The following is a 54,141-nucleotide window of genomic DNA, read 5'->3' on the forward strand; positions in this document are numbered from 1 at the left end:
CGTGATGACGCCGACCGAGGCCTTCGGCGCGCTCGCCGCGGGCGCCACCGGGCTCAAGCTGTTCCCGGCCGAGCTGGCCTCGCCCGCGGTGGTGAAGGCGCTGCTGGCCGTGCTGCCGCGCGGTACGCCGCTGATGCCGGTGGGCGGCATCACGCCCTCGAACATGACCGAGTGGCGCGAGGCCGGTGCCTCAGGCTTCGGTATCGGCTCGGCGCTGTTCAAGCCCGGCAAGAGCGCGCAGGCCGTGCGCGACGATGCGCAGCGTTTCGTCGCTGCCTGCACGGGCACGACACGCGCCTGATTCGATTCCCCCCACAGAACACCAGAGGATCACGATGTCCGCCCAAGCCGACTACGCCAGCCCCGAAGTGCGCCAACTGCGCGAAGACCTCGCGCTCGCGCTGCGCGCCGCCGCCCACCACGGGCTGTCGGAAGGCGTGTGCAACCACTTCAGCGTGATGCTGCCGGGCCGGCAGGACCGCTACCTGATCAACCCGCGCGGCCTGCACTGGAGCGAGATCGGCGCCGACGACATCGTGCTGATCGACGTGCACGGCGAGGTGCTCGCGGGCCGCCACCGCGTGGAGCCCACCGCCCTGTTCATCCACGGCGCGGTGCACCGCATCGCGGGCCATGCGGTGGTGCTGCACTGCCACATGCCCTATGCCACCGCGCTCACCATCACGGTGGACCGCGCGCTCGATCCGACCGCAAGCCAGAACGCGATGCGCTACATGGACCGCATCGCCGTCGACCGCGAGTACAACGGCCTGGCGCTCGACGATGCCGAGGGCGAGCGCATCGCGCGCGCGATGGCCGGCAAGGACGTGGCCTTCCTCGCGAACCATGGCGTGATCGTGGCGGGCGCCACCATCGCCCATGCCTACGACGACCTCTACTACCTGGAGCGCGCCTGCCTGCACCAGGTGATCGCGCAGTCGACGGGCCGCCCGCTGGCACCCGTGAACCGCGAACTGGCCGCGCGCGTGGCGGCGCAGATCCAGGGCGAGCGCGAGCAGTCCGACCTGTTCTTCGAGGCGCTGCGGCGCATGCTGCCCGCGCCGCGCGGCTGAGCTTTTTCGCGCCCTTTCCTGTCGCCATGCGGCGACAACGGCGGCCTCTTTGTGTCGAGGCGTTTCCCGTGCTTTCAATTGCCTTGCGGCAGCGGCCGCGGCGCGTTACGTCTTGCGCTGGACGCGGCATTCGCGCGGGCAGAATGCGCCCGGTCGCCGTGAGCGAAGTCCTACGCCCCGGCGTTACAGCGCTTCATCGGATTTCGCCCGCGCCTTACAAAGCGTTGACACGAACGCGGGAGGATGACACCCATCAACAACCACTCCTTTGGAGTCGCCATGAAAAAGCTCACCTACGCATTCGGCGCCGCGGCCCTTCTCTCGCTGGCGGCGATCAGCGCTCCGGCGCAGGCCCAGAGCGGTCCCTTCATCCAGGCCCAGGTCTACGTGACGCCGGCACCGCCGCATCGCCACTACGACCGCCGCTACTACGCGCCCCCGCCGCCGCCCCACTACCACCCGGGCTACCACCGCGGCGACCGCTACTACCGCCATGACCGCTACGACGGCCGCCGCTACGGGCGCCGCGACAACGATGGCGACGGCGTGCCGAACCGCTACGACCGCCGTCCCAACAATCCGTACCGCTACTGACGCGGTCGTTCCCAGAAACGAAGAAGCCGGGCCTCGCGCCCGGCTTTTTCATGGCCGCCGCGTTCAGGCCGCGGGCACCTGCGCGTAGGGCGGCGTGTCGCTGGCGAAGCCCTGCTTGAGCCCGCGCGAGATCGCGTCGGCCAGCACCTCGGGCAGGCCCTGCTCCACGCCCTCGTAGGCCAGCCGCGCCACCTCGTCGGGCGAAGTCTTCGGGGCATCGACGTGCGCGGCCATGTCGGTGTCCATGTAGCCGACGTGCACGCTGACCACCTGCGTGCCCTGGCCCGCGAGCTCGTTGCGCAGGCCGTTGCTCAGCGACCAGGCCGCCGACTTGGTGGTGCTGTAGGTCGCCACGCTCGGGAAGGTGGTCCAGGCCAGCGCCGACAGCACGTTGACGATGGCGCCGCCGCCGTTGGCCGCCAGCACCGGCGCGAAGGCGCGCGCGAGCGCCCAGGGACCGAAGAAGTTGGTTTCGAGCTCGGCGCGCGCGGCCGCCACCGAGTCGGGACCGAGCAGGTTCGAGCCGCGCGAGATGCCCGCGTTGTTGACCAGCACCGAGACGTCGCCGCACGCGAGTACCGCGGCCTCGATCTGCGCCGGCTGGGTCACGTCGAGCGGCACCGGCACCACGCCCGGCAAGGTGATGGTCCTGGGGTCGCGCGCGGCGCCGTAGACCTTGCGCGCGCCGGCCGCGAGCGCGGCCTTCGCGAAGGCGAGCCCCAGGCCGCGGTTGGCACCGGTGATGAAGACGACGGAATCCTTGAGGTTCATGGCAGAGCTTTCGAGGGTGTGAACGAAGAAAAATGCTTCAGGCCTGCGCCATGCGCCGCAGCAGCCCGCTGGTGGTGCGCGGCCAGCCGACGCGGCCGAACCAGGCGCCGCCCGCGATCGCCGAGCCGATGACCAGGCCGTAGACCACGAGCGCGATGCCCTGCGCGGCGAACACGCCCGTGAGCCCCGCGCCCCAGCGCAGCGCCAGCCAGCCGCCGATGCCCGCCACGGCCAGCCGCGCGAGGTTGCCGATCACCGGCCACAGCAAGCGGCCCGCGCCCTGCGAGGCGAAGTACAGCACCAGGCCGACGCCGAAGAAGCCGTAGAGCGGACCGACCACGCGCAGGTAGTGGATGCCGGTGTCGAGCATCGCGGTGTCGTGGCCGAACAGCATCAGCCACGGCCGCGGGAACAGCGCGGCCAGCAGGCCGATGGTCTCGGCCAGCGCGAAGGCCAGCGCGGCGCCGATCCAGGTGGCGCGCAGCGCGCGCTCGCGCTGGCCCGCGCCCATGCAGGTGCCGACCATCGCGACCAGCGGCGCGCCCAGTCCAAACACCAGCGGCACCAGCAGGTACTCGAGCCGCGAGGCCGTGCCGTAGCCGGCCAGGGCCTCGGGACCGAAGTGACCGGTGAGCGCGGTCGCGATGCCGATCGAGAGGTTGGTGGCCACGGTCGACACCGTGCCCACCAGGCCCACGCGCAGGATGTCGCGGAAGAAGGGCCAGCGCAGCTTGAGCGCGGCCAGCGAGGGCTTGAGCAGGCTGCGCGGCGAGCGCAGGTAGACGATCAGCGCGATCGAGCCCAGCAGGTAGTACAGCAGCAGCGCCATCGCGCCGCCCGCGATGCCCATGCCCGGCAGCGGGCCCCAGCCGAAGATCAGCAGCGGCGAGGCGGGGATCAGGAACACCACGCCCACCACCGTGACGTTGGCCGGCACCGCCATGTTGCCGGTGCCGCGCAGGATCGCCGACAGCGAATTGAACAGCCACACCAGCACCGCGCCCGAGAACACCCAGTTGGAATAGGTCAGGGCCGCCTCGAGCGCCGGGCCGCTGCCGCCCATGATCCCGTAGAGCCAGCGGCCGCCGAACAGCAGCGCGAGCGAGAACAGCACGCCGAAGCCCAGCGCGATGACGATCGCATGCCACACCAGCGAGTCGGCATCGGCGCGGCGGCGCGCGCCGAGCGCGCGCGCGATGGCCGACGAGATGCCGCCGCCCATGGCGCCGCTCGAGGTCATCTGCATCAGCATCACGATCGGGAACACCAGCGCCATGCCGGCCAGCGCGTCGGTGCCGAGCTTGCCGACGAAGTAGGTCTCGATCAGGCCGACCGAGGCCTGCGCCACCATCACGAGGACGTTGGGCGCCGCGAGCCGCAGCAATGTGGGAACGATGGGCGCCTCGAGCAGGCGGCGGGTGCGCGGATCGAGATCGGCGGCGGAAGCGGTCATGGCCTTCGTACTCCGTGGCGTGGGGCGATCAGGCGCGGGCCGCGGCGGCGCCGCCCGTGGCGGGCGCGGCATGGCCCTTGGGCGCGGTGGGGCGGCGGATCGCCATCACGATCGCGGCCGCCAGCAGGCAGGCGCCGCCGGCCACGTAGAGCGCGGGCGTGTAGGTCAGCAGCAGCGTGCGCGCGAAGCCCGCGCCATAGGCCGCGGTGGCGGCGCCGAGCTGGTGGGCGGCGAACACCCAGCCGAACACCATGCCGACCTTGGCCGGTCCGAAGGCGGCGCCCGCGAGCTTGACCGTGGGCGGCACGGTCGCGATCCAGTCGAGGCCGTAGAACATCGCGAACAGGCCGAGGCCGTAGATGGTGAATTCCGAATGCGGCAGCCAGAACAGCGAGAGCCCGCGCAGGCCGTAGTACCAGAAGAGCAGCTTGCGGTTGTCGTAGCGGTCCGACAGCCAGCCCGAGAGGATCGTGCCCACGAAGTCGAAGGCGCCCATCATCGCGAGCACCGAGGCCGCGGGCACCGGGCCCATGCCGTTGTCGCCGCACAGCGAGATGAAGTGGGTCTGCACCAGGCCGTTGGTGCTCAGGCCGCAGATGAAGAAGGTGGCGGCGAGGATCAGGAAGGTGCGGTTGGTCGCGACCTCCTTGAGCACGCGGAACGGCGTGGCGAAGTTGATCGCCGCGGCGGGCGCGGCCGGCGCCTGCGGCGCATCGGGGGCTTCGCCGAAGGGGCGCAGGCCGAGGTCGGACGGCCGGTTGCGCATCAGGCACAGCGCCAGCACGCCGATCAGCAGGCTGCCGATCACGATCGGCACGATGGCCGAGCGCCAGCCCCAGTGCTCGATCATCCAGGCCGCGACCGGCAGGAAGGCGAGCTGGCCGGTGGCCGAGCTCGCCGTGAGCATGCCCACCACCAGCCCGCGGCGCGCCACGAACCAGCGGTTGGCCACCACCGCGCCGAGCACCAGCGCCGTCATGCCGGTGCCCAGGCCCAGCATCAGGCTCCACAGCACGAACAGCTGCCACAGCTGCGAGGCCATCGTCACCAGCGCCATGCCCAGGCCGACCAGCGCGAGCCCGGTGCAGATCACCGCGCGCAGGCCCCAGCGCTCCATCAGCACCGCGGCGAACGGACCCATCAGGCCGAACAGCGCGAAGCGCAGCGCGAGCGAGGACGAGATCTGCTCGGTGCTCCAGCCGAACTCCTTGCCGAGCGGCTGCAGCATCGCGCCGGGCAGGCCCAGCGCGGCCGACATCGTCAGCATGGTCAGGAAGGTGATGGCGGCGACGATCCATCCGTAATGGATGCCGCGGCGCTGCAGCCATGCGGAGACTTGGGTGGCGAACATGGGACCTCTGGAGGAATGGGAATGGAGGAATCGGAGAAAAGAGGGGCCTGGGCCGCGAGGTCTGCGGGCGTGGAAGGTGCGAGGAAAGGGGAGCCGGTGCGGATGGACGTCAGTCCAGATCGCAGGCCTGGTCGTCCGCGCCGAGCAGCTCGAGCGATTCGTCGATCAGCACATGCAGCGCGAGCACGCGCTCCACGCCCAGCAGCGCATTGAGCTTCTGCTGCGCCGTCTTCCAGTGGGCCTGCGCCTCGCGGCGCTTGGCCTCGCCGCTGTCGGTGAGCTGCACCAGGCGGCTGCGCGCATCGGCGCCGGCGCCCTGCGCGATCCAGCCCGCGGCGATCAGCGGCTGCAGGTTGCGGCTCAGGGTCGAGGGCGTCATCTTGAGTTCGCCCGCCAGGTCGACCGGGCGCGAGGGACCGAGCCGCGCCAGATGCGACAGCAGCGAGTACTGCGTGGTCTTGAGTCCGCTGCGCGACACCTCCGCGTCGTAGTGCTGCGAGAGGCGGCGCGAGAGCTGGCGCACCTTGAAACTGGTGCAGCCGCGGGGCTTGGTAGGGGCGTCCATGGGATATTATTGTAGCTGCAACTATTGCATATGCAACCAATTGGAGGAATGACCGCATGACCGAATCCCAGAACCTGCTCGAGACCTGGCTTGCCGAGGAGCGGGACATCATCGCGAGGCTCGAAGCCGGCCCGGGCCCCGGCGTGGCCCGCCCCGAGCAGGTGAGCGGCAAGACCGGCCTGGAAATCATGCAGGCCATGCTGCGCGGCGACATCCCCTATGCCGCCATCGCCAAGACGCTGGACTTCACCGTCATCTCGGTCAGTCCCGGCGTCGCGATCTTCCAGGGCACCCCGCTGCCGCAGCACCTGAATCCGCTGGGCACCATCCACGGCGGCTGGGTCGCCACCCTGCTCGACTCCGCGCTGGGCTGCTCGGTCCACACGATGATGCCGCCCGGGCGCAGCTACACCACGGCCGAGCTCGGCGTGAACTACGTGAAGGGCCTCACGCCCAAGGTGCAGCGCGTGCGCGCCGAAGGCAAGGTGATCCACTGCGGGCGGCAGCTCGCGACGGCGGAAGCGCGGCTGGTGGGCGCCGATGGCACGCTGTACGCGCATGCCACGACGACCTGCTTCGTGTTCGAAATTCCCGCGGGACGCTGAGCTTCGGGGCCCGGGCGGTCGCCAGCCCTACAGCGCGGGCGCCAGCGCCCCCGCCATCAGCCGCAGGTTCTGCACCGCCGCCCCCGCGGCCCCCTTGCCCAGGTTGTCGAGCACCGCGCTCAACACGACCTGGCCCGTGCGTTCGTTGAAAGCCACCGCCAGGCTCATGTCGTTCGTGCCGTTGTGGATCCGCGGATCCAGCTCGGTCAAGGGTGCATCGGCAGGCATCGGCAGCACCCGCACATGCGCCGCATCGCGATAGCGCTCGGCCAGGCACTCATGGATGCGCGCACCCGACACGCCGGCGGGAAGCAGCCGCGCATGCAGCCCGATCGTCAGCACGATCCCCTGCCGATAGCTGCCATAGGCCGGCACGAAGAGGGGCCGCTGCGACAGGCCGGCGTAGGCCTCGATCTCCGGCACGTGCTTGTGTTCGAGCCCCAGCCCATAGACCGTCAATGAATGCGCGCCCGCGCCGGCCTCGTGCGCTTCGGCGCCCGCCCTGCCCTGGCCCGAATAGCCCGAGACGGCATGGATGACCAGCGGATAGTCGGCGGGCAGCAGACCCGCGTCCGTCAGCGGCCGCAGCAGCGCGATCGCGGCCGTGGGATAGCAGCCGGGATTCGTGACCCGCGATGCCGAGGCGATGCGTTCGGCCTGCTCCGCGGCCAGCTCCGGCAAGCCGTAGACCCAGCCGGGGCTGGTGCGATGCGCCGAGCTCGCATCGATGACGCGCACCGACGGGTTCTCGATCATCGCCACCGCGTCGCGCGCCGCGGCATCGGGCAGGCACAGGATCGCGATGTCGGCCTCGTTGAGCGCGGCGCGGCGCGCGGCCGGGTCCTTGCGAAGGTGGGTGGGCAGGGTGCGGATGCGGAATTCCCCGCCGCGCAGCCGGTTCTGCAGATCGAGGCCGGTGGTGCCCTGATCGCCGTCGATGAAGAGGTGGAGGTCCATGGAGCACGATCGTAGGGAGGGAGCCGCGATGGCTCCAGCTAAATATATGGAACTCCAGATTCAAAAAAGATAAATTGGCGCGATGCGGGAACTGAGCCTCGACCATCTGCGCACCCTGGTCGCCATCGCCGACCTCGGGTCGCTGGCCAATGCGGCGCGCGCGCTGCACCTGGCGGCCCCCACCGTCACGGTGCAGATCGCGGAACTCGAATCGCGCCTCGGCGGCCAGCTGCTGGTTCGCGGGCGCGGGCCCGCGCAGCCGACGGCCCTGGGCGAGCGCTTCATCGCGCGCGCCCGCCGGCTGCTGGCCGATGCCGACGATGCCGTGGAGGACGTGCGGCGCCAGCTTGCCGGGCAGACCGGCCGCGTGCGCGTGGGCGCCTCGACGGGCGCGATCGCGCACCTGCTGCCGCCCGCGCTCGAACGGCTGGCGCGCGACCATCCGGGCATCGAGGTCAACGTGCAGGTGCTGACCTCCAACGACAGCATGGCGCGGCTCGCCGCGGGCAGCCTCGACCTCGCGGTGGTGGCACTGCCGCAGCCGCCGGTGCGCGGCGTGCATGTCACGCCGCTGCGGCGCGAGGCCGTGCTCGCTTTCCTGCCGGCGGCCTGGAAGGCGCCGAAGCGCCTCACGCCGCAGTGGCTGGCCGAGCGGCCGCTGATCATGAACGACGCCTCCACGCGGCTCTACCGGCAGACGGCCGAATGGTTCTCGGCGGCCGGCGTGCATTGCCGGCCGCGCATCGAGCTCAACTACAACGATGCGATCCGCACGCTGGTGGCCGCGGGCTATGGCGCGGCCCTGCTGCCGGAGGAAGCGGACGGGCGCGCGCCCGATCCGCGCGTCGCGGTCCGGCCGCTGAGCCCGGCGCTGTGGCGGCAGTTGGGCCTCGCGGTCGGCGACCGCGACGTCGGCGGCCCGACGCGCTTCGTGCTGGAGGCCCTGCAGGCGTCGAAGGGTCGCGGCGGCCCGGGCGAGTAGGCCTGCGGCTTGTAAGTCCAAACGACGCGCGTCCACCCTCTCTGTTGATAATCGTTCGCATCGGCGCCGCGGGCCGGCCGCCGCATCGCCCCGAGAACACATCACCGACCTGGAGGATCCCCTCATGACCCAACGCATCGGCGCGCGCGCAGCACACGCCCTGATCGGCGCCACCGGCGCCTGGCTCGCCCTCGCCGCCTTGCCCGCGCATGCGGCGGAAGAGCTCACGCTCTACACCACGCGCGAGCCGGCGCTGATCCAGCCGCTGATCGCGGCCTTCAGCGCGCAGAGCAATATCAAGGTCAACACGGTGTTCGTGAAGGACGGCCTGCTCGAGCGCGTGAAGGCCGAGGGCGCGCGCTCGCCGGCCGACGTGCTGATGACGGTGGACATCGGCAACCTGGTCGACCTGGTCGACGGCGGCGTCACGCAGCCCGTGAAGTCGGCCGCGCTCGAGTCGGCGATTCCCGCCAACCTGCGCGGCGCCGATGGCCAGTGGTTCGCGCTCTCGATGCGCGCGCGCGTGCTCTACGCCGACAAGGCGCAGCCGCTCACCAATTTCCGCTACGAGGACCTCGCCAATCCCAAGTGGAAGGGCAAGGTCTGCATCCGCGCCGGCCAGCATCCCTACAACACCGCGCTGGTGGCCTCGCTGATCGCGCACGACGGCGAAGCCAAGGCCGAGCAGTGGCTGCGCGGCGTGAAGGCCAACCTGGCGCGCAAGGCCACCGGCGGCGACCGCGACGTGGCGCGCGACATCCTCGGCGGCATCTGCGACGTGGGCCTGGCCAACTCCTACTACGTGGGCCAGATGAAGAGCGCCAAGGAAGGCACCGACGCGCGCAAGTGGGGCGATGCCATCAAGGTGGTGCGCCCCACCTTCGCCAAGAGCGGCGGCACGCACGTCAACATCAGCGGCGCGGCGGTGGCGAAGAACGCGCCGCAGCGCGCCAACGCGGTCAAGCTGCTCGAGTTCCTGGTGTCCGAGCCGGCGCAGGCCCTCTATGCCGACGCCAACTATGAATACCCGGTGCGCAAGGGCGTCGCGCTCGACCCGATCATCGGCCAGACCATCGGCGAGCTGAAGGTCGATCCGCTGCCGCTGACCGAGATCGCGAAGTACCGCAAGCAGGCCAGCGCGCTGGTCGACAAGGTCGGCTTCGACCAGTGATATCGGGAAGCGCTCGGCAAGAAGAAACCGTTCACGCTGAGCTTGTCGAAGCGCCGCGCAAGGCTTCGACAGGCTCAGCCCGAACGGATCTTTCCGATCGCAGATCATGCTGAGGGCCTCGCGCGGCCCCCGGACGCTGCAGGCGGTGGGCCCGCTGTGGCGCGGGGCCGCGTTCCTCGTGGCGGCCGGCGTGCTCGCGCCGGTGCTCGCCCTGCTGTGGCTCGCGCTCGGGCCCGGCGCCCAGGGCTTCGCGCACTGGCAATCGCTGTTCGCGCACGTGCTGCCGCAGGCCACGCTCAACACGGCCATGCTGCTGGCGGGCGTCGGCCTGCTGGTGCTGACCGTGGGCACCGGCTGCGCCTGGCTGGTCACGGCCTGCGACTTCCCGGGCCGGCGCGTGCTGCACTGGGCGCTGCTGCTGCCGCTGGCGATGCCGACCTACATCGTCGCCTTCGCCTACCTCGACCTGCTGCATCCCATCGGCCCGGTGCAGGGCGCGATCCGCTGGCTGCTGGGCTACGACAGCCCGCGCCAGTTCCGCCTGCCCGACCTGCGCTCGATGGGCGGCGCGGTCTTCGTGCTGGGCTTCGTGCTCTATCCCTACGTCTACATGACGGCGCGCGCGATGTTCATGAGCCAGCCCGCGCACCTGATGGAGGCCGCGCGCATGCTCGGCGAGAACCGGCGCGGCGCCTTCTTCCGCGTCGCGCTGCCGCTGGCGCGCCCGGCGCTGGCCGTGGGCCTGAGCCTGGCGCTGCTCGAGACGCTCAACGACATCGGCGCTTCCGAATTCCTCGGCGTGCAGACGCTCACCGTGGCCGTCTACACGACCTGGATCACGCGCTCCGACCTCGCGGGCGCGGCGCAGATCGCCTGCGCCATGCTCGCCATGGTGATCGCGCTGGTCTGGCTCGAACGCAACGGCCGACGCCACCAGCGCTACGGCTCGGCGCAGCGCATGCGCGCGCTGCAGCCGCGGCCGCTGCGCGGCGCCATGGCCTGGGCCGCCACGGCGGCGGCCTCGCTGCCGGTGCTGATCGGCTTCGTCGCGCCGGCGCTCTACCTGGTCTGGGAAAGCGCCAAGCGGCTGCGCCAGGGTGGCGGCATCTCGCACGGGCTGCTCGCCAGCCTGGCCAACACCATCGCGCTGGCGGCCGGCGTCACGGCGGCCGCGGTGGCGGCCGGGCTGCTGGTGGCCTGGGCCGCGCGCAACCCGGGCGGCCAGGGCGGCGGCGCGCGGCGCGGCCGCTGGCCCGCGCGCGTGGCCACGCTGGGCTATGCGGTGCCGGGCACCGTGCTGGCCATCGGCCTGCTCACGCCGGCGCTGGCCTTCGATGCCGCGCTCGCCACCGCGTTCGGCTGGCAGGGCCTGCCGCTGATGGGCGCGGGCGTGGTGCTGGTGGTGGCCTGCACCATCCGCTTCCTCGCGATGCCGGTCGGCAGCATCGAGGCCGGCCTGGCGCGCATTCCGCCGGCCATCGAGCAGGCCGCGCGCCTGCTCGGCGAGACCGCCCTCGGCGCGCTGCGGCGCGTGCACCTGCCGCTGCTGCAGCCCTCGATCGCCGCCGGCGCGTTGCTGGTCTTCGTCGACGCGATGAAGGAACTGCCCGCCACCCTGCTGCTGCGGCCCGCCAACTTCGACACCCTCGCGACCTGGCTCTATGCCGAGGCCGCGCGCGGCACCTACGAGGAAGGCGCGATCGCGGCGCTGCTGATCGTGGCGGCCGGCCTGCTGCCCGTGATGCTGCTGGCGCGCAGCCAGCTCGCGGCCGCGCACGCGGCCGATCCCCTGCCCGTATCCTCCGCCACGCCATGAGCGCCAACCTGCACATCGACGCCCTCCGCCTCGCCTACGACACGCCGCGCGGCCCGCACGTCGTGGTCGACGGTTTCTCGCTCGCGCTCGCGGCCGGCGAGATCGCCTGCCTGTTCGGGCCCTCGGGCTGCGGCAAGACCACGGTGCTGCGCGCCATCGCGGGCTTCGAGCCGCTGCGCGCGGGCGAGATCCGGCTCGGCGAGCGCACGCTGTCCTCGACGCGGCAGCACCTGCCGCCCGAGGCGCGGCGCGTGGGCATGATGTTCCAGGAGTACGCGCTGTTCCCGCACCTCGACGCGGCGCGCAACATTGCCTTCGGGCTGCGCCGGCTGCCGCGCGCGCAACAGCGGTCGCGCGTGGCCGAGATGCTGGCGCTGGTCGGGCTGGCCGAGGCCGGCGAGCGCTATCCGCACGAGCTCTCGGGCGGCCAGCAGCAGCGCATCGCGCTGGCCCGCGCGCTGGCGCCCGCGCCGGCGCTGCTGCTGCTCGACGAGCCCTTCTCCAACCTCGACGGCGCCACGCGCGAACGGCTCACGGTGGAGGTGCGCGCGATCCTGCGCCAGGCCGGCCAGACCGCGATCCTCGTGACCCACAACGAGGCCGAGGCACAGGCCATGGCCGACCGCATCGGCGTGATGCATGGCGGCCGCATCACGCGCTGGATCGAGACCTCGGCCCGCTGAGGCTTAGCACAAGACGCGCTTTTGCCGAATGGGCTTTTCGGGAAAAGGTTGTTCGCCCCCGGAAGAATCCGGCCCCACCGATTCATCCGGAGCGCCCATGTCCCAGCCCCTCACCCTCGTCAGCCACCTGCTGTGCCCCTACGTGCAACGCGCCGCGATCGCGCTGCACGAAAAGGGCGTCGCCTTCGAGCGCGTCGTGATCGACCTCTCGGCCAAGCCCGACTGGTTCCTCGCGATCTCGCCGCTGGGCAAGGTGCCGCTGCTGCGCGTGCAACGGCCCGACGGCGGCGAGACCGTGCTGTTCGAGAGCAACGTGATCTGCGAATACCTCGAGGAGACCCAGCCCGGCGCACGGCTGCATCCCGAGGATCCGCTCGCGCGCGCCGAGCACCGCGCCTGGATGGAGTTCGGCTCGGCGATCCTGGCCGACCTCTGGGGCTACGAGACCACGAAGGACGCCGAGGTGTTCGCGCAGAAGCGCCAGGCCCTGGGCTACAAGTTCGCGCGCGTCGAGGCGGCGCTCGGCGCCGGCCCCTTCTTCGCGGGCGAGCGCTTCAGCCTGGTCGACGCGGTGTTCGCGCCGGTGTTCCGCTACTTCGAGGTGTTCGACCGCCTCGTCGATTCGAAGCTCTTCGATGCCCTGCCGCGCGTCGATGCCTGGCGCCGGGCGCTGGCCGCGCGGCCCAGCGTGCGCGCGGCGGTGGTGCCCGAGTACCCCGAGCACCTGATGGACTTCCTGCGCAAGCACGAATCGCTGCTGCTCGCGCGCGCCGAGGAAGTCCGAGCGGCTTGATCGGGGCGCCGGGAGACCGACAATAGCGGGCTCCCCACGACAACACCCATGGACTCCACGCGATGAGACTCCTCCACACCATGCTGCGCGTCGGCAACCTGCAGCGCTCGATCGACTTCTACACGAAGGTGCTGGGCATGAACCTGCTGCGCACCTCGGAGAACCCCGAGTACAAGTACAGCCTGGCCTTCGTCGGCTACGACGAGGGCAACCCCGGCCAGGCCGAGATCGAGCTCACCTACAACTGGGGCACCGAGAGCTACGAGCTCGGCACCGCCTACGGCCACATCGCGCTCGGCGTGCCCGATGCCTACGCGGCCTGCGAGAAGATCAAGGCCGCGGGCGGCAACGTCACGCGCGAGGCCGGCCCCGTGAAGGGCGGCACCACGGTGATCGCGTTCGTGACCGATCCCGACGGCTACAAGATCGAATTGATCCAGCGCGCCGAGCAGGCGGCCGGCGGCGGATTGCGCTGATCGGCGATGGTCACGGGCGCCGCGAAGAAGAAGCCGGCCGCGAAAAAGGCCGGTGCCAAGGCCGGCAACAAGGCCGTGCGCCACGTCGCGCTGCTGCGCGGCGTCAACGTCAACGGCATCACGATCCGCAGCGCCGAGCTGCAAGCGCTGTTCGTCGAGCTCGGCTTCGGCGCGGTGCACACCGTGCTCGCGAGCGGCAACGTGCTGTTCGACACCGGCGAGACCGACATCGCCGCGCTGCGCCAGCGCATCGAGCAGGCGCTGCGCGAGCGCTTCGGCTACGAGGCCTGGATCGTGCTGCTCGCGCAGGCCACGGTGGCGCGCATGGCCGCGGGCTATCCCTTCGAGCGCGTCGACGAGGAACGCCATCCGTACATCGTGTTCGGCTCCGATCCCGCGATGCTCGACGAGGTGATGGCCAAGGCCGAGGAACTCGAGACGCACACCGACCGGCTGCAGCGCGGCGACGGCGTGCTCTATTGGGAGCTGCCGCGCGGCGAGAGCACCGACACGCCGGTGGCGAAGCTGCTCGCGAAGACGCGCTACAAGTCGAGCACCACCACGCGCAACCTGCGCACGGTCGAGAAGCTGATCGCGGGCTGAACCGGCGCGGCCTCAGCAGCCGAGCAATTCGGCCAGCTGCAGGATGTCGCGCGCATGCAGGTTGTTGCCAGCCACCGGCGTCACGTCCTTGGGCTGCGCGCGGCCGAACTCGAAGGGCCGCTCGATGTAGCCGGTCTTGAGGCCGCAGGCGCGCGCGGCCGCGAGGTCGTCATGATGCGCGGCCGCCAGCATCACCTGGCCCGGCGTGGCGTCGAACACGCCGGCCACGCCGAGATAGGTGCGCGGGTCGGGCTTGTAGGCCTTGAAGACCTCGGCCGACAGGATGCAGTCCCAGGGCAGGCCCGCGCGCTTGGCCATCTCGGTCAAGAGGCCGATGTTGCCGTTCGACAGCGAGCAGATGGTGAACTTGCGCTTCAGGCGTGTGAGCCCTTCCACCGCATCGGGCCAGGCCGGCAGCCGGTGCCAGGCGCGGCTGAGCTCGCGCCGCGCGGCGGCATCGAGGCGGTCGCTGAGGCCGAAGTCGCGCAGCACCTGCTCGAGCATGCTCAGGTGCAGCTCGTCGAGCAGGGTGAAGCCGCCCTCGCCCGCGGCGATGCGTTCCATCACCTGCTTCATCGCGGGCTGGTAACCGGCGCGCCAGGCCAGCGCGAAGGTCGCGCCGTCGACACCCGGCAGGGCCTGCTCGGCCTCGGCGGCGATGCCGCTGTGCCAGTCGACCACGGTGCCGAAGACGTCGAAGGCCACGACCTTGAGGTCGCTGGCGTCGAAATCCGCGTTGCCCATGGCGGCCTCAGCGCGAAAGCTGGCTCGCGGCGCGCGCGAGCTGTTCGATGCGCGCCCAGTCGCCGTCGCGGATGGCGTCGGTCGGCACGATCCACGAGCCGCCCACGCAGGCGACGTTCGACAGCGCGAGGAACTCGGCCGCGTTGCCCGCATGGATGCCGCCCGTGGGGCAGAAGACGACGTCGCCGAACGGGCCCTGCCAGGCCTTGAGCATCGGCAGGCCGCCGGCCTGCAGCGCGGGGAAGAATTTGAGCTGGGTGTAGCCGTCCTCCTGCGCCGACATGATCTCGCTGCCGGTGGCCACGCCGGGCAACAGCGGCAGGCCGAGGTCGTGGCAGGCCTTGCCGACCGCGCGCGTGTAGCCCGGGCTCACGCCGAACTTGGCGCCGGCCAGCGCCGAGGCCTGGGCATCGGCCGCGCTGCGGATGGTGCCCGCGCCGGCGACGGCCTCGGGCACTTCCCTGGCGATGATCTCGATGCACTCGAGCGCCTGCGGCGTGCGCAGCGTCACCTCGAGCATGCGGATGCCGCCGGCGACCAGCGCGCGCGCGAGCGGCACGGCGTGCTTCACGTCGTTGAGCACGATCACCGGGATCACCGGCGCGTCGCGCATCACGTCGAGGGCAGTCAGTGCGTTCTTGTCGTTTACAGCCATGAGCAGGCTCCTTCTTCAGCAGTCAATGCATTGCGCCGCATGCCGGCGAACAGTTCGCGCCCCAGGCCATGGCCGTCGGCGAAGCGCTGGGCCTCCGACAGCGTGGCGGCCTCGCGCTCGGCCCACTCGTCGGCGGGCAGCAGGACCTCGAGCGTACCCGTGACCGCGTCCAGGCGTATGACGTCGCCGTCGCGCACCTTGGCCAGCGGCCCGCCCGCGGCCGCCTCGGGCGACACGTGGATGGCGGCCGGTATCTTGCCCGAGGCGCCGCTCATGCGGCCGTCGGTGACCAGCGCCACGCGGAATCCCTTGCCCTGCAGCACCGACAGCGGCGGCGTGAGCTTGTGCAGCTCGGGCATGCCGTTGGCCTGCGGGCCCTGCCAGCGCACCACGCAGACCACGTCGCGCTCGAGCTCGCCGGCCGTGAAGGCCTTCTGCAGCGCGGCCTGCGAATCGAAGACCCGCGCGGGCGCCTCGACCACATGGCGGTCGTCGGGCACCGACGAGACCTTGATGACGCTGCGGCCCAGGTTGCCGCTCAGCAGCTTCAGGCCGCCGGTGGCGCTGAAGGGCGCGGCGGCGGGCCGCGTGACGGCATCGTTCTGCAGCGCGGCGGCCGGCGTCCAGCGCAGGCGCCTGGCATCGGCCTCGCCATCGAGCGACGGCACGCCGGCGAATTCGCGGATGCCGCCCGAGCGCACCGTCAGCACGTCGGCATGCATCAGGCCGGCCTCGACCAGCTCGCCGATCACGAAGCCGGGACCGCCCGAGGCCTGGAACTCGTTCACGTCGGCGCTACCGTTGGGGTACACGCGCGTGAGCAGCGGCACCACGTCCGACAGCTTCGAGAAATCGTCCCAGTCGATCACGATGCCCGCGGCGCGCGCCACGGCCACCCAGTGGATCAGGTGGTTGGTGGAGCCGCCGGTCGCGAGCAGCGCGGCCATGGCATTGACGATGCAGCGCTCGTCGACCATCTCGCCGATCGGCGGGCACTGGAAGGCGGCTTCGCCGGCCTTGCCCAGCACCGTGCGCACCGCCTCGCGCGTGAGCGTCTCGCGCATCGCGTCGCCGGGCTGCACGAAGGCCGTGCCGGGCACGTGCAGGCCCATGGCCTCGAGCAGCATCTGGTTGCTGTTGGCGGTGCCGTAGAAAGTGCAGGTGCCGAGCGTGTGATAGGCGGCCATCTCGGCCTCGAGCAGGCCCTGGCGGCCCACGAGCCCCTGCGCGGCCTGCTCGCGCACCTTCGACTTCGCGTTGTTCGACAGGCCCGAGGGCATCGGCCCCGCGGGCACGAACACGGTGGGCAGGTGGCCGAAGTGCAGCGCGCCGATCAGCAGGCCCGGCACGATCTTGTCGCACACGCCGAGCATCAGCGCGGCATCGAACATGTCGTGCGTGAGCGCGACCGCGGTGCTCATCGCGATCAGGTCGCGGCTGAACAGGCTCAGCTCCATGCCGGGCGTGCCCTGCGTCACGCCGTCGCACATGGCGGGCACGCCGCCGGCCACCTGCGCGGTGGCGCCGAGGCGGCGCGCCTCGTGCTTGATGATGTCGGGATAGCCCTGGTACGGCGCATGGGCCGAGAGCATGTCGTTGTAGGCGGTGACGATGCCGATGTTGGGCGCGCGCTCGGCGACCACGCGGAACTTGTCGTTGGCCGGGATGCCGGCCACGGCATGCGCCACGTTGGCGCAGCCCATGCGGTCGGAGCCGCGGTCGCGCTGGCGCAGTTCGGCGAGGCGCGCGAGGTAGGCGCCGCGCTGCGCCTTGCTGCGATCGCGGATGCGATCGGTGACGTCGAGGACGGTGGGGTGTGTGCTGCTCATGGGGATGTTGTCGGTGGCTCTGCCGATGGGGTCGCCACTGTCGCGTGGGCGACCTCGAGATGGGTTCATCGTAGCAAGGACGACGCCAGGCCTCGATGGAAATCGGGCACCGTGCCAATACGAATCCACGCCCGGATACGGATGCTTGCAAAACACCCGGACGCGGGCTCGCGCGAGCCCGCGTGGCGGCGCATTCCGCGCGCCGCGGCGGCCTGCCCGGCCTCAGTCGAGCAGCTTGACCTCGACCCGGCGCGCCTGCGCGTCGTTGCCGCTGCCGGCCGTGACGGGCGGGCGCAGCAGGTCGATCCTGTCGGCCGGCACGCCGAGGCCGACGAGCACGTCGCGCACCGTCTCGGCACGCTTCTTCGCGAGCTGTTCGTTGACCGCTGCATCGCCGGTGGTGTCGTGGAAGCCCGAGACCACCGCCTTGCGGCCGGCCTCCACGCCCTTGATGACCGCGGCCAGCGCTTCCGCGGCACCGGGCGCGAGGTCGGCGCTGCCGGTGGCGAAGTAGAAGTTCACCACGCCGTTGGCGACGCGGATGCTGGCGCCGTCGGGGATCGTGACGGTGACCGTCTCGGTGACCTCGGCCACCGTGGTCTGGGTGGCTGGCGCCGCGGCCGGCACCGTGATGGCGGTCTGCGCAGTCGCGGACGCCCGGGCGGGCGTCTTGTGCCACGCCGCGAAGCCGATCACGCCACCGACGATCAGCACCAGCAGGATCGCGAGCAGTCCGAGGGCGAAATTCTGCTGGCTGTCGTCGGTGGTGTTCGTCACGCGTGCTCCGTAGGATGAAAGCGGCCGGTAAATAATGGGGTGGTCAACCATGATCAGGAAATTGTAGGCATGGGTCCTTCTCCCGACACTGTAGGCGCTGGCCCCACCTCGGGCTCGGACCCGGCGCCCAATCCCGGGCCGCCGGGTCTGGATCCGCTGCCCAAGCCGCTGCGCGATCCGCAGCCGATGCTCGAGCGCACCATCGCCGAATGGGGCGGCCACGAGGACCTCTGGCTGTTCGGCTACGGCTCGCTGATCTGGCGGCCCGAGTTCGATTTCATCGAGCGCCGCCCGGCCTGGGTGCGCGGCTGGCACCGAGCGCTGAAGATGTGGAGCCGCGTCAACCGCGGCAGCGTGCAGACCCCGGGCCTGGTGTTCGGCCTGCTCTCGGGCGGCAGCGTGCGCGGCATGGTGTTCCGCGTGCCGGCCGCGCAGGGCCTGGACACGCTGCGCCGGCTCTGGCTGCGCGAGATGCCCACCGGCGTGTACGACCCCAAGTGGCTGCGCTGCGCCACGGCCTCGGGGCCGGTGAGCGCGCTGGCCTTCACGCTGTCGCGGCGCAGCCCCAACTTCACGGGCGAGCTCAGCGACGAGCGCTACCGCCACATCTTCGCGAATGCCGTGGGCCGCTACGGCAGCTCGCTCGACTATGCGCAGCAGACGCTCGAGGAGTTGCGCCGCCACGCGATCCACGACGCGGCGCTCGCGCGGCTGGTGGCGCTGGCCGTTCCGCCGGCGGCGCCGGGCGACACATCGGCGGGGCACACTGCATCGCCGGCACCGGCCGATTGCGATGTGGTGCCGCCTCCGGTATACGTCGCAGGGTCGTCCGACAAGAAATCCTCCCAACCTTCCGGACCCTCCGGATCTCCCGACAAGGACCAACAATGAAGAACTCTTCCCGCCGCCTCGCCGGCGCCGCCACCGCCGTGCTCGCGGCCTCGCTGCTGGCCGCCTGCGGCACGCTGGGCGGCAAGCCCAGCACCACGGTCGACCTGGTGCCCACCGGCGCGATCACGCCGAACCCGACCACGGGCACCGTCACCTTCACGGCGCTCGAGCATGGCGTGCGCGTGGCCGGCATCGTGCGCGGCCTGCCGCCGAACACCGAGCACGGCTTCCACATCCACGAGAAGGGCGACTGCGGCGACAACGGCAATGCCTCGGGCGGCCACTTCAACCCCAGCGGCGGCACGCACGGCAAGTTCGCCGCGCCGGGCAGCCATGCGGGCGAGTTGCCGAGCCTGGTGGCCAACGGCGCCGGCGAGGCACGCTTCAGCGTCGAGAACCATGCGATCTCGCTGACGCCGGGCGCCGCCAACAGCGTGATCGGCCGTGCCCTCGTGGTGCACCGCGACAAGGACGACTTCACGACCCAGCCGGCCGGCAACTCGGGCCCGCGCATCGCCTGCGCGGTGATCGGCAAGTAAGAAGGGTTCAGCCGGGGCGCGGTGCGCCGGCTGCCTCGCGCGCGCGCCACAGCGCCTCGGCGCGCGCCAGGGCCTCGGGGGTGTCGATGTCGGTCACGACGCCGGCATCGTCGAGCGGCAGGTCGGCCACCGAACCCGCCGCGCGCAGCGCGCGCAGGACGGGCGCCGCGCCGAAGTTGCCCTCGAGCACCGAGAGCGCCGCCTGGCAACCGGCGGCAAAGCCCACCGGATGCCCGCGCTCCCCCTGGTAGCTGGGCTGCGCCGCCTGGGCCCCGCCCGCGAGCGCGGCCGCCACCGCCTGCATCGTCCGCGGCAGCACCAGCGGCAGGTCGCCCGGCAGGATCAGCCAGCCGGACGCACCCGAAGTGGCGCGCACCGCGGCCGCGATCGAATCGCCCATGCCCGGATGGCCCGCGTCCTCCACGTGCCAGGGCAGGCCGCTCGCGCGCACGGCGTCGAGCGTGCGTTCGAGCACCGGCTTGCCGGCCAGCGGCGCGCGCAGCTTGGAACCGCTGCCGCCGGCGGCCACGAAGCGCTCGCCGCGGCCCGAGGCCAGCACGATCACGGTCGGGGGATTCGCGAGGGAGGTCACGGCGCGAGTATCGCTTGGGCAACAATGCCGGCATGACTTCCCCGACTTCCCAAGAATCGCTGGCCGCGCTGCGCAAGAGCTACGAGCGCGCCGAGCTCGGCGAGGCGCACAGCGCCGACGATCCGCTGCGCCAGTTCGAGCGCTGGCTCGACGAGGCCATCGATGCCCAGGTGCCCGAGCCCAACGCGATGACCTTGTGCACGGTCGGCAGCGACCTGCGGCCCTCGAGCCGCATCGTGCTGATCAAGGGCTACGACGCGCGCGGCCTGGTCTGGTACACCAACTACGAGAGCCGCAAGGGCCGCGAGCTCGCGGGCAACCCCTACGCCTCGCTGCAGTTCCACTGGGTCGAGCTCGAGCGCGTGGTGCGCATCGAGGGCCGGGTCGAGAAGGCCGGCGCCGACGAGAGCGACGCCTACTACGCGAGCCGCCCGCTCGATTCGCGGCTGGGCGCCTGGGCCAGCCCGCAGAGCGAGGTGATCGGCGGGCGCGAGGTGCTGGTGAAGAATGCCGCCGTGGCCGCCGCGAAGTACCTGCTCTCGCCGCCACGCCCGCCGCACTGGGGCGGTTACCGGCTGGTGCCCGACCGCTGGGAATTCTGGCAGGGCCGCAAGAGCCGGCTGCACGACCGGCTGCGCTACCGGCTCGAGGCCGGCCAGTGGGTGCGCGAGCGGCTCGCTCCCTAAGCGGTCAAGCCTCGCAGGCCGCCACCTTGAATTCGACGCGGCGATCGAGCGCGTCGCTCGCATCGTCGGCACCCGTGCCCACGATGTTCTCGCGGAAGCCGGCGCCGGCTTCGCGCAGCTTCTTCGCCAGCGGCGGGGCCTCGCCCACCAGCCGGGTCTTGACGATCACCGCGCGCTGCAGCGACAGCCGCTCGTTGACCGCCTCCGAGCCCGTGCGGCTGGTGTGGCCGGTCACGACCACGCAGGAATCGATCTGCGCCGCCTGGCGCGCGATCTGGCGCAGCCACATCGGGTAGGCGGCGCTGATCTTCGGGTCGGCCAGGAAGTCGGTCGAGCCCGGCTTGAACAGGAACTTCACGCTGAGGTTGTTGCTTTCGAGCCCCAGGCGCGCGAGCGTGCCGAAAGTGCGCTCGGCGTCGGCGGTGCGGCCCAGCTGCGACTGCGTGAGGTACAGGCCGCTGTAGACGCGCAACTGCTGGCCGTCGGGGCGGCGCGAGGCGGCCTCGTAGCGTGCCAGCGCCTCCTGCAGCCGGCCGGCCTCGTAGGCGGCGGTGGCCTCCTGCATCACGGTCGCGGTCGGCAGGCGCTCGAGATAGAGCGCGTCGGCGGCCTGGCCCGGCTGGGTCTCGGCGGTGCGGATGTAGCCCTCGACGCCGCGGTCCTTGCCGTTGACCGGGCTGTCGCGGAAGAAGGCGGTGGGCCGGGTGTCGAGCGTCGCGTCGCTGATGCGCGCCGTCGACTGCGCGATCACGGTGCCCCCCTTGATCTCGGTCAGCGCGAGGTTCAGCCGGTAGGGCGAGCCGCCCGCTTCCTTGTCGCGCACCAGCGTGCCGTTGAGCACGTACTGCGCGGTGGCGATCTCGGTGCTGTTGAACGGCGTCACGGTGAACTGCTTGAACTGCGCCTGCATGCGCTGGACGATGCGCTGCTCGGCCACGCGCGTGACCTCGGTCTGCTGGCCGCTGGCGCTCTCGAGCAGCGGATCGATGACGATGCGGCTCTGCTTCATCGAGGACTCGACCTTGGCGAGGAAGCCCGGCAGCTTCTTGGTCTGCACCATCAGGTCGTCCACCGCCTGGTCGACGGCCTGGTCGAAAGGCATCGCGTTGCCCGGCTGCGGGCGTTGCGCCGCGCAGGCCGCGAGCAGCACGGCGGCGGCGCCGAGCGCCATCGCGCGCAGCGCGCCGCGCAGGCTGGGGGGGATCTTCATCATCAGCATTGGCTCCTCAAGTACGTCATGTCCTGGTCCGACAGCGGCTCGCCCACGGCGGCGCGCATGTTGATCTCGGTGCAGCGCTTCGTCGGCGCCGGCCGGCGCGCGGGGGCGGGCCGGTCGGCCTCCTGTTCCGCCACGCGGGCCGGCGGCGCCTCGGCCGGCGCGCGCGGCTTCGGCGGCGGCCGCGCGGCCGCCCTCTCGCTCGGCCGGTCGACCGCTGCCGGCGGCTTCGCCGGTTCGGGCGCCGGTTTTTCCTCCGGCCTGGGCACGGCGAGACAGGGCGTGCGGCATGGCTTGGCCTGCGCCGCCGCCGGCGTGGCCGCGCCCAGCAGCAGCCACGGCGCGATCGCCGTCGCGACCAGCACCATCGCAACAACGGGCATGGATCGCGTCTGGCAAATCATCAGCGGGGAAATGTAGAGCGGCGCGCGGCGCTCCACATCTCGCCAAACGGCCACCCTGCCGAACGGCATAGGGGGCACGAGGCGGCGAGAAAGATCGAAGGGCTACGGTTTCGCGTGGCCCGCGCCGGATGTCAGGGCAGCCACTGCACCCAGAGCATCACCAGCGTGAGCGTGACCAGCGCGAGCAGCGTGGAGACCGCGACGCTGGCGGTCACCAGGTCCTCGGCGCTGCGGTAGCGCTGCGAGAACAGGAACACGTTGGCGCCGATCGGCAGCGCGGCCGCGACCACCATCACCGTGAGCGGAATGCCGCGCACGCCGAGCGCCCAGCCGATGATCGCCACCAGCAGCGGATGCAGCAGGTTCTTGACGCCGGCCTGCACCAGGGCACTGCGCCAGTGGCGCCCCACCGGCGTGAGCGCCAGCGTGATGCCCACCATCACCAGCGCCACCGGGCCGAAGGCCTGGCCCAGCAGCTCGATGGTGCGGTCGACCGGCTGCGGCATGACCCAGCCGCTCTGCGCGAACAACAGGCCCGCGATGATCGGCAGCGGCACCGGATGGATGATGGCGTTGCGCAGCGCGCGCAGCACGGTGCGCAGCATCGAGCGCTTCTCGGTGCCGCCCAGCACCGCATGCTCGCGCGCCACCGCGAGCTCGAGCACCACGGTGGCGCTGGTCATCAGCACCAGCGAATGCAGCGAGATCAGCGTCAGCAGCACCACCATGCCGGCCTCGCCATAGGCCAGGCCGACCAGCACGATGCCGATCATCACGGTGTTGCTGTAGGTGTTGGCGAGCGCGAGCACCGCGCCCGTGCGGTTGAAGCCGCGCAGCGCCAAGGTGGCCGCGAACAGCAGCCCCGAGGCGATGAAGTAGGCCGCCACCGGCTTGAAGCGCAGTTCCTCGACATGCACGCCGCTCATCGCGCGGAACAGCAGCGCCGGCGCGAGCAGCAGGAAGATGAGATTGGAGAGGTCCTTGACCGCATTGCCGCCGATCCAGCGGCGCCTCCCGGCCAGGTAGCCCGCCGCGATCAGCAGCACGACGGGCAGGAGGGATGAGATGACGAACGAATTCACCGGTCGAGGATAGCCGAGCGATTGCCGCCCTCCCCCGCGGGAAAGGGCGGCACATGCACGGTCAGAAGGTCACGCGCACGCCCACCTTCAGCGACCGCCCCGGCAGCGGCGCGGCCGGGTACACCGTCGTCGTCAGGATCGAGGTCGCGCTGTAGGCCAGCTTGTTGCCGATGTTGTCGACGCGCGCATACCAGGTGAGGTTGGCGCGCTGCACCTTCATGCGGTAGGCGATCGACGCATTCCACAACGTGTAGGCATCGGTCTCGCGCGCGCCGACGCCCGGCACGCGGTGCTGCGCGGCGTTGTAGTCGAAGCCGACGCGGCCGCTCCACGGGCCGTTGCCGTAGACCAGCGTGGCGCCCACGCGCACCGGCGCGATGCGCGGCAGCGGTTCGCCGGTGTCGGTGTTCTTCGCGCGCACCAGGTCGCCGCGCCACTCGAGGTCGAGCGTGCCGGCGTCCGCCATGCGCGCGAAGCCGTCGCTGCCCAGCAGGCGCAGGTTGCCGCTGGCCTCGATGCCGGTGAAGCGTGCTCGCACGCCGTTGTAGAGGTACTCGGCCAGCGTGTCGGTGACCTCGGGATCGGTCACGACCTGGCCCTCTCCGTCGAGCGTGCGGCCCGAGGCGGTCAGGCCGATGTAGTTGCGAAAGCGCGTGACGTAGGCGTTGACGCGTGCCGTGTTCGGCCCCGACTTCCATTGCGCGCCGAGGTCGAAGCCGGTCGATTGCTCCTTGCTGAGGTTCGGGTTGCCGACCTCCCACGCGGCCGTGGCCACGTGCGGGCCGTTGGCCAGCAGCTCGTAGTCCTTGGGCGCGCGCTCGGTGTAGGCGATGTTCGAGGTCAGCTGCCACTGCGGCGCGAGGTTGACCAGGGCGCCGAAGGCGGCGCTGTTCGGGTTGAAGGTGCGCTCGCCGATCGCGAAGCGGTTGATGCTCGGATCGTCGGGATAGCCGAGCGATCGCACGGTGACGCGCTCGGTGCGCGCGCCGAAGCTCAGCTTGCCCCACGAGGTGCCCATCTCCTCGTAGAGGAACAGCGCGCGCGAGCGCGTGCGGCTGTGCGGCGCGAAGGCTTCCTCGCCGTCGGCGGCGAAGCGGTTGGTCTCGGCGCTGAAGCCCATCAGGCCTTCCAGCGGCCCGATCTTCTCGTGCCGCACCTCGACGCGCAGGTCGTTGCTCATGTTCGAGAAGGTGGTGCCGGCTTCGGCGCCCTCGAACTCGGTGTGGCGGTAGTTGGTGTGGCTGAGCTTGGCGTGGACGCTGCGGATGATGCCGCCCGGGCGCCACTCGCCCTCGATCGCGTAGCGGTCGGACTTCATCGCGATGGTCACGTCGTCCTCGGCCACGGTGCCGTAGTTGCTGCGGTAGGTGCTGGCCGAGGCGCCGATCCAGCCCTGGTCGAAGAACAGCGTGCCGCCGATCGCGCCGCCATGGGCCTCGTTGGCCGAATTGCAGATCTTGCGCGCGCGCCAGGGCGAGCCGGGCTTCTCGCAGTTCAGGTCGATCGGCACCGAGACGTCGCTCGAGTCGCGCTTGAAGGCATCGGCATGCAGCGCGAAGCGGCCGTTGCCGCCCTCGAGCATCACGGCGCCGTTCTTCTCGCGGTTGCCGGTGGCGTAGCCGAGGTCGGCACGGCCGCCGAAGCCCTCGATCGGCTCGCTCGGGATGCGGTTGTCGATCAGGTTGACCACGCCGCCGACCGCGCTGCCGCCGTACTGCAGCGCCGACGGGCCGCGCAGCACCTCGACGCGCTCGGTGACCAGCGCGTCGACCGGCACCGCGTGGTCGTAGCTCAGCGCCGAGGCGTCGGGCGCGCCGCCGCCGTTCTGCAGGATGCGGATGCGGTCGCCGTCCTGGCCGCGGATGATCGGCCGGCTGGCATTGGGGCCGAAGTAGGTGCTGCTGACGCCGGGGATGTTGTCCAGCGTCTGGCCCAGCGTGGACTGCGAGCGCAGCAGCAGTTCGTCGCCCGAGAGCGTGGTGGTGGGCGCGATCAGGTCGCTGGCGCCCAGCGGATTGCCGGTGACGGTGATCTCGCGCAGGCTGGTGGTGGGTTGCGGGTTCGGCGAGGGATCGGCGGGTGCGGTCTGGGCCAGGGCCGCGGCCGAGGCGAGCGAGAGGACGGCAGCGCCGATGGCGTTGCGACGGAATTGGGGGGTCATGAATGAAAACTCGTTGAATCGATGAACGACCGCCGGCCACCCGTGCGCGACGGGTGGCGGCGAATCGGAAACGGGGGATTCAGCGAGCCGGGGGCGGGCCGCGCGCGTCGAACAGCGCGACCCAGCGCGCCAGCGCCTCGCCCTGCAACCAGGCAAAGGTGGCCGCGGGCAGCAGCACCGGCAGCACCACCAGCGGCACGCCGGGCGCGCTGGCGCCGTGCGCGAGCTGGTCGTAGAGCCGGCACTCGGCATCGGTGTGCAGCCCGAACAGGCTGGCGATGCCATGCGGATGCACATGGGCCTGCGCGGCCGGTGCCTGGACCGCGGCCGCCGGCGCGGGCAGGCCGGGCACGTGCAGCGTGCGGTGCATCAGCCCGAGCGTGCCGGACAGCCACAGCGCCACCGCCAGCACGACGAGCATCGCGCGGGCGGAAACGGGGACGGGACGGCGAAGCGTGTGCACGAGGGAAAAGCTGGCAGGAATCGGGCCAGGGCGGCCCGGAGCGGCAGGGTCAGTCCTTCTTCACTTCTTCACGCGCGCGGCGAAGGTCTTCTGGAACTTCTCGACCTTCGGTCCCACGACGAAGGCGCAGTAGCCCTGGTTCGGGTGGTTCAGGAAGTAGTCCTGGTGGTAGGCCTCGGCGGTCGAGTAGTTGTCGAGCGGCTTGACCTCGGTCACCACCGGCGAGGCGTAGGTCTTGCCGGCCTCGATCTCGCGGATGACCTCCTCGGCCACCTGCTTCTGCGCCTCGGTCGTGTAGTAGATGCCGCTGCGGTACTGGGTGCCGACGTCGTTGCCCTGGCGGTTGAGCGTCGTGGGATCGTGCACCACGAAGAAGATCTCGAGGATCTCGCGCAGGCCGATCTGCGCCGGGTCGAAGCTCAGTTTCACGACCTCGTTGTGGCCGGTGCGGCCGGTGCAGACCTGCTCGTAGCTGGGGTTGACCGTCTGGCCGTTCGCATAGCCCGATTCCACGTCGACCACCCCCTGCACGCGGTCGAACACCGCCTCGGTGCACCAGAAGCAGCCGCCGCCGAGCACGATGGTTTCGGTGGTGGAAGGCGAAGAGGACATGGGAAGGCTCCTGAGGAACTGACAAGCGAACCCGATATTGTCGCGGCTTGACGCATCCGATGCGGCTCACTACATTACTAACCCGCGAGTCATTAAACAATGCCCACCCCCCGATTCCTTGCCGACAAGATCTGCCCGGTCCGCGCCAAGCGCGAACGGCGCAAGGAGGCGCGCCCCGGCGAACTGCTGGCGGCCGCCCTCGATCTGTTCGTCGAGAAGGGCTATGCCGCCACCCGCTCGGAAGAGGTGGCGGTGCGCGCCGGCGTCTCCAAGGGCACGCTGTTCCTCTATTTCCCGAGCAAGGAAGAGCTGTTCAAGGCCGTGGTCATCGAGAACCTCGGCGGCCGTTTCACGGAGTGGAACCAGGAATTCGAGACCTTCGAGGGCACCACGGCCCAGATGCTGCGCTACTGCATGCGCGTGTGGTGGGAGCGCGTGGGCCTGACCCAGGCCTCGGGCCTCACCAAGCTGATGATGAGCGAGGGCGCCAATTTCCCCGAACTGGCCGCTTTCTACCGCCAGGAGGTGGTGCAGCCGGGCCATGCGTTGCTCCGGCGCATCATCCAGCGCGGCATCGACCGCGGCGAATTCCGGCCGGTCGACGTCGACCACACCATCTACTCGGTGGTCGCGCCGATGATCTTCCTGATGCTCTGGAAGCACTCGGCCAACCTCTGCGTCGACGAGGGCGGCAACTTCGACCCCCTGCGCTACATCGAGGCGCAGGCCGACGCGGTGCTCTACGGCCTCAGCACCCGGCCGCGGGCGCAGGCCGAACCCGACGAAGCCGCTGGCCCGTCGGGTGCCGCCTAAAATTGAAGGTTTGTCCTGACCCGCCCCCCAGAAGGAAAACCCATGAGCACCGCCCCCACCCTCGAGCGCTTGCGCTTCAACATGATCGAACAGCAGATCCGCCCCTGGGATGTGCTGGATATGGAAATCCTCGACCTGCTCGCGGCCATCCGCCGCGAGGACTACGTGCCCGAGGCGCACCGCGCGCTGTCCTTCTTCGACATGGAGCTGCCGCTGCTCGACGGCTCGGTGCCCGGCGAATTCATGCTGTCGCCCAAGGTCGAGGCCCGCACGCTGCAGGACCTGCACGTGCAGAAGCACGAATCGGTGCTCGAGATCGGCACCGGCTCCGGCTTCATGGCCGCCCTGCTCGGCGCCCGCGCCGCCAAGGTGCTATCGCTCGAAATCAACCCCGAGCTGGCCGCCCGCGCCGCCGAGACGCTGCGCCAGAACGGCGTGACCAACGTCGAGGTGCGCCATGCCGACGGCGCCGTGCCGCTGCCCAGCGGCCCGAGCTTCGACGTGATCGTGCTCAGCGGCTCGGTCGCGCGCATTCCGCAGAACCTGCTCGGCTCGCTCAAGGTCGGCGGCCGCCTGGCGGCGATCGTCGGCGACGAGCCCATGATGCGCGCCCACTTCGTGACCCGCACCAGCGAGAGCAAGTGGGACACGATCCAGCCCTGGGACACGGTGGCGCCGCGCCTCCTGAACTTCCCCGAGCCGTCGCGCTTCGCGTTCTGATCCGGGTCCACCGCATGATCGATCAAGTCCGCCCCGCCGACCTCGCCGCCTGGTTTGCACAGGACGCCGACGCACCCGCCGTGCTGCTCGACGTCCGCGAGCCCTGGGAGCTGCAGACCGCGAGCGTCGCCCCGGCGGGCTTCACGCTGCTGGCGATCCCGATGAACGAGATCCCCGCGCGCCTGTCCGAGCTCGACGAGAACCAGCGCATCGCCTGCCTGTGCCATCACGGCGCCCGCAGCCAGCGCGTGGCCGCCTTCCTGCACCAGAACGGCTTTGCGCAACTGGCCAACGTGGCCGGCGGCATCGACGCCTGGTCCGCGCAGCACGACCCCGCCGTGCCGCGCTACTGATTCTTCTCCCCCAAGGACTTTCAATGCCTCCCAGGCCCCGGCTCCTGCCTCTTTCCGCAGCCATCGCAAGCCTTCTTGCCACGCTGCTCGCATCGCCGGCCCAGGGCCAGACACTGAACGAACTCTATGAATCGGCGCGTGGCTTCGATGCCACCTACCAGGGCGCGCGCGCCCAGTACGACGCCACCGTGGCGCGGGCCGCGCAGGCCAGGGCCGGCATCCTGCCGGCCGTCGGGCTCAGCGCGGGCGTGAACCGCAACAACCTCGACATCGACGTCATCACGGGCAACCAGCAGGGCAGTTCCTCGCGCGACTTCACGCAGCAGAACATCGGCATCAACGCCACCCAGCCGCTGTACCGGCCCGCCAACTGGGCCACCTGGGAACAGGGCAAGCGCCAGGCCGAGATCGCGCAGTCGGTGTTCACCATCGCCGAACAGGACCTGATCGTGCGCGTGAGCCAGGCCTACTTCGACGTGCTCGCGAGCCAGGACAGCCTGGCGCTGGTGCGCGCGCAGAAGGCGGCCGTGTCCGAGCAGCTCGCCTCGGCCAAGCGCAACTTCGAGGTCGGCACCTCCACCATCACCGACTCGCGCGAGGCCCAGGCCCGCTACGACCTCGTGGTGGCGCAGGAGATCGCGGCCGAGAACGACCTGCGCGTGAAGAAGATCGTGCTCGACCAGCTGGTCGGCCGCCCCGGCAGCGTGCCGGTGCCGCTGGCGGTGCCGGTGGTGCTGCCGACCGCGCAGCCGGCCGACATCGAGGCCTGGGTGGCGCAGGCCGACGCCGGGCATCCGGCGATCCGCCAGGCGCAGCTCGGCGTCGACGTGGCGGGCCTGGAGATCGAGAAGGCGCGCGCCGGCCACAAGCCCACGCTGGACGCCAACCTCGGCTACAACGTCACGCGCAACCCCAACGGCACCAGCACCAGCAGCGTGGGCACGCGCATCAACGCCGCCACCGTGGGCGTGACCTTCAACCTGCCGCTGTTCGCGGGCTTCGCGACCGAGAACCGCATCAAGGAAACGCTGGCCCTCGAGGACCAGTCGCGCAGCGTGCTCGACGGCACGCGCCGCAACGTGGCGCAGGCCACGCGCGCGGCCTACCTCGGGCTGGTCTCGGGCGCGGGCCAGGTCAAGGCGCTCGAGGCCGCCGAGGCCTCGAGCCAGAGCGCGCTCGACGCCAACCGCCTGGGTTACCAGGTGGGCGTGCGCATCAACATCGACGTGCTCAATTCGCAGAGCCAGCTCTACCAGACCAAGCGCGACCTCGCGCAGGCGCGCTACAACGTGCTGCTGGGCAACCTGAAGCTGCGCCAGGCCAACGGCACGCTGAGCGTGGCCGACATGGACGCCATCAACGCCACGCTGGCGAAGAACGGCAGCGTGCCCGCGGTGCCGGCCCCATCGACCGCGCCGGCCGATCCGAACGCCGTGGCCGTGCCGCCCGCGCGGCCCAGCGTGCCGGTGGTGCCGCCGGTGCCGGTGGCGCCGTTCAATCCGCCGCCGCCCGCGATCCCCGTGGCACCGCCTCCGCCGCCGGTGCTGAACCCGGGGCGCTGAAACCCTAATCGAGCGTCGGTTCCGCGCGCTCGCGCGGACCTTCCGGCGCGGGCTGCGCGGCCTGGACCGGCGGCTTCGCGGGCTCGTCGGCCAGCGCGGGCTCCACCGCTTCCTCGGGCTCGGCCGCCATCGCGATCGCGAGCACCGCAGCCGCCGTGCGCTCGGCCGCGCCGCGATTGGAGGACGAGAAAGCCTGCGCGGCCTGCGACATCGCCTCGCGGCGCTCGCGGTTCTCGACCAGCTTGAGCGCGCTGGTCACGGCCTGCTCCATGGTCTCCACGCGCAGCGAGGCACCGGCCGCGAGCGAGAGCTGCGCGGCTTCCGCGAAATTGAAGGTCGACGGCCCCATCACGACCGGGCAGCCGCAGGCCGCGGGCTCGATCAGGTTCTGGCCGCCCAGGGGCTCGAAACTGCCGCCGAGCAGCGCGACGTCGGCCAGGCCGTAGTACAGCGCCATCTCGCCGAGCGAGTCGCCGAGCCAGATCTCGGACTCGGACGGCTGGCCCGCGGCGCTGCGGCGCGCCACGGCGAAGCCCTCGGCCTCGATCAGCGCGGCCACCTCGTCGAAACGCTGCGGATGGCGCGGCACGATCATCCACTGCACGTCGTGCACCCGCTTCGAGATCGAGCGGACCGCGCCCTGCTCGGGCGGCACCGGCGCGGTGGCGCCGAAGCGGCGCAGCACCTCGAGCAGCAGGCGTTCCTCGCCGTCGCGCGAACTGGCCAGCACCACGATCGGCTTGGGCAGCGTGCCGCGCAGCCGGGCGGCTGCATGGAGCTGGCGCACGTCGGGCGTGGCGTCGAACTTGAGGTTGCCGTAGATGCCCGAGACCTTGGCGCCCAGCGACACCAGCCGGTGCGCGTCGGCCTCGGTCTGGGCCCAGACCGCGCTGAGCGCCGAATAGGCCGGCCGTGCCAGCCAGCCCAGCCGCTCGGCCGAAGCCAGCGATTTCTCATTGAGCCGGGCATTGGCCAGCACCAGCGGGATGCGACGCTCGGCGCAGGCCGCGGCCATCTCGGGCCAGACCTCGGTTTCCATCAGCACGCCGATGCGCGGCTGGAAGCGGTCGAGGAAGCGCGCCACGGCGCCCGGCGTGTCCCAGGGCTGCCAGACCTGCGTGTCGCCCTCGCGCAGCAGCTTGGCGCCCTCCTCGCGGCCGGTGGCGGTGCCGTGCGTGAGCAGGATCGGGATCTCGGGGAACTGGCGCCGCAGCTCCTCGATGAGGATGGCGGCGGCGCGCGTCTCGCCGAGCGAGACCGCGTGCACCCAGCACTGGGCGTGGCCGGTGGTGGCGGTGTCGTAGTGGCCGAAGCGCTCCTCGACCGCCACCGCGTAGCCGGGCTCGGCCGCCGCGCGGCGCCGCAGCTTGCGGCGCACCAGGGGCTGGGCCAGGGTGGTGAAGGCGCCGTACAGGCGCAGCAGCAGCGAACGCACGGCCAAGGTCTAGTGCGCCGCTTCGGCGAGCGTGGCGTCGGGCTTCACGGTCTTGAGCAGCGCCAGCATGCGGGCCTCGATGCGCTCGAGCGCCGCCTGGGTCTGGCCCTCGAAGCGCAGCACCAGCACCGGCGTGGTGTTGGAGGCCCGGATCAGGCCGAAGCCGTCGGGCCAGTCCACGCGCAGGCCGTCGATGGTCGAGACCTTGGCCGGGGCCTCGAAGCTCGCCTCCTTCAGCAGCCGCTCGACCACCGCGTGCGGCTCGCCCTCGGCGCACTTCACGTTGAGCTCGGGCGTCGAGAAGCTCGTGGGCAGCGCGTTGAGCACGTCGCTGGCGTTCGGGCTCCTGCTCAGGATCTCGAGCATGCGGCAGCCCGCATAGGTGCCGTCGTCGAAGCCGAACCAGCGCTCCTTGAAGAAGATGTGGCCGCTCATCTCGCCGCCCAGCGGCGAATCGAGTTCCTTCATCTTCGCCTTGATCAGCGAGTGGCCGGTCTTGAAGATCAGCGGCTGGCCGCCCGCGGCCTCGATGGCCGGGCCCAGGCGCTGCGAGCACTTCACGTCGTAGACGATGGTGCCGCCCGGCACGCGCGACAGCACGTCCTGCGCGAACAGCTGCATCTGGCGGTCGGGGAAGATGTTCTGGCCATCCTTGGTGACGATGCCCAGGCGGTCGCCGTCGCCGTCGAAGGCCAGGCCCAGTTCGGCGTCGCCCCGCTCCAGCGCGGCGATCAGGTCCTCGAGGTTCTCGGGCTTGCTGGGATCGGGGTGGTGGTTCGGGAAGTCGCCGTCGACCTCGCTGAACAGCTCCGTCACCTCGCAGCCCAGGGCGCGGAAGATCGCCGGGGCCGAGGCGCCGGCGATGCCGTTGCCCGAATCGACCACGATCTTCATCGGCCGGGCGAGCCGCACGTCGCCCACGATGCGCTGCGTGTAGGCCTCGGTCACGTCGACCTGGCGCACCGAACCGCCCGCGGCGAGCGTCGCGCTGCCGTCCTCCATGGTGCGGCGCAGCGCCTGGATCTCGTCGCCGTAGATCGCGCGGCCGGCCAGCACCATCTTGAAGCCGTTGTAGTCCTTGGGGTTGTGGCTGCCCGTGACCTGGATTCCGCTGGTGGCGAGCGTGTGGGCCGCGAAATAGAGCATGGGCGTGGTGACCGCGCCCACGTCGATCACTTCGACGCCGGTGGCCACCAGGCCGCGGATCAGCGCTTCGGACAGCGAAGGCCCCGACAGGCGCCCGTCGCGCCCCACGGCCACCGACTTCTCGCCGGCGGCCCGCGCCGCGCTGCCGAAGGCCCGGCCCAGGGCTTCCGCCACCTCGGGGTTCAACGTGGAGGGCACCACGCCGCGAATGTCGTAGGCCTTGAAGATCGACGCGCTGAGCTGCATGAAAAAGGATTCCCTGTGATTCGTGGACCGGGGGATTGTAGGCACCCGCCATGGGGCGCACATGTCCGAAAACGGCCAGTCGAAACGCCTCGAAACCTTAATATTTGGCCCATGACGAACGCCAATGCCTCCCCCGAAGAGCTCGAGAGCGATGCCTGCTACCTGGCGCTGAAGACGCACGACGCGCGCTTCGACGGCTCGTTCTTCACCGCCGTGACCTCCACCGGCATCTACTGCCGGCCGGTCTGCCGCGTGAAGCTGCCGCGGCGCGAGAACTGCCGCTTCTTCCGCCACGCGGCGCAGGCCGAGGCCGAGGGCTTCCGCCCCTGCCTGCGCTGCCGGCCCGAACTGGCGCCGCGCCCCATGGGCACGGCCAACTGGTCGACCGAGGACGCCTCGCGCATCCTCGCGCAGCAGGCGGCGCGGCTGATCGACGAGCCCGACGCCTGGACCGACGAGGGCCCGGGCGCCGCGCAGATCGCGGCCCGGCTCGGCGTCAGCGACCGCCACCTGCGCCGCATCTTCGAGGCCCAGTTCGGCGTCTCGCCGCTGCAGTACCTGCAGACGCGCCGCCTGCTCGCGGCCAAGCAGCTGATCGCCGACACCCGCCTGCCGATGACGCAGGTGGCGCTGGCCAGCGGCTTCGCGAGCGTGCGCCGCTTCAACGCGGCCTTCGTCGAGCACTACGGGCTCAATCCGAGCGCCTTGCGGCGCGCCGGCGGCACCGAGGGCGGCGACGGCCGCGCGATCGAGGTGCGGCTGGGCTTTCGCCCGCCCTACGACCCGAACGCGATGCTGGGCTTCTTCGCGCGGCGCGCGCTGCGCGGGGTCGAGCGCGTGACGGCCGAGGACGGCAAGGTGCCGGCGGTGGGCAAGAACACCCGGGCCCCGGCCTTCACGCGGCTGGCGCGCACGCTGCGCGTGCAGCACGGCGCGCAGGTGCATGCGGGCTGGCTGCAGCTGCGCTTCGACATGGCGCGCGAACAGATGCTGCTGTCGGTCAGCGATTCGCTGGCGCCGGTGCTGCCGGTGGTGATCAGCCGCGCCCGCGCCATGCTCGACATCGACGCCGACCCGATGGCCATCAACGCCGCGCTGCACGACGCCTTTCCGCACGGCGACGGGCTGCGCGTGCCCGGCACGGTCGACGGCTTCGAGCTCGCGGTGCGCGCGGTGCTGGGCCAGCAGATCACGGTGGCCGCGGCACGCACCCTGGGTTCGCGGCTGGTCGAGGCCTTCGGCGAACCGATCGCCACGCCCGTCGACGGGCTCGACCGCCTGTTCCCCACGCCCGCCGCCATCGCGGCCGCCAGCGGCGATGCGCTGGGCCAGCTCGGCATCGTGCGCCAGCGCCAGGCCGCGCTGCATGCGCTGGCGCGCGCCGTGGCAGAAGGCCGGCTGCCGCTGCATGCGGGCGCCGACGTGCCCTCGACCATCGCCGCGCTGCAGGAGCTGCCGGGCATCGGCGCCTGGACCGCGCAGTACATCGCGATGCGCGCGCTGCGCTGGCCCGATGCCTTTCCGGCCGGCGACGTCGCGCTGCAGAAGGCGCTGGGCGTGAGCACCGCGCGCGCCGCGAGCGAGGCCTCGCAGGCCTGGCGCCCGTGGCGCAGCTATGCCGTGCTGCGCGCCTGGCACGCACCCGTCCCTTCCACGCCGTCCGCCGAGCCAGCCGCCGCGGACATCCCCTCCACTCCCACGGCAGGCCTCACCGCCTGAGAAGCCATGAAGTTCAAGAAGACCGTCATCTACACCTCGCACTACGACAGCCCGCTCGGCGGCATCACCATGGCCGCCACCGACGCCGGCCTGGCCGGTGTCTGGTTCGACCAGCAGCGCCACTGGCCCGACACCACGGGCTGGCAGACACGCGACGACCACCCGGTGTTCGTCGAAACCGCCGCGCAGCTGCGCGACTACTTCGCCGGCAAGCGCGACCGCTTCGAATTGCCGCTCGACCTGTCACACGGCACGGCGTTCCAGCAGAGCGTGTGGCAGGCACTGCTCGCGATCCCCGCGGGCGCCACCACCAGCTACGGCGCGCTGAGCGCGAACGTCGGCAACCCGGCCGCGGTGCGCGCGGTGGGCGCGGCCGTGGGCCGCAACCCGATCAGCGTGATCGTGCCCTGCCACCGCGTGCTCGGCGCCGACGGCTCGCTGACCGGCTATGCCGGCGGGCTTGAGCGCAAGAGCGCGCTGCTCGAGCTCGAAGGCGTGCGTTAGGCTCGCGGGTCGGGAACGCCTGGCCCACGGCCAGGCGCAAGAGAACACACAACGACAACACCGCATGACCACCTCCACCACCACCGCCGCCGGCGCACCCAAGCCCAAGGGCTGGCTCGTCGACCTCGTGCTGCTCGGCGCGCTCTGGGGCGCCTCCTTCCTGTTCATGCGCATCGGCGCCGCCGAGTTCGGCGCGCTGCCGACCGCGGCGGTGCGCGTGAGCATCGCCGCGCTGTTCCTGCTGCCGATCGCGCTGCTGCGCGGCCAGGGCCCCGCGCTCGCGCGCCACTGGAAGCCCAGCTTCTCGGTCGGCGTCTTCAACTCGGGCCTGCCCTTCGCGCTGTTCAGCTTCGCGGTGCTCAGCATCAACAGCAGCCTCGCGGCCGTGCTCAACGCGGCCACGCCGATGTTCGGCGCGCTGGTGGCCTGGGCCTGGTTCCGCGAGCGGCCCGACGGCTCGCGGCTGGTCGGCCTGGTGATCGGCTTCATCGGCGTCGCCATGCTCGCCAGCGGCGGTGCCGGCCTGCACACCGGTGCCAGCAACCTCGCGGCGCTGTGGGCCATGCTGGCCTGCCTCGCGGCCTGCCTGTGCTACGGCATCTCGGCCAGCGCCACGCGGCGCTTCCTCACCGGCGTGCCGCCGCTGGCCACCGCCACCGGCAGCCAGATCGGCGCCTCGCTGTTCCTCGCGCTGCCGGCCGTCTGGCTCTGGCCCGCGCAGATGCCGGGCCTGCGCGCCTGGCTCGCGCTGCTCGCGCTCGGCATCGCCTGCACCGGCGTGGCCTACATCCTGTTCTTCCGGCTGATCGAGCGTGCCGGCCCGGCGCGCGCGCTGACCGTGACCTTCCTGGTGCCGGTGTTCGCGGCCTTCTACGGCGCCGTGTTCCTCGGCGAGACCATCACGCAGTGGATGCTGATCTGCGCCGCGGTGATCGTCTGCGGCGTGGCGCTGTCGACCGGCCTCGTCAAGCTCGGGCCGCGCGCCGCGAAGGCCTGAAGACCTGGGACGGGATCAGATCGCGCCGGCCACCACGTTGACCGACAGCGCGAGCACCAGCATGTTGAACGCGAAGGCCAGCACGCTGTGGATCAGCGTGATGCGCCGCATCTCGCGCGAGGTGGCCTGCACGTCCGACACCTGCGAGGTCATGCCGATCACGTAGGCGTAGTAGAGGAAGTCGAAGTAGTCGGGGTCTTCCTTGCCCGGGAAGTCCAGCCCGCCCGCATCGGGCCCGCGGTGCTTCTCGTCGTTGTAGTAGCGGTGCGCGTAGTGGAAGGCGTAGATGGAATGCATCATCAGCCACGAGCCCGCGAGCGCCACCAGCCCGAGTCCGATGTGGACCGCGCGCTCGATGCCGCTCAGCTGCTTCACCTGCTGCAGCAGCATCGCGATCGCCACCACGCTCGCGCCCACCACCACCAGCATCGACACCAGGATCATCAGGTTCGGCTGGTCGAGCGACTGCGCGCGCTCGCGCGTGCGCTGGGCATCGAAGGTGTCGGCCAGCCACCAGGTCAGCACCTGGTAGACCAGCACGGCCGCGCACCAGCCGGCCAGCCCGCGCGCCATCAGGCCCAGCGGCCAGGGGATCGCCGCGACGGCGACGCCGACAATGCCGCCATACAGCAGGCGCTGCGGACCGGTGGTGGTGGACAGGGGATGGAGCGTGGACATGGGGCGCAGCTTAGCGCCGTGGCCACGGCGCTGCGCGGTGCGGCGCGAGCGATGGGACTTTTTGTCCCAGCGCACGCCGCCGCGCGCGGGCGCTGGTATGGTCACGACGTCCCCGGGGCACCGCGCCGGGCCCGACGACGTTTTCCCACGAAGCAACGACGTGCGGCCGATGCAGCCGCGCCCTTCCGCCATGAGACACGTGCGACTTCCTTCGCGACCCCTGCACCACGGGCTGCGCGCCACGCTGGCGGCACTGGCCGTCGCGACCTTCGGCCTGCTCGGCCTCCAGTCCGCGCGCGCGGCCGAACCGGCCGGCGTTCCCGACACCATCGAGCAGCGCGTGGCCGCCTGCATCGCCTGCCATGGCCGCCAGGGCTCGACCGGCAACGCGGCCTTCTTCCCGCGGCTGGCCGGCAAGCCCGCGGGCTACCTGTTCAACCAGCTGCGCAGCTTCCGCGATGGCCGGCGCTCCAACACCGACATGAACTACATGGTGCGCCACATGTCCGACGCCTACCTGCAGGAGATCGCGGACTACTTCGCCGGCCTCGACCTGCCCTATGCCGCGGTCTCGCCGACCAGCGACGCGGCTCCCGCGCAGCTCGCGCGCGGCCGCCAGCTCGCGCTCGAGGGCGACGCCGCGCGCAGGATCCCGGCCTGCGTGCACTGCCACGGCGCCGCGCTCACGGGCGTGCAGCCCGCCATCCCGGGCCTGCTGGGACTGCCGCGTCTCTACGTCTCCTCGCAGCTCGGCGCCTGGCTCACCAACGAGCGCCATGCGCTCGCGCCCGACTGCATGGCCGAGATCGGAGGCCGCATGACCACCGCCGACATCAACGCCGTCGCGAGCTGGCTCGCGGTGCAGCCGATGCCCGCCAACCCCAAGCCGGTGTCCGCGCCGGCCGCGCCGCTGCCGATGGCCTGCGGCGGCATGCAGTGAGGCCGCGACGATGACCGCGCTCAAACGCCTCTGCTGGACCCTGCTCGTGCTCGTGCTGCTGCTGGCCGCCGTGGCCGGCGGCGTGGTCGCGCTCAACCTGCGCGGCGAGGCCGCCATCCCCGAGCAGGCCGAGGCCTTCGAGGCCACGCCGCAGCGCATCGAGCGCGGCCGCTACCTCGCGCTGGCCGGCAACTGCGCGGGCTGCCACACCACGCGCGGCGGCCAGGCCTACGCGGGCGGCCTGCCGATCGAGACGCCCTTCGGCACCATCCACTCGACCAACCTCACGCCCGATGCGCAGCACGGCATCGGCGGCTGGAGCAGTGCGCACTTCTGGCGCGCGATGCACAACGGCCGCTCGAAGGACGGCCGGCTGCTCTATCCCGCCTTCCCCTATCCGAGCTTCACGCGCGTCACGCGCGAGGACTCCGACGCCATCTACGCCTACCTGCGCAGCCTGCCCGCGGCCGACACGCCGAACCGGCCGCACCGGCTGCGCTTCCCCTACGACACGCAGGCCGCGCTCGGCGTCTGGCGCGCGCTGTTCTTCACGCCGCAGACCTTCGTCGCCGACGCGGGCAAGCCGGCCGAATGGAACCGCGGCGCCTACCTGGTCGACGGCCTGGGCCACTGCATCGCCTGCCACGGCAGCCGCAATGCCTTCGGCGCCACCGAGACGCAGCGTGGCCTCTCGGGCGGCCTGATCGCGGTGCAGAACTGGTACGCGCCCTCGCTGGCCGATCCGCGCGAGGCCGGCGTGTCCGGCTGGCCCGCCACCGAGGTGGTGGCGCTGCTGAAGAACGGCAGCGCGCCGCGCGGCTCGGTGATGGGCCCGATGGCCGACGTGGTGTTCGAGAGCACGCAGCACCTGTCCGAGGCCGACCTCTCGGCGATGGCCGCCTACCTCAAGGACCTGCCGGCCGTCGCGCAGGAGGCCGGCGACGCCAAGCCCGCGCGCCCCGCCACCTACCGGCGCGATGCCGGCGAGATGGCGCGCGGCAACCGCATCTACGACCAGCGCTGCGCCTACTGCCATGGCGACCAGGGCCAGGGCGCGCCGGGCGCCTACCCGCCGCTCGCGGGCAGCCGCGCCGTCAACATGGCGCGGCCCGTCAACCTGATCCAGGTCGTGAGTCATGGCGGCTTCCTGCCGACCACCGCGGGCAATCCGCGCCCCTACGGCATGCCGCCCTTCGGCGAGACGCTCGACGGCACCGACCTCGCGGCCGTGCTGACCTACATCCGCGGCTCGTGGGGCAACGACAGCGCGCCGGTCACGCAGCTCGACATCGCGCGGCGCTGAGGCGCGAACCGCGCCGCGCCCTAGGCCGGCGCGCGGCACATTACCGTCGGCTGAAGGCGAACGCGGGCATGGCGAATCTCCTACAGGCGCTGGCGGCTTCGACGCATACGCGCTATGGGCCGCACCTAATAACTTGGGGGTCAACAACAGGGAGCAGCGCCCCGGACACCGAGCGACACCGCAGGCCGGCACCGGCCTTCGCGGTACGGCGATCGAAGGTCCGAGGGTTCCATTTTTTGCCTCTTCTTCGAAGGACCTTCTTCATGCCCTTGCCCCGCTCGCGCGCCCGCGGCCACGCCACCCTCGTCGCCGCCCTGGCCGGTGGCGGCCTGCTCGCAGCCGCCACGCCCGCCCTCGCCGACCCGTCGCCGGCGCTCGACCGCTTCAGCCTTTCCGTCGGTGCCTATGGCGCCGACCCCAAGTTCGACGCCTCGGTGGGCACGCCCTATGGCGCGCTGCGCACCGGCGACATCAAGCCCGGCCGCGTGACCATGCCGCGCATCACGGCCGACGTGCTGCTCGGCGACACGCAAGGCCTCTCGTTCGACTACTTCCGCTACAAGCGCGACTACTTCGGCGGCCTCTCGGGCGGCACATCGCTCGGCGGCCTCGGCACCATCGCGGCCTTCGGCAATGCCAACGTCGACACGCAGGTCGATTTCGCCAAGCTCTCGTACAAGTGGTGGATCGGCTCGGGCAACACGGTGCTGGGCCTCGGTGCCGGCGCGGCCTACTACCGCATCAAGCTCGGCGTGAGCGCACTCGCGGGCGTCAACGGCCAGTTCGGCACGCTCAGCGAAAGCTCGAGCCGCGATGCGATCGCGCCGCTGCTCGAGATCGGCGTGCGCCACGCGATCACGCCCGACCTGCGGCTGTTCGCCGACGCCTCGGGCGTGTGGAAGAACGGCGGCAGCTCGCACGGCAACATCTACAACGCCGCGGCCGGCGTGGAGTGGTTCCCGGTCAAGAACGTGGGCCTGGTGCTGGCCTACAACGTGACCAACATCGACATCACGCGCGACAGCGGCTTCGCCGACGCGCGGCTGAAGATCCGCCTGCAGGGCCCGACGGCCTCGCTCAAGGCGCGCTTCTGATCGGAGGCCCACCGGCGGCGGCGCACCGCCGCCGGTCGGCCGCCCCTATTCGCCCGGCTCGCGCGTCAGCGCCGCGAGCAGGATGGTGCGCACGTCCTTCTTGAGCACCTTCCCCACCTTCGATCGCGGCAGGTCGGCCCACACCTCCACCTGCTTGGGTGCCTTCACGCTGCCGATGCGCGCCTTGACGAAGGCCTTGATCGCCTCGGCATCGATGCTGCGGCCCGCCTGCGGCTGCAGCACCGCCACCACGCGCTCGCCCCACTTCTCGTCGGGCAGGCCGATCACCGCGCTGTCCTGCACGTCGGGGTGCTGCATCAGCGCCTGCTCGACCTCGGCCGAATAGACGTTGAAGCCGCCCGAGATGATCATGTCCTTGGCGCGGTCGACGATGTAGAGGAAGCCGTCGTCGTCGAGCCGGCCGATGTCGCCCGTGTGGTGCCAGCCGAAGCGCGAGGCCTCCTGCGTGGCCTTCGGGTCCTTGTAGTAGCCCTGCATCACGAGCGAGCCGCGCACCACGATCTCGCCGCTCTCGCCCACGGGCAGCAGCTCGCCTTCGGCGTTCATCACGCCCACCTGCACCAGCGGCCCGGGCCGTCCCGCCGAGGCGAGGCGGTGCTTCGCCACCGAGCCGTCGGCATTGAAGTGCTCGCGCGGCGACATCATCGAGATCATCATCGGCGCCTCGGTCTGGCCGAAGAGCTGGGCCATCACCGGGCCGATCTTCGTGAGCGCCTCCTCGAGCCGCGCGGCCGACATCGGCGCGGCGCCATACCAGAAGCACTGCAGCGAATCGCGCTTCGTCGCCGCGAGTTCCGGATGCTGCAGCAGCATGTAGATCAGCGTCGGCGGCAGGAAGGCGTGGGTGATGCGGTGGCGCTCGATCAGCGCGAGGAACTCGCCGAGGTCGGGCTTGGGCATGATGACCACGCGCCCGCCGAGCGCCATCACCGGCAGGCACAGCACGCCGGCCGCGTGCGTGAGCGGCGCGAGCGCGAGGTAGGCGGGCCGGCCCTCGAAGGGATAGCCCATCAGCGTGAGCGCCGACATCGCCTCGAGGTTGCGCCCCGTGAGCATCACGCCCTTGGGCTGGCCCGTGGTGCCGCCGGTGCCCGCGATCATCGCCACGTCGTCGGGCGGCGCGATGTCGAGCGGCGCGTCGTCCAGGCCCTCGAGCCAGTCGTCCATCGACGGCGCGAAGGGTTGCCGCGCATCGAGGCAGACCAGCGCGCGCAGCTTGGGCAGCTGCGAACGCATCTGCTCGACCATGGGCGCGTAGTTGCCGTGGAACACCAGGCAGGCGCAGTCGAAGGCATCGAGCACGAAGGCGTTCTCGCTCGCTTCGTTGCGCGGGTTGATCGGGCACCACACACCGCCCGCGCGCGAGATGCCGAACACCGTGGCGAAGGCCATCGCATCGTTGCTCGAGAGCACGGCCACCTTGTCGCCCGGCTGCAGGCCCGCGCGCTGCAGGCCGCGCGCCACGCGCCAGCTGATGCGCTGCACCTGGGCATAGCTGAAGTCGGCCTCGCCCAGGGTCAGGCAGGGCGCATCGGCGCCCAGCTGGGCGCCCTTGTCGAGGTAGTCGACGAGACGCATCGGGGTCAGCCCATGCGCGTGATCACGGGCTCCTGCACCAGGCCGAAGCCGCGCAGCGCACCCAGCAGCTCGCGATGGCCGAAGGCCTGGCAGCCCGAGGCGAAGCCCGCGCGGCGCGGCGGCTGCTGCAGCAGCGAGGCCGCCGCATAGGCCTGCAGCAGGCCGGTCTGCTTGTAGTTGCAGTTGCCGAAGATCACGCAGTGCACGCGGCCCAGCGGACCCGAGGCATGCACCGAGTCGACCGACTTGTTGATGCGCGGGTTCTCGCGCGGCGGCATGGTGTTCATCACGCTCGACGCGGTCTTGGCCAGCGCCTCGTAGCGATCCTGCTCGTTCATGCCCTCGGTGGCCTTGAGCGCGGCCGCCACGATCTGCGGCACGCCCATCATCAGCGGCTTGTTGAAGACGCCGCCGAGCACCTTCACGTTGGCCACGCGCGGATCGCGCTTGAACCACACGGGATGCGAGGTGCCGCCCCAGGGCAGCGCGAGCGCGGCCTCGTGCTGGCCCGGGATCGACAGGTGGTAGAGGCCCGCGTCGGGTTGCCACTCGACGTACTCGTTCTGCTCGAGGTAGTAGGCCTTCGAGGTGGCGGCGTTGACCAGGATGGTCTGCGTCGACGCGATGGTCGGGCTGCCGCCCCAGAACACGGCGATGTCGAGCGTGTCGAGCCCGGGGGTCTCGAGGCACAGCTGCGCCGCGATCTCGCCCGTGGTGTACATGTGGGCCAGGCCCGGCGACAGCAGCAGCCCCGCGGCGGCGAACCTGGCGCCCCATTGCTGGTCGAGCGTGATCAGCCAGTCCTGCTCGCCCGTGGTGTCGGTGTAGTGGCAGCCGGCGTTGAGGCAGGCCTCGACCACCTCGGGGCCGAACTTGGCGAACGGCCCCACGGTGTTGAGCACCACCGAGGCGCCGGTGAAGAGCTCGGTGAGCGCCTCCACCGAATGCGCCACCTCCACCACCTCGTAGCGCGCGGTCTCGATGCCGGGCACGTTGGACTTCATCGCGGCGTCGAGCTTCTCCTGGCTGCGGCCCGCGGCGATGAACGGGATGTTGTACTCGCGCAGGTACTCGCAGACCAGGCGCCCGGTGTAGCCCGAGGCGCCGTACACGATGACCGGCTTCTTGTTCTTGCTGCTCATGTCGTCTCTCCTTTTTCTTGCCTGATGTGTGACTCGTTCTGTTCGCGCATGGCCTTCACATGCCCATGCCGCCGTCCACCGCGATGCCGGCGCCGGTGATGAACCGGGCCGCGTCGGAGCAGAGGAAGACCACCACGTCGGCCATGTCGCCGACCTCGCCGAGCCGGCCCAGCGGCGTCTGGCCGATCACGTCGCCGACGGCCGCCTCCACGCTGGGCGCGAGGCCCGCGGCGACGATGTCGTTCGCGAGCTTCATGCCCATGTCGGTCGGCACCAGCCCCGGGTAGATGCAGTTGACGCGCACGCCGTAGCCCAGCTTGCCGGACTCCATCGCGGCCACGCGGGTCGCGCGGTCGACCGCCGACTTGGTGGCCGAATAGCCCGCGATGGCGGGGAAGGCGATGGTCGCGGCGACCGAGGCGATGTTGACCACCGCGCCGCCCGCGCCCGCGGCGCCGCCCGGGCGCATCGCGCGGAACGCGTGTTTCATGCCCAGCAGGGTGCCGGCCACGTTCACGTCGAGCATGCGGCGCAGGTCCTCGGCCTGCACGTCGACCACCAGCGAGGTGATCTCGATGCCCGCGTTGTTGACCACGATGTCGAGCCCGCCGAGCTCCTTCACCGTGGTCTCGACGGCCGCGGCCCAGGCCGCGTCGTCGGTGACGTCGAGCGGCACGAAGCCGGCCTTCGCCCCGCCGGACGAGAGGCGCTGGGCGGTGGCCCGCCCCACGTCGGCGAGCACGTCGCCGATCATCACCGCCGCGCCGGCCTCGGTCAGCGCCTGCGCAATGCTGGCGCCGATGCCGCGCGCGCCACCCGTCACGAGCGCCTTGCGCCCCTTCAGATCGAACTGTCCCATCGCTTGTCTCCTGTGGTCTGGTTGTGAGATGGAGCGGTCATCCTAGAAATCGTCTTGACGAGTGTCAAGAATTTCTTTGACGAGTGTCCAGATTTTTTAGAATGGGGGCCGGCGCGGGCTGGAACGCCGTTTCGCACGGGCGTGCCATGCGTGCTATGGTTTGCAGATCAACGGACAACGAGAGCGGCTCGCGCATCGCGCGGCGCGGTGGAAATGACGACACGACAGCAGGAACAAGCGTCGACGGCCCGGGTGCCGAAGGCCAGGGTCGACAAGTTCGAGGAGCGGCGCGCCGAGCTCGGCGAGGCCGCGCTGACCACGCTCGCCACGCTCGGCTACGCGCGCACCAGCCTGCGCGAGATCGCGCAGAACACCGAGTTCTCGCACGGCGTGCTGCACTACTACTTCACCGACAAGGTCGACCTGATCGTCTGCAGCGTGAAGCAGTACAAGGCGCGCTGCGTCAAGCGCTACGACCATGCGGTCGACAGCGCCACCACCTTCGACGAGCTGGTGGAGGGCTTCCTGCAGAGCCTGGCCGACACGCTGCGCGACGAGGGCCACATGCACCGCCTGTGGTACGACCTGCGCTCGCAGGCGCTGTTCGAGGCCGCCTTCCGCGACGACGTGACCGAAATCGACAAAAGCCTCGAGGCGATGATCTGGCGCATCATGGCCCGCTTCGAGGAGCTCGCGGGCGTGCCCACGGGCCTGCCGCCCGCCGCGGCCTATTCGCTGTTCGACGGCCTGTTCCAGCAGGGGCTGCTGCGCCACCTGTCGGGCGAGGCCGATGCGGCCGAGCGCATGAAGGACGACGTGCGCGCGGCGATCCTGCGCCTGTTCCCGCGGCCCGCCGAGCTCCGCAAGCCGGCGGTCGCGCGCAAGCGCCGCGCCTGACTCAGGCCTTCGTTTTCCTCGCGGCCTGCACGGCCCGCGCGCCGGCCCATTCGCCCGACGCGCACAGGCCCTGCATCACCTCGGCGATCAGCGCGCAGATGGCGCGCTTGGCGTTGCCGGTCGGCAGGTGCACCGAGACGCACAGCCCCAGCGTGCGGAACATCGCGCCGGAGGCAATGCGGTGCGCCGCGAGCCGCCCTTCGCTCACCTCGCGCTGCGCGAGCCCCAGCGGCATGATGGTCGGCCCGAGCCCCGCCTCGACCGCGGCCTTGAGCGTGTAGACCGAATTGATCTCGGCCGCCACGCGCGCGGCCGGCTGTCCCGCGGCCTCGAGCACCGCGTCGACCAGCCAGCGCGTGCAGTGCCCGTGCGCATTGGCGGGCCACACCAGCGGCCGCGCGGTCGCCTGCTCGATGCTCACCTCGCCCTCGGGCAGCGCATGCGGGCTCTGCGGCGATTCGAGGAACACGAAGTCCTCCTCCACCAGCGGCGTGAAGGCCACGTCCTCGGCCGGCATGGTCGGCGAGAACACGGCCACGTCGACGCGGCCGCGCGTGAGCTGGTCGGCCATGTTGCCCGTGAGCTCCTCGTTGAGGTGCAGCACCACGTCGGGATAGCGGCGCGCGGCCGCGCGCATCAGCGGCAGCGCGATCATCGGCGACACGCTCTGCGGCAGCGCCGCCACCACCGAGCCCACCACCGAGTCGGCCGCCACGTGCACCGCCGCGCGCGCATCGCTGACCTGCTTGGTGATGCCTTGCGCGTATTCGTAGAACACCTTGCCGGCCTCGGTCATCGCCACGCCGTTGCGGCTGCGCAGCAGCAGCTGGGTGTCGAGCTCGGCCTCGAGTTCGGCCATCTGCTTGCTCAGCGCCGACTGCGCCACGTAGAGCTGCTGCGCGGCGCGCGAGAGGCTGCCGCAATCGACGATGGCAACGAAATACTTGAACTGGCGCAGTTCCATCGGCGGGGTCTCCGGCCATTCGCCACAGGGTTGCGGGAACGGCCGGCCATTCTAGGCCGCGCGTTCGCGGCCCATGGGTCGGACAAGGCCTCAGTTCACGCAGTCGAAGCTCTTCGCATCCTTCGTGTCGCCCGCGCCCTTGTAGCGCGGGTACGCCGGGTACTTGCACATCGGCCGCGCGAGCGCGGTGGCGCCCGTGGCCGCGTCGAGCTTGCGTTGCACCAGGCCCTGGGCCGACGCGGGCACGCCCTGCTCGACCCAGGTCGCCATCGCCTTCAGCAGGTCGACCTTGTCGGCGCCCGGCCCGCCCGCGCAATGGCCCACGCCAGGCGCGAGGAACAGCTCGACGGTCTGGTCGGCCTTGGGCTGTCCCAGCTTGCCGACCACCTGGTCGTAGTAGCGCGAGGTGTCGCGCGCGCTCACCGAGGTGTCGTTGGTGCCGTTCCACAGGATCAGCTTCGCGCCGCGCGCATGCAGCCGCTCCAGGTTGGGGTCGGCCGCGCTGAACAGGCCGCCGACCACGCCCATGCGCGCGAGCCACTGGTCGGGGTTCCAGGCCAGCGTGTCGAAGGCCGGGTCCTGCGTGATGAACGAGCGCACGAAGCCGTCCGAGAACATGCCCTGGATCGAGTTGCCGCCGAGCGCCGCCTGCGGCCAGATGTACGAGCCCCAGCCATCGGCCGTGTTCTCGAGGCCGAAGTTGTAGCCCGGGTGCGACCAGGCGCCGTCCGAGGTGGCGACCGGCGAGGTGATGGTCTTCACCGTGGCGATCTGCGCGTCCGACAGGCAGGCATCGCCGGTGTCGGCGCCGCCCGCGCAGCGCAAGGGCGCAGGGTCGTAGTTGCAGGCCGCGGGCTTCGAGACGATGCCGTCGGCCACGCCGTCGAGCGCATCGCACTGCGCGAGCACCGCGTTGGCCAGCAGCGTCTGCTTGGCCGGGTTCAGCGTGTTGGCCGGCACGCGCACCTGCTTCGAAATGCGGTTGAACTGCACGAACAGGCCCATGATGTTGCCGGCCGGGGCGCGCGCCACGATGCCGTCGAAGTCGTCCGGGAAGCGCTGCGCGAGCATCAGCGCGTCGTGGCCGCCCATCGAGCAGCCCTCGAAGTAGCTGCGCGCGGGGCCGCTGCCGAAGAAGGCCGCGATCAGTTCCTTGCCCGGCGGCAGCGCGCGGTGCTCCGACTGCTGCGTGAAGTCGAGCAGCTTCGCGGGATCGGCCGCGAAGCGCGCCGCGAAGTAGCCGGCGTCGCGCACGCCGGGATAGTCGTAGCCGCCGTTGGTGCCGATCGTGGCGTAGCGCTCGCTGAAGATCGAGGCGCTGAACTGCGGATCGGCCGCGCTGGGCAGCGTGCCGTCGAAGCCACCACCGCCGATGAAGGCCAGCTTGCCGTTCCAGCCCGAGGTCGGCAGGCGCGCCTCGAAGCGCAGGCTCGAACCCTGGAAGCTCGCCGTGAGCACGCAGTATTCGGGCTGAACGCCGGTGGCGGCGACCAGCTTCGCATCGTCGACGCGCACCGCGCCTTCGGCGACGGATCGGCCCTTGAACGCGGGGCATTTCTCGGCCAACGACTGCGCGGGCGGCGGTGCCGCCGGCGGCGCGCTCGCCGGTGGCACCAGCGGCACGAAGCCGCTGCCACTGCCCCCGCCACCGCATCCCGCCATCAACGCTGCCGCGGCCATCGCGACCCATGTGTGCTTGTGCGAACGCTTCATCGTCTTGTCTCCTGTGTTGTCGTATTCGGGGGTACTCAGACCGCGGCGTGGCCCACGACCTTGCCGGGATTGAAGATGTCGTGCGGATCGAGCGCGCGCTTGATCGCGCGCATCAGCCCCACCGCCTGCGCGCCGTGCTCCTCGACCAGGTACTGCATCTTGTGCAGCCCCACGCCGTGCTCGCCGGTGGAGGTACCGCCATGGCGCAGCGCGCGCTGCACCAGCCGATGGCTGAAGGCTTCGGCGGCAGCGTTCGCGGCGGCATCGTCGGGATCGACCAGCACCAGGCAATGGAAATTGCCGTCGCCCACATGCCCGAACACCGGCGCCAGCAGCTCGTGTTCGGCGATGTCGGCCTGGGTCTCGTCGATGCATTGCGCCAGCGCCGACAGCGGCACGCAGGCATCGGTCGTGAGGCTGCGGCTGCCGGCCTGGAGCTGCAGGCAGGCGAAGTAGGCGTGATGGCGCGGCGTCCACAGCCGCGAACGCTCTTCCTGCCGCAGCGCCCACTGGAACGCACCGCCACCATGGCCGGCCACGATCTCGCGCACCAGCGCGGCCTGCTCGTCGATCTGCGCCTTGCTCGCGCCGAATTCGAGGAACAGCGTCGGATGCTCGGCCAGCGTGGTGCGGCTGTGGGCGTTCACGGCGCGGATCGTCAGCGCGTCCAGCATCTCGGCGCGCGCGAGCGGCACGCCGAGCTGGATCGCCTCGATCACCACGTCGACCGCCGCGCGAACCGAGGGGAAATGCACCACCGCCGCCGCATGCGCCTCGGGATGCGGATGCAGCCGCACCGTGGCCTCGGTGATCAGCCCCAGCGTGCCTTCGGAACCGCAATAGAGCTGCGTGAGGTTGTAGCCGGCCGAGCTCTTGCGCGCCTGCGTCGCGGTGCGCACCACCTCGCCTTCGGCCGTCACCACCGTGAGGTTCACGAGGTTGTCGCGCATGGTGCCGTAGCGCACGGTGTTCGTGCCCGAGGCGGCGGTGGCGACCATGCCGCCGATCGAGGCGTCGGCGCCGGGGTCGACCGAGAAGAAGAAGCCGGTGTCGGCAAGCGCCGCGTTGAGCTGGCCGCGCGTCACGCCGGCCTCGACCGTGGCCGTGAGGTCGCCGCCGCGGACCGCGAGCACGCGGTTCATGCGCGAGAAGTCGATGCACACGCCGCCCTGCACCGCGAGCAGGTGGCCCTCGACCGACGAGCCCACGCCGAAGCCGATCACCGGCACGCGTTCTCGTGCGCAGGCGCGCACCACGAAGGCGACCTCGTCGGTGCTCTGCACGAACACCACCGCGTCGGGCGGCTGCGGCGCATAGGCCGATTCGTCGGTGCCGTGCTGCAGCAGCACGGCCTGGCTGGTCGACAGGCGTTCCTCGAAACGCCGTTGCAGCAGCGCGAGCAGTTCGGCCGAGGGCGAACGACGCGCAGGGGAGATCACGACCGCATCCATGGGGTGGGACTTTCTGTGGGGAACCGGGAACGAAGCGCCGCGGGCGAACGCCGCGGCGCGAAAAAGACGAAGACTCAGCGCCGCGCGGCGGCCGGCTTGGCCAGCAGCACCAGCACCGCGCCCGCCACCAGCAGGCCCGCGAGCATGTGCAGGCCCGCGTCGGTGCTCTGCGTCGCGTCCTTGATCAGGCCGATGAGGAAGGGCGCGCTGAAGCCCGAGAGGTTGCCGAAGGAGTTGATCAACGCGATGCCCGCGGCCGCGGCGGCACCACCGAGGAAGGCCGTCGGCATGCCCCAGAAGATCGGCAGGGTCGACATGATGCCCATGGTGGCCAGCGTGAGCCCGGCCATCGCGAGCACCGCGTTGCCGTGGAAGGCCACGCTGAGCACCAGCCCGATCGCGCCCACGATCGCGGCCAGCGCGCTGTGCCAGCGGTACTCGAGCCGGCGGTCGGCGCTGCGCGCCATCAGGTACATCGCGACCACGCCGAAGGTCCACGGGATGGCGCTCAAGAGGCCGATGTCGAGCGCGCCCTTCACGCCGATCGCCTTGATGATGCTCGGCAGCCAGAACGAGATGCCGTACAGGCCCGAGGTGTAGGCGAAGTACACCAGCGCCAGCAGCCAGACGCGGCCGTTGCCCAGCACCTCGAGGATGCGCGGCTCGGCCTTGCCCTGGTTCTCGGCCGCGATGTCGCGCGCGATCAGCTCGCGCTCGGCGGTGCTGAGCCATTGCGCGTCCTTCACGCGGTCGTCGAGGTAGCGCCACACGACCAGGCCCAGCGCCACGGTCGGCAGTCCCTGCAGCAGAAAGAGCCACTGCCAGCCGGCCCAGCCGTTCACGCCGCCCATGCCCTGCAGGATCCAGCCCGAGATCGGGCCGCCGAGGATGCCCGCGAACGGGATCGCCGCGAGGAACAGCGAGGTCGCCTTGCTGCGCCGCGCGGCCGGGTACCAGTAGGTCAGGTACAGGATGATCCCGGGGAAGAAGCCCGCCTCGGCCGCGCCCAGCAGGAAGCGGATCACGTAGAAGGACATCGGCGAGCTCACGAACATGGTGCCGGCCGACAGCAGGCCCCAGGTGATCATGATCCGCGCGATCCAGCGGCGCGCGCCCACGCGGTGCAGCACCACGTTGCTCGGCACCTCGAACAGGAAGTAGCCGATGAAGAAGATGCCCGCGCCCAGGCCGTACACCGCCTCGCTGAACTGCAGGTCGCCCTGCATCTGCAGCTTGGCGAAGCCGACGTTGACGCGGTCGAGGTAGGCCACGATGTAGCAGACGAAGAGCAGCGGGATGAGCCGCCAGCCGACCTTGCGGTAGACGGCATCGGCGCCGCCGTCCTCTTGCGCCGCCGCTGCCCGGGGCCGTGTGATCGCGCTCGTGTTCATGGAGTGGGTGTCTCGCTGTGCTGGTAATTCGGTGCGCCGATGGTCGCGGCGGCACGCGAAGGCACCGCAGCGGGTTTACGCGCAAGATTCATATGGATTGAAGATCGGCGCATCTCCGATCGAGATGCTCGCCATGCCCCCATGGCGCGCCGGGCGGCATGCGCATGCGATCATTTCCTTCGTCTCATCCTGCCGCCATGCCCTCCTTCAACCGCGCCTACCAGCAGACCCTCCAGGCCGGCCGACTCACGCTCGGCCTCATGACACCGATCGCGCGCCCCGACGAGGCGATGGCCGACCTCGCCGTCGAGCGCGATCTCGCGCAGCGTGCCGACGCACTGGGCTTCGCAGCGCTGTGGACGCGCGACGTGCCGGTGCTCGCGCCGCAGGGCGAGCGGATGATGCCGACGGCCCCGCTCGACGAGCCCTTCCTCTGGCTCGCCACGCTGGCCGCGGCCACGCAGCGCATCGCGCTCGGCACGGCCGCCGCGGTGCTGCCGCTGCGCCAGCCGCTGCACCTGGCCAAGGCCGCGCTGTCGCTGAACCGGCTGTCGGGCGAACGCTTCATCCTCGGGCTCGGCTCGGGCGACCGCGAGGCCGAGTTCGCGATCTTCGGCGAGGACATCGCGCGGCGCGCCGAGACCTTCCGCGAGCGCTGGACGCTGGTGCGCTCGGCCCTCTCGCCGCTGGCTGCCGAACGCGCCGCGCTGCGCGAGGCCACGGCCGGCCATGAGCTGATGGCGGCGCCGGCCGAACGCATCGGCATGGTGGTGGTGGGGTCGGCGCGGCAGTCGCTGCAATGGACCGCGTCCCATGCCGACGGCTGGGCCACCTACCACCGCGACGAGGCGCGGCAGCAGGGCCGCATCGGCCTGTGGCAGACCGCGCTGCGCGAGCGCGCGGGCGGCGAGGCCAAGCCCTTCATCCAGTCGCTGCAGCTCGAATTGCTCGAGCGTGCCGACGCGCCGGCCGAGCCGATCGAGCTGGGGCTGCGCACCGGGCGCGACGCGCTGGTGGCCTACCTCGACCGGCTGGAGGACGCGGGCGTGGCCCACGTGCTGATGAATATCGCGCGTGGACCGCGCGACGCGCGCGAGATCGTGGAGGAACTCGGGCGCGAGGTGCTGCCGCGTCTGAAGAGCGCAGCGGCCTGAACCTCAGTTCGCGCTCAACGCCATCAGCATCCGCGACAGCAGGTACAGCCGCGGCACGATGCTCTCGACCTCGGCGTACTCCTCGGGCGTGTGGATGCCGCCGCCCACGATGCCGAAGCCGTCGAGCACCGGCACGCCGACGCCGGCCACCAGGCTCGCATCGGCCGCGCCGCCGCTGCTCTCGATGGTGAGCTTCTTGCCGATCTCGGCATAGATGCCCTCGGCAGTCGCCACCAGCTTGTCGGAAGCGGGCGAACGCGGCATCGGCGGCAGGCCGCGGATCAGGCGCACCTTGACCTCGGTGTCGGGGATCAGCTTGTTCTGCGAGATGCGCTGCAGGTCCTTCTCGACGCGATCGAGCTCCTCGGGCGTGGCGGCGCGCACATCGCCGCGCGCGCTCGCGGTGGCGGGGATCACGTTGGTCGGTCCGTTGGCGGTCAGCACCGTGAAGTTGACGGTGGTCTTCTTCGCGGCATCGGCGGTCTTCGACAGCTGCAGCACCTGGTGCGCCACCTCCATCGCGGCATTGCGGCCGGCCTCGGGCGCCACGCCCGCATGCGCGGCCAGGCCCTTGACCTCGATCAGCGCGGTGGCCGAGCCCTTGCGCTCCACCACCAGGCCGTCGGCCGGACGGCCCGGCTCGAGGTTCAGCGCCACGTCGTGCTGCTTCGCCACGCGCTCGATCAGCGCGCTGGTGCCGACCGAGCCGGTCTCCTCGTTGGTGTCGATCAGGAAGGTGAGCTGGCCGTAGTCCTTGAAGCCCAGCTGCTGCAGGATCTTGAGCGCCTGCAGTCCCGCGACCACGCCGCCCTTGTTGTCCATCACGCCCGGGCCGTAGGCGCGGCCGTCCTTCACGTAGAAGGGCTTGGCGGCGGCGGTGCCGTCCTTGAACACGGTATCGATGTGGGCCAGGATCAGGATCTTCTTCTTGCCCGTGCCGGTGAAGGTCGCGACCACGTTGCTGCCCGGATGCGGCTCGGCCGGGAAGGTCTCGATGCGCGCGCCGAGCTGGCGCAGTTCGTCCACCACCAGCGTGCGGACCTTCTCGAGGCCCTCGGCATTGGTCGAGCCCGAGTCGATGTTGACCAGGCGCTCGAGCAGCTTGAGCGTCTCTTCCTTCTTCTGCGTGGCGGCGTCGAGCACGGCCTGGTTCGGCTGCTGCGCCGAGGCGGCACCCGCGAACGCGAGCGCGCAGGCCAGCGCGATGGCCGGGGTGCGAAGGAAGGGGAAGGCGAAAGTCTTCATAAGTCTTGTTGTCCGTTCTTTGACGATGGCTGGTGGCTCCGCGAGGAGGCGCGGCACTCCCTTGCGCCGCGCGGGCGCAGCCTATCGCCGGGATCGCGCGCGGGTCAAGCGCGGTTCAGCATTCCTTCGCCGCGACATGGCCCAGCACCTCGCTGGTGGCCGCCGCCTCGCGCAGCACCGCGGTCGCGATCTCGCCATCGGCCGAGGGATCGAAGCCGCCGCTCGCGCCCAGCGCGGTGATGACCGCGCACACGCGCCCCGTGAAGTCGTAGACCGGCGCCGCCACCGCGCTGATGCCGCGCAGGTAGGTGTCGCGCACCACCGCGCAGCGCAGCGCGCGCACCTCGGCGCGCAGGGCCTCGATCGGCTGCTTCGCGTCGAGCTGCGCGCGCATCTCGCGCGGCGCCGCGGCGAGCTCCTGCTCGGCCAGCTCGCGCACGCGGCGCTCGTTGAGCAGGCCGAGGAAGGCGCGGCCCGTGGCCGACCACAGCATCGACATCACCGAGCCCGCGCGCACGTTGACCGTGACCGGCAGGCCCGGCTCCTCGAAGCGCATCACGGTCGGGCCCTTGTTGCCCATCACGGCGACGAAGCAGGTGACCTCGAGCCCTTCGCGCAGCCGCACCAGCGCGGGCTCGGCCGCGCGCACCGGGTCGGACTGGCGCATCGCGGCCAGGCCGATGTTGATGGCCTCGGGGCCGAGCCGGTAGCGCTGCGAATCGACGTCCTGCGCCACCAGCCCTTCCTGCACCAGGCTCGCGAGGTAGCGGTGCACCTTGGCCGGGCTCTCGCCCACGTGCGCCGCGAGGCCCGACAGGCCCGCGTTGCCGCCCATGCGCGCCAGGCCCTTGAGCACCGCCATGCCGGTCTCGGCCGACTGCACGCGCTGGCGCCGCTCGCGCGGCGCGGGCGTGGCGGGCAGCTTGGCGGCGGCGGCGGGCGCTTTCTTCTTCGGGGTGGAAGCCATGTGCTGATCGTCTCGTTCTCGAAAAAAGTGGGGGCACCCGATGGTAAGTACGGTGGCACCAGGGCTTGCCTCGCAATTTACGCTATGCGTACAATCATTACGCAAAACTCGCCGTCGCGGATTTTGACCCCGGATTGCGCTTCCCAGAACCCTAGAAACCAGGAGACACGATGAAGAAGTTCCTGGCCGGCTGCCTGCTGGCCCTCCCCGCGCTCGCCGTCACGAGCACCGCCTTCGCCCAGGCCGCCGCCTACCCCGCCAAGCCCATCCGCTGGCTCGTGCCCTATGCCGCGGGCGGCGGTTCCGACTTCCTCGCGCGCACCATCGGCCAGACGCTGTCGACGCAGGCCGGCCAGCCGGTGCTGGTGGACAACAAGCCCGGCGGCAACACCGCCATCGCGGCCGCGGAGACCGCGCGCTCGGCGGCCGACGGCTACACCGTGCTGTCGGCCGACAACGGCACCATGGTGTTCAACCCCTCGCTCTACAAGTCGCTGTCGTACAGCCCCACCAAGGACCTCGCGCCGGTCACGCTGATGGGCCGCTTCCCGATGATCCTGGTGGTCAATCCGGCCAGCGGCATCGCCGACGCCAAGACCTTCATCGCCCAGGCCAAGGCCAAGCCCGGCAGCTTCTCGTACGCATCGGCCGGCGCGGGCAGCCCGCACCACCTGGCGATGGAACTGCTCAAGACCGAAGCCGGCC

The 54,141-nt window shown here is 71.1% G+C and carries 55 protein-coding genes (2 of these 55 only partly in view); 28 read left to right on the plus strand and 27 right to left on the minus strand.

The window, feature by feature from the left end; all coding sequences use genetic code 11:
- The 3 genes from AC1HIL_RS26800 to AC1HIL_RS26810 all read left to right on the plus strand — a co-directional run.
- On the plus strand, nucleotides 1–301 hold the final stretch of the coding sequence (locus AC1HIL_RS26800) for a 2-dehydro-3-deoxy-6-phosphogalactonate aldolase (RefSeq protein WP_479670441.1). 341 nt of this gene lie to the left of the window's left edge; the window shows 301 of its 642 coding nt (coding positions 342–642); the start codon falls outside the window, past its left edge; its stop codon occupies nucleotides 299–301.
- 34 nt (nucleotides 302–335) lie between these two features.
- Complete coding sequence (locus tag AC1HIL_RS26805; protein WP_057595627.1) at nucleotides 336–1,073, plus strand: aldolase; 738 nt, start codon at nucleotides 336–338, stop codon at nucleotides 1,071–1,073.
- Between the two features lie 279 nt (nucleotides 1,074–1,352).
- Nucleotides 1,353–1,667: a hypothetical protein gene (locus tag AC1HIL_RS26810; protein ID WP_057598231.1), complete on the plus strand. Its 315-nt coding sequence runs from the start codon at nucleotides 1,353–1,355 to the stop codon at nucleotides 1,665–1,667.
- Between the two features lie 63 nt (nucleotides 1,668–1,730).
- On the opposite strand, the gene AC1HIL_RS26815 is transcribed toward AC1HIL_RS26810, so the two are convergent.
- The 4 genes from AC1HIL_RS26815 to AC1HIL_RS26830 form a co-directional block, all read right to left on the minus strand.
- A complete protein-coding gene (locus AC1HIL_RS26815; RefSeq protein ID WP_057595625.1) occupies nucleotides 1,731–2,438 on the minus strand; it encodes an SDR family oxidoreductase in 708 nt (235 codons plus the stop codon).
- A gap of 37 nt (nucleotides 2,439–2,475) precedes the next feature.
- Nucleotides 2,476–3,891, minus strand: a complete 1,416-nt coding sequence (locus AC1HIL_RS26820) for an MATE family efflux transporter (protein ID WP_479670442.1) — start codon at nucleotides 3,889–3,891, stop codon at nucleotides 2,476–2,478.
- 28 nt (nucleotides 3,892–3,919) lie between these two features.
- A complete protein-coding gene (locus AC1HIL_RS26825; protein ID WP_057595623.1) occupies nucleotides 3,920–5,242 on the minus strand; it encodes an MFS transporter in 1,323 nt (440 codons plus the stop codon).
- A 109-nt stretch (nucleotides 5,243–5,351) separates the two neighbouring features.
- Nucleotides 5,352–5,807 (minus strand): MarR family winged helix-turn-helix transcriptional regulator, encoded by a 456-nt coding sequence (locus AC1HIL_RS26830; RefSeq protein ID WP_057595622.1) that lies wholly within the window; start codon nucleotides 5,805–5,807, stop codon nucleotides 5,352–5,354.
- Between the two features lie 56 nt (nucleotides 5,808–5,863).
- On the opposite strand from AC1HIL_RS26830, the gene AC1HIL_RS26835 reads away from it, so the two are divergent.
- A complete protein-coding gene (locus AC1HIL_RS26835) occupies nucleotides 5,864–6,412 on the plus strand; it encodes a PaaI family thioesterase (protein WP_057595621.1) in 549 nt (182 codons plus the stop codon).
- Between the two features lie 27 nt (nucleotides 6,413–6,439).
- Here AC1HIL_RS26835 and argC read toward each other — a convergent pair whose 3' ends face one another.
- Nucleotides 6,440–7,369, minus strand: a complete 930-nt coding sequence (gene argC / locus AC1HIL_RS26840) for an N-acetyl-gamma-glutamyl-phosphate reductase (protein ID WP_479670443.1) — start codon at nucleotides 7,367–7,369, stop codon at nucleotides 6,440–6,442.
- A gap of 82 nt (nucleotides 7,370–7,451) precedes the next feature.
- Here argC and AC1HIL_RS26845 point away from each other — a divergent pair, with 82 nt between their 5' ends.
- The 7 genes from AC1HIL_RS26845 to AC1HIL_RS26875 all read left to right on the plus strand — a co-directional run bounded on the left by AC1HIL_RS26845 (nucleotide 7,452) and on the right by AC1HIL_RS26875 (nucleotide 13,893).
- Nucleotides 7,452–8,351 carry a LysR family transcriptional regulator gene (locus AC1HIL_RS26845; protein ID WP_057595619.1) on the plus strand — a complete coding sequence of 300 codons (900 nt, stop codon included), beginning with the start codon at nucleotides 7,452–7,454 and terminating at the stop codon, nucleotides 8,349–8,351.
- Nucleotides 8,352–8,475: 124 nt separating this feature from the next.
- Nucleotides 8,476–9,522, plus strand: a complete 1,047-nt coding sequence (locus tag AC1HIL_RS26850; RefSeq protein WP_413762801.1) for a Fe(3+) ABC transporter substrate-binding protein — start codon at nucleotides 8,476–8,478, stop codon at nucleotides 9,520–9,522.
- 106 nt (nucleotides 9,523–9,628) lie between these two features.
- Nucleotides 9,629–11,338, plus strand: coding sequence for an ABC transporter permease (locus tag AC1HIL_RS26855; RefSeq protein ID WP_479670444.1), 1,710 nt, complete (start codon nucleotides 9,629–9,631; stop codon nucleotides 11,336–11,338).
- On the plus strand, nucleotides 11,335–12,021 hold the full coding sequence (locus AC1HIL_RS26860) for an ABC transporter ATP-binding protein (protein ID WP_479670445.1): 687 nt from the start codon (nucleotides 11,335–11,337) through the stop codon (nucleotides 12,019–12,021). Before AC1HIL_RS26855 ends, AC1HIL_RS26860 begins: the two co-directional genes overlap by 4 nt.
- Nucleotides 12,022–12,118: 97 nt before the next feature.
- Nucleotides 12,119–12,814 (plus strand): glutathione S-transferase family protein, encoded by a 696-nt coding sequence (locus tag AC1HIL_RS26865; protein WP_479670446.1) that lies wholly within the window; start codon nucleotides 12,119–12,121, stop codon nucleotides 12,812–12,814.
- A gap of 62 nt (nucleotides 12,815–12,876) precedes the next feature.
- Entirely contained in the window at nucleotides 12,877–13,290 is a 414-nt protein-coding gene (gene gloA, locus AC1HIL_RS26870; protein WP_093340085.1) for a lactoylglutathione lyase, read from the plus strand.
- Between the two features lie 6 nt (nucleotides 13,291–13,296).
- A complete protein-coding gene (locus AC1HIL_RS26875; RefSeq protein ID WP_479670447.1) occupies nucleotides 13,297–13,893 on the plus strand; it encodes a DUF1697 domain-containing protein in 597 nt (198 codons plus the stop codon).
- Nucleotides 13,894–13,905: 12 nt separating this feature from the next.
- Here AC1HIL_RS26875 and AC1HIL_RS26880 read toward each other — a convergent pair whose 3' ends face one another.
- The 4 genes from AC1HIL_RS26880 to AC1HIL_RS26895 all read right to left on the minus strand — a co-directional run bounded on the left by AC1HIL_RS26880 (nucleotide 13,906) and on the right by AC1HIL_RS26895 (nucleotide 17,898).
- A complete protein-coding gene (locus AC1HIL_RS26880; RefSeq protein ID WP_057597172.1) occupies nucleotides 13,906–14,637 on the minus strand; it encodes a haloacid dehalogenase type II in 732 nt (243 codons plus the stop codon).
- Nucleotides 14,638–14,644: 7 nt separating this feature from the next.
- A complete protein-coding gene (gene eda, locus AC1HIL_RS26885) occupies nucleotides 14,645–15,292 on the minus strand; it encodes a bifunctional 4-hydroxy-2-oxoglutarate aldolase/2-dehydro-3-deoxy-phosphogluconate aldolase (protein WP_057597173.1) in 648 nt (215 codons plus the stop codon).
- Nucleotides 15,283–17,121, minus strand: a complete 1,839-nt coding sequence (gene edd / locus AC1HIL_RS26890) for a phosphogluconate dehydratase (RefSeq protein WP_479670448.1) — start codon at nucleotides 17,119–17,121, stop codon at nucleotides 15,283–15,285. The genes eda and edd overlap by 10 nt, the downstream gene beginning before the upstream one ends.
- A gap of 222 nt (nucleotides 17,122–17,343) precedes the next feature.
- Nucleotides 17,344–17,898: an OmpA family protein gene (locus AC1HIL_RS26895; protein WP_261214419.1), complete on the minus strand. Its 555-nt coding sequence runs from the start codon at nucleotides 17,896–17,898 to the stop codon at nucleotides 17,344–17,346.
- Nucleotides 17,899–18,054: 156 nt separating this feature from the next.
- Between AC1HIL_RS26895 and AC1HIL_RS26900 the strand changes: the two genes are divergently transcribed.
- Together AC1HIL_RS26900 and AC1HIL_RS26905 are read left to right on the plus strand one after the other, a co-directional pair.
- A complete protein-coding gene (locus tag AC1HIL_RS26900) occupies nucleotides 18,055–18,789 on the plus strand; it encodes a gamma-glutamylcyclotransferase (RefSeq protein WP_422098188.1) in 735 nt (244 codons plus the stop codon).
- Complete coding sequence (locus tag AC1HIL_RS26905; protein ID WP_422096378.1) at nucleotides 18,786–19,328, plus strand: superoxide dismutase family protein; 543 nt, start codon at nucleotides 18,786–18,788, stop codon at nucleotides 19,326–19,328. Before AC1HIL_RS26900 ends, AC1HIL_RS26905 begins: the two co-directional genes overlap by 4 nt.
- Before the next feature lie 7 nt (nucleotides 19,329–19,335).
- On the opposite strand, the gene AC1HIL_RS26910 is transcribed toward AC1HIL_RS26905, so the two are convergent.
- Nucleotides 19,336–19,920 (minus strand): nucleotidyltransferase family protein, encoded by a 585-nt coding sequence (locus AC1HIL_RS26910; RefSeq protein ID WP_479670449.1) that lies wholly within the window; start codon nucleotides 19,918–19,920, stop codon nucleotides 19,336–19,338.
- A 32-nt stretch (nucleotides 19,921–19,952) separates the two neighbouring features.
- Between AC1HIL_RS26910 and pdxH the strand changes: the two genes are divergently transcribed.
- On the plus strand, nucleotides 19,953–20,606 hold the full coding sequence (pdxH, locus tag AC1HIL_RS26915) for a pyridoxamine 5'-phosphate oxidase (RefSeq protein WP_057598633.1): 654 nt from the start codon (nucleotides 19,953–19,955) through the stop codon (nucleotides 20,604–20,606).
- A 4-nt stretch (nucleotides 20,607–20,610) separates the two neighbouring features.
- Here pdxH and AC1HIL_RS26920 read toward each other — a convergent pair whose 3' ends face one another.
- On the minus strand, nucleotides 20,611–21,819 hold the full coding sequence (locus AC1HIL_RS26920; protein ID WP_479670450.1) for an OmpA family protein: 1,209 nt from the start codon (nucleotides 21,817–21,819) through the stop codon (nucleotides 20,611–20,613).
- A gap of 24 nt (nucleotides 21,820–21,843) precedes the next feature.
- On the opposite strand from AC1HIL_RS26920, the gene AC1HIL_RS26925 reads away from it, so the two are divergent.
- On the plus strand, nucleotides 21,844–22,242 hold the full coding sequence (locus tag AC1HIL_RS26925) for a hypothetical protein (protein WP_057596279.1): 399 nt from the start codon (nucleotides 21,844–21,846) through the stop codon (nucleotides 22,240–22,242).
- Between the two features lie 115 nt (nucleotides 22,243–22,357).
- Here the strand turns inward: AC1HIL_RS26925 and AC1HIL_RS26930 are convergent, their stop codons facing one another.
- The 4 genes from AC1HIL_RS26930 to msrA form a co-directional block, all read right to left on the minus strand.
- Entirely contained in the window at nucleotides 22,358–23,308 is a 951-nt protein-coding gene (locus tag AC1HIL_RS26930) for an AEC family transporter (RefSeq protein WP_057596280.1), read from the minus strand.
- Nucleotides 23,309–23,369: 61 nt separating this feature from the next.
- Entirely contained in the window at nucleotides 23,370–25,469 is a 2,100-nt protein-coding gene (locus AC1HIL_RS26935) for a TonB-dependent receptor (protein WP_479670451.1), read from the minus strand.
- Between the two features lie 79 nt (nucleotides 25,470–25,548).
- A complete protein-coding gene (locus tag AC1HIL_RS26940; RefSeq protein ID WP_057596282.1) occupies nucleotides 25,549–25,890 on the minus strand; it encodes a hypothetical protein in 342 nt (113 codons plus the stop codon).
- A 102-nt stretch (nucleotides 25,891–25,992) separates the two neighbouring features.
- A complete protein-coding gene (gene msrA / locus AC1HIL_RS26945; RefSeq protein ID WP_057596283.1) occupies nucleotides 25,993–26,544 on the minus strand; it encodes a peptide-methionine (S)-S-oxide reductase MsrA in 552 nt (183 codons plus the stop codon).
- Between the two features lie 99 nt (nucleotides 26,545–26,643).
- Here msrA and AC1HIL_RS26950 point away from each other — a divergent pair, with 99 nt between their 5' ends.
- From AC1HIL_RS26950 to AC1HIL_RS26965, 4 genes are read left to right on the plus strand one after another with little or no spacing between them, the layout of a single operon-like run.
- Nucleotides 26,644–27,357 (plus strand): TetR/AcrR family transcriptional regulator, encoded by a 714-nt coding sequence (locus tag AC1HIL_RS26950; RefSeq protein ID WP_057596284.1) that lies wholly within the window; start codon nucleotides 26,644–26,646, stop codon nucleotides 27,355–27,357.
- A gap of 42 nt (nucleotides 27,358–27,399) precedes the next feature.
- The gene (locus tag AC1HIL_RS26955) at nucleotides 27,400–28,077 is read left to right on the plus strand and encodes a protein-L-isoaspartate O-methyltransferase family protein (RefSeq protein WP_057596285.1); all 678 of its coding nucleotides are present in this window, start codon (nucleotides 27,400–27,402) and stop codon (nucleotides 28,075–28,077) included.
- A 14-nt stretch (nucleotides 28,078–28,091) separates the two neighbouring features.
- Nucleotides 28,092–28,430: a rhodanese-like domain-containing protein gene (locus tag AC1HIL_RS26960; RefSeq protein ID WP_057596286.1), complete on the plus strand. Its 339-nt coding sequence runs from the start codon at nucleotides 28,092–28,094 to the stop codon at nucleotides 28,428–28,430.
- A gap of 23 nt (nucleotides 28,431–28,453) precedes the next feature.
- Nucleotides 28,454–29,992 (plus strand): TolC family outer membrane protein, encoded by a 1,539-nt coding sequence (locus AC1HIL_RS26965; RefSeq protein WP_057596287.1) that lies wholly within the window; start codon nucleotides 28,454–28,456, stop codon nucleotides 29,990–29,992.
- A 4-nt stretch (nucleotides 29,993–29,996) separates the two neighbouring features.
- Here the strand turns inward: AC1HIL_RS26965 and AC1HIL_RS26970 are convergent, their stop codons facing one another.
- Together AC1HIL_RS26970 and AC1HIL_RS26975 are read right to left on the minus strand one after the other, a co-directional pair.
- Complete coding sequence (locus AC1HIL_RS26970; protein ID WP_261214398.1) at nucleotides 29,997–31,427, minus strand: 3-deoxy-D-manno-octulosonic acid transferase; 1,431 nt, start codon at nucleotides 31,425–31,427, stop codon at nucleotides 29,997–29,999.
- Nucleotides 31,428–31,436: 9 nt separating this feature from the next.
- Nucleotides 31,437–32,819 carry a phosphomannomutase/phosphoglucomutase gene (locus AC1HIL_RS26975; RefSeq protein WP_057596288.1) on the minus strand — a complete coding sequence of 461 codons (1,383 nt, stop codon included), beginning with the start codon at nucleotides 32,817–32,819 and terminating at the stop codon, nucleotides 31,437–31,439.
- A gap of 111 nt (nucleotides 32,820–32,930) precedes the next feature.
- On the opposite strand from AC1HIL_RS26975, the gene AC1HIL_RS26980 reads away from it, so the two are divergent.
- From AC1HIL_RS26980 to AC1HIL_RS26990, 3 genes are all read left to right on the plus strand, one after another.
- On the plus strand, nucleotides 32,931–34,538 hold the full coding sequence (locus AC1HIL_RS26980; protein WP_422096375.1) for a DNA-3-methyladenine glycosylase 2 family protein: 1,608 nt from the start codon (nucleotides 32,931–32,933) through the stop codon (nucleotides 34,536–34,538).
- A gap of 6 nt (nucleotides 34,539–34,544) precedes the next feature.
- Nucleotides 34,545–35,042 carry a methylated-DNA--[protein]-cysteine S-methyltransferase gene (locus AC1HIL_RS26985; protein ID WP_057596290.1) on the plus strand — a complete coding sequence of 166 codons (498 nt, stop codon included), beginning with the start codon at nucleotides 34,545–34,547 and terminating at the stop codon, nucleotides 35,040–35,042.
- Between the two features lie 64 nt (nucleotides 35,043–35,106).
- A complete protein-coding gene (locus tag AC1HIL_RS26990) occupies nucleotides 35,107–36,039 on the plus strand; it encodes a DMT family transporter (protein WP_479670452.1) in 933 nt (310 codons plus the stop codon).
- A 15-nt stretch (nucleotides 36,040–36,054) separates the two neighbouring features.
- Here AC1HIL_RS26990 and AC1HIL_RS26995 read toward each other — a convergent pair whose 3' ends face one another.
- On the minus strand, nucleotides 36,055–36,717 hold the full coding sequence (locus AC1HIL_RS26995) for a DUF1345 domain-containing protein (protein WP_057596292.1): 663 nt from the start codon (nucleotides 36,715–36,717) through the stop codon (nucleotides 36,055–36,057).
- Between the two features lie 190 nt (nucleotides 36,718–36,907).
- Here AC1HIL_RS26995 and AC1HIL_RS27000 point away from each other — a divergent pair, with 190 nt between their 5' ends.
- The 3 genes from AC1HIL_RS27000 to AC1HIL_RS27010 all read left to right on the plus strand — a co-directional run bounded on the left by AC1HIL_RS27000 (nucleotide 36,908) and on the right by AC1HIL_RS27010 (nucleotide 40,054).
- Nucleotides 36,908–37,657, plus strand: coding sequence for a c-type cytochrome (locus AC1HIL_RS27000; RefSeq protein ID WP_057596303.1), 750 nt, complete (start codon nucleotides 36,908–36,910; stop codon nucleotides 37,655–37,657).
- Between the two features lie 10 nt (nucleotides 37,658–37,667).
- A complete protein-coding gene (locus AC1HIL_RS27005; protein WP_261214388.1) occupies nucleotides 37,668–38,960 on the plus strand; it encodes a c-type cytochrome in 1,293 nt (430 codons plus the stop codon).
- Between the two features lie 263 nt (nucleotides 38,961–39,223).
- Nucleotides 39,224–40,054 carry a hypothetical protein gene (locus AC1HIL_RS27010; RefSeq protein ID WP_261214386.1) on the plus strand — a complete coding sequence of 277 codons (831 nt, stop codon included), beginning with the start codon at nucleotides 39,224–39,226 and terminating at the stop codon, nucleotides 40,052–40,054.
- A 45-nt stretch (nucleotides 40,055–40,099) separates the two neighbouring features.
- On the opposite strand, the gene AC1HIL_RS27015 is transcribed toward AC1HIL_RS27010, so the two are convergent.
- Genes AC1HIL_RS27015 through AC1HIL_RS27025 form a run of 3 tightly spaced genes read right to left on the minus strand, consistent with a single transcriptional unit; the run spans nucleotide 40,100 to nucleotide 43,654 of the window.
- Nucleotides 40,100–41,653, minus strand: coding sequence for an AMP-binding protein (locus AC1HIL_RS27015; protein ID WP_479670453.1), 1,554 nt, complete (start codon nucleotides 41,651–41,653; stop codon nucleotides 40,100–40,102).
- A 5-nt stretch (nucleotides 41,654–41,658) separates the two neighbouring features.
- A complete protein-coding gene (locus AC1HIL_RS27020) occupies nucleotides 41,659–42,795 on the minus strand; it encodes a DUF5938 domain-containing protein (RefSeq protein ID WP_479670454.1) in 1,137 nt (378 codons plus the stop codon).
- 55 nt (nucleotides 42,796–42,850) lie between these two features.
- Nucleotides 42,851–43,654 (minus strand): SDR family NAD(P)-dependent oxidoreductase, encoded by an 804-nt coding sequence (locus tag AC1HIL_RS27025; RefSeq protein ID WP_057596297.1) that lies wholly within the window; start codon nucleotides 43,652–43,654, stop codon nucleotides 42,851–42,853.
- 213 nt (nucleotides 43,655–43,867) lie between these two features.
- On the opposite strand from AC1HIL_RS27025, the gene AC1HIL_RS27030 reads away from it, so the two are divergent.
- A complete protein-coding gene (locus AC1HIL_RS27030) occupies nucleotides 43,868–44,551 on the plus strand; it encodes a TetR/AcrR family transcriptional regulator (protein ID WP_479670455.1) in 684 nt (227 codons plus the stop codon).
- A gap of 1 nt (nucleotide 44,552) precedes the next feature.
- Here AC1HIL_RS27030 and AC1HIL_RS27035 read toward each other — a convergent pair whose 3' ends face one another.
- The 4 genes from AC1HIL_RS27035 to AC1HIL_RS27050 form a co-directional block, all read right to left on the minus strand.
- Nucleotides 44,553–45,515 carry a LysR substrate-binding domain-containing protein gene (locus AC1HIL_RS27035; protein WP_057596299.1) on the minus strand — a complete coding sequence of 321 codons (963 nt, stop codon included), beginning with the start codon at nucleotides 45,513–45,515 and terminating at the stop codon, nucleotides 44,553–44,555.
- A gap of 90 nt (nucleotides 45,516–45,605) precedes the next feature.
- Nucleotides 45,606–47,228, minus strand: coding sequence for a tannase/feruloyl esterase family alpha/beta hydrolase (locus AC1HIL_RS27040; RefSeq protein ID WP_479670456.1), 1,623 nt, complete (start codon nucleotides 47,226–47,228; stop codon nucleotides 45,606–45,608).
- Nucleotides 47,229–47,263: 35 nt separating this feature from the next.
- The gene (locus AC1HIL_RS27045) at nucleotides 47,264–48,679 is read right to left on the minus strand and encodes an FAD-binding oxidoreductase (protein ID WP_479670457.1); all 1,416 of its coding nucleotides are present in this window, start codon (nucleotides 48,677–48,679) and stop codon (nucleotides 47,264–47,266) included.
- A 74-nt stretch (nucleotides 48,680–48,753) separates the two neighbouring features.
- Nucleotides 48,754–50,070, minus strand: a complete 1,317-nt coding sequence (locus AC1HIL_RS27050; protein ID WP_479670458.1) for an MFS transporter — start codon at nucleotides 50,068–50,070, stop codon at nucleotides 48,754–48,756.
- 197 nt (nucleotides 50,071–50,267) lie between these two features.
- Here AC1HIL_RS27050 and AC1HIL_RS27055 point away from each other — a divergent pair, with 197 nt between their 5' ends.
- A complete protein-coding gene (locus AC1HIL_RS27055) occupies nucleotides 50,268–51,224 on the plus strand; it encodes a TIGR03571 family LLM class oxidoreductase (protein WP_479670459.1) in 957 nt (318 codons plus the stop codon).
- 3 nt (nucleotides 51,225–51,227) lie between these two features.
- Here the strand turns inward: AC1HIL_RS27055 and AC1HIL_RS27060 are convergent, their stop codons facing one another.
- A complete protein-coding gene (locus AC1HIL_RS27060) occupies nucleotides 51,228–52,469 on the minus strand; it encodes a glutamate carboxypeptidase (protein ID WP_261214358.1) in 1,242 nt (413 codons plus the stop codon).
- Between the two features lie 115 nt (nucleotides 52,470–52,584).
- Complete coding sequence (locus AC1HIL_RS27065; RefSeq protein WP_261214349.1) at nucleotides 52,585–53,436, minus strand: IclR family transcriptional regulator; 852 nt, start codon at nucleotides 53,434–53,436, stop codon at nucleotides 52,585–52,587.
- 170 nt (nucleotides 53,437–53,606) lie between these two features.
- On the opposite strand from AC1HIL_RS27065, the gene AC1HIL_RS27070 reads away from it, so the two are divergent.
- A protein-coding gene (locus AC1HIL_RS27070; RefSeq protein WP_479670460.1) for a Bug family tripartite tricarboxylate transporter substrate binding protein crosses the window boundary here: on the plus strand, nucleotides 53,607–54,141 show its 5' portion. The gene runs 443 nt beyond the window's last position; only the first 535 of its 978 coding nucleotides appear in the window; its start codon is at nucleotides 53,607–53,609; the stop codon falls past the right edge of the window.

Source organism: Variovorax sp. ISS6 (assembly GCF_056523145.1).

Coding starts and splice junctions, on each gene's coding strand:
- AC1HIL_RS26805 (WP_057595627.1), top strand. CDS start 336: ATGTCCGCCCAAGCCGACTACGCCAGCCCCGAAGTGCGCCAACTGCGC.
- AC1HIL_RS26810 (WP_057598231.1), top strand. CDS start 1,353: ATGAAAAAGCTCACCTACGCATTCGGCGCCGCGGCCCTTCTCTCGCTG.
- AC1HIL_RS26815 (WP_057595625.1), bottom strand. CDS start 2,438: ATGAACCTCAAGGATTCCGTCGTCTTCATCACCGGTGCCAACCGCGGC.
- AC1HIL_RS26820 (WP_479670442.1), bottom strand. CDS start 3,891: ATGACCGCTTCCGCCGCCGATCTCGATCCGCGCACCCGCCGCCTGCTC.
- AC1HIL_RS26825 (WP_057595623.1), bottom strand. CDS start 5,242: ATGTTCGCCACCCAAGTCTCCGCATGGCTGCAGCGCCGCGGCATCCAT.
- AC1HIL_RS26830 (WP_057595622.1), bottom strand. CDS start 5,807: ATGGACGCCCCTACCAAGCCCCGCGGCTGCACCAGTTTCAAGGTGCGC.
- AC1HIL_RS26835 (WP_057595621.1), top strand. CDS start 5,864: ATGACCGAATCCCAGAACCTGCTCGAGACCTGGCTTGCCGAGGAGCGG.
- argC (WP_479670443.1), bottom strand. CDS start 7,369: ATGGACCTCCACCTCTTCATCGACGGCGATCAGGGCACCACCGGCCTC.
- AC1HIL_RS26845 (WP_057595619.1), top strand. CDS start 7,452: ATGCGGGAACTGAGCCTCGACCATCTGCGCACCCTGGTCGCCATCGCC.
- AC1HIL_RS26850 (WP_413762801.1), top strand. CDS start 8,476: ATGACCCAACGCATCGGCGCGCGCGCAGCACACGCCCTGATCGGCGCC.
- AC1HIL_RS26855 (WP_479670444.1), top strand. CDS start 9,629: ATGCTGAGGGCCTCGCGCGGCCCCCGGACGCTGCAGGCGGTGGGCCCG.
- AC1HIL_RS26860 (WP_479670445.1), top strand. CDS start 11,335: ATGAGCGCCAACCTGCACATCGACGCCCTCCGCCTCGCCTACGACACG.
- AC1HIL_RS26865 (WP_479670446.1), top strand. CDS start 12,119: ATGTCCCAGCCCCTCACCCTCGTCAGCCACCTGCTGTGCCCCTACGTG.
- gloA (WP_093340085.1), top strand. CDS start 12,877: ATGAGACTCCTCCACACCATGCTGCGCGTCGGCAACCTGCAGCGCTCG.
- AC1HIL_RS26875 (WP_479670447.1), top strand. CDS start 13,297: ATGGTCACGGGCGCCGCGAAGAAGAAGCCGGCCGCGAAAAAGGCCGGT.
- AC1HIL_RS26880 (WP_057597172.1), bottom strand. CDS start 14,637: ATGGGCAACGCGGATTTCGACGCCAGCGACCTCAAGGTCGTGGCCTTC.
- eda (WP_057597173.1), bottom strand. CDS start 15,292: ATGGCTGTAAACGACAAGAACGCACTGACTGCCCTCGACGTGATGCGC.
- edd (WP_479670448.1), bottom strand. CDS start 17,121: ATGAGCAGCACACACCCCACCGTCCTCGACGTCACCGATCGCATCCGC.
- AC1HIL_RS26905 (WP_422096378.1), top strand. CDS start 18,786: ATGAAGAACTCTTCCCGCCGCCTCGCCGGCGCCGCCACCGCCGTGCTC.
- pdxH (WP_057598633.1), top strand. CDS start 19,953: ATGACTTCCCCGACTTCCCAAGAATCGCTGGCCGCGCTGCGCAAGAGC.
- AC1HIL_RS26920 (WP_479670450.1), bottom strand. CDS start 21,819: ATGATGAAGATCCCCCCCAGCCTGCGCGGCGCGCTGCGCGCGATGGCG.
- AC1HIL_RS26925 (WP_057596279.1), top strand. CDS start 21,844: ATGTCCTGGTCCGACAGCGGCTCGCCCACGGCGGCGCGCATGTTGATC.
- AC1HIL_RS26935 (WP_479670451.1), bottom strand. CDS start 25,469: ATGACCCCCCAATTCCGTCGCAACGCCATCGGCGCTGCCGTCCTCTCG.
- AC1HIL_RS26940 (WP_057596282.1), bottom strand. CDS start 25,890: ATGCTCGTCGTGCTGGCGGTGGCGCTGTGGCTGTCCGGCACGCTCGGG.
- msrA (WP_057596283.1), bottom strand. CDS start 26,544: ATGTCCTCTTCGCCTTCCACCACCGAAACCATCGTGCTCGGCGGCGGC.
- AC1HIL_RS26950 (WP_057596284.1), top strand. CDS start 26,644: ATGCCCACCCCCCGATTCCTTGCCGACAAGATCTGCCCGGTCCGCGCC.
- AC1HIL_RS26955 (WP_057596285.1), top strand. CDS start 27,400: ATGAGCACCGCCCCCACCCTCGAGCGCTTGCGCTTCAACATGATCGAA.
- AC1HIL_RS26960 (WP_057596286.1), top strand. CDS start 28,092: ATGATCGATCAAGTCCGCCCCGCCGACCTCGCCGCCTGGTTTGCACAG.
- AC1HIL_RS26965 (WP_057596287.1), top strand. CDS start 28,454: ATGCCTCCCAGGCCCCGGCTCCTGCCTCTTTCCGCAGCCATCGCAAGC.
- AC1HIL_RS26975 (WP_057596288.1), bottom strand. CDS start 32,819: ATGCAGCTCAGCGCGTCGATCTTCAAGGCCTACGACATTCGCGGCGTG.
- AC1HIL_RS26980 (WP_422096375.1), top strand. CDS start 32,931: ATGACGAACGCCAATGCCTCCCCCGAAGAGCTCGAGAGCGATGCCTGC.
- AC1HIL_RS26985 (WP_057596290.1), top strand. CDS start 34,545: ATGAAGTTCAAGAAGACCGTCATCTACACCTCGCACTACGACAGCCCG.
- AC1HIL_RS26990 (WP_479670452.1), top strand. CDS start 35,107: ATGACCACCTCCACCACCACCGCCGCCGGCGCACCCAAGCCCAAGGGC.
- AC1HIL_RS26995 (WP_057596292.1), bottom strand. CDS start 36,717: ATGTCCACGCTCCATCCCCTGTCCACCACCACCGGTCCGCAGCGCCTG.
- AC1HIL_RS27000 (WP_057596303.1), top strand. CDS start 36,908: ATGAGACACGTGCGACTTCCTTCGCGACCCCTGCACCACGGGCTGCGC.
- AC1HIL_RS27005 (WP_261214388.1), top strand. CDS start 37,668: ATGACCGCGCTCAAACGCCTCTGCTGGACCCTGCTCGTGCTCGTGCTG.
- AC1HIL_RS27010 (WP_261214386.1), top strand. CDS start 39,224: ATGCCCTTGCCCCGCTCGCGCGCCCGCGGCCACGCCACCCTCGTCGCC.
- AC1HIL_RS27015 (WP_479670453.1), bottom strand. CDS start 41,653: ATGCGTCTCGTCGACTACCTCGACAAGGGCGCCCAGCTGGGCGCCGAT.
- AC1HIL_RS27020 (WP_479670454.1), bottom strand. CDS start 42,795: ATGAGCAGCAAGAACAAGAAGCCGGTCATCGTGTACGGCGCCTCGGGC.
- AC1HIL_RS27025 (WP_057596297.1), bottom strand. CDS start 43,654: ATGGGACAGTTCGATCTGAAGGGGCGCAAGGCGCTCGTGACGGGTGGC.
- AC1HIL_RS27030 (WP_479670455.1), top strand. CDS start 43,868: ATGACGACACGACAGCAGGAACAAGCGTCGACGGCCCGGGTGCCGAAG.
- AC1HIL_RS27035 (WP_057596299.1), bottom strand. CDS start 45,515: ATGGAACTGCGCCAGTTCAAGTATTTCGTTGCCATCGTCGATTGCGGC.
- AC1HIL_RS27040 (WP_479670456.1), bottom strand. CDS start 47,228: ATGAAGCGTTCGCACAAGCACACATGGGTCGCGATGGCCGCGGCAGCG.
- AC1HIL_RS27045 (WP_479670457.1), bottom strand. CDS start 48,679: ATGGATGCGGTCGTGATCTCCCCTGCGCGTCGTTCGCCCTCGGCCGAA.
- AC1HIL_RS27050 (WP_479670458.1), bottom strand. CDS start 50,070: ATGAACACGAGCGCGATCACACGGCCCCGGGCAGCGGCGGCGCAAGAG.
- AC1HIL_RS27055 (WP_479670459.1), top strand. CDS start 50,268: ATGCCCTCCTTCAACCGCGCCTACCAGCAGACCCTCCAGGCCGGCCGA.
- AC1HIL_RS27060 (WP_261214358.1), bottom strand. CDS start 52,469: ATGAAGACTTTCGCCTTCCCCTTCCTTCGCACCCCGGCCATCGCGCTG.
- AC1HIL_RS27065 (WP_261214349.1), bottom strand. CDS start 53,436: ATGGCTTCCACCCCGAAGAAGAAAGCGCCCGCCGCCGCCGCCAAGCTG.